48 protein-coding genes, 1 other RNA gene and 2 pseudogenes (2 of these 51 running past the window's edge) are annotated in these 57671 nt (G+C 46.1%); 19 read left to right on the top strand and 32 right to left on the bottom strand.

The window, feature by feature from the left end; genetic code table 11:
- The 8 genes from gltB to C1S74_RS08595 form a co-directional block, all read left to right on the top strand.
- Positions 1-2489, top strand: partial view of a glutamate synthase large subunit gene (gene gltB / locus C1S74_RS08560; RefSeq protein ID WP_045400327.1) — the 3' portion only. 1975 nt of this gene lie to the left of the window's left edge; the window shows 2489 of its 4464 coding nt (coding positions 1976-4464); its start codon lies off the left edge, out of view; it ends in the stop codon at positions 2487-2489.
- Positions 2490-2509: 20 nt separating this feature from the next.
- Positions 2510-3922 (top strand): FAD-dependent oxidoreductase, encoded by a 1413-nt coding sequence (locus C1S74_RS08565; RefSeq protein ID WP_045400330.1) that lies wholly within the window; start codon positions 2510-2512, stop codon positions 3920-3922.
- A 91-nt stretch (positions 3923-4013) separates the two neighbouring features.
- A complete protein-coding gene (locus tag C1S74_RS08570; protein WP_045400333.1) occupies positions 4014-4442 on the top strand; it encodes a DUF1499 domain-containing protein in 429 nt (142 codons plus the stop codon).
- Between the two features lie 65 nt (positions 4443-4507).
- A complete protein-coding gene (gene mtnN / locus C1S74_RS08575) occupies positions 4508-5203 on the top strand; it encodes a 5'-methylthioadenosine/S-adenosylhomocysteine nucleosidase (protein WP_045400336.1) in 696 nt (231 codons plus the stop codon).
- Between the two features lie 14 nt (positions 5204-5217).
- Positions 5218-6171 (top strand): cobalamin biosynthesis family protein, encoded by a 954-nt coding sequence (locus tag C1S74_RS08580; RefSeq protein ID WP_045400339.1) that lies wholly within the window; start codon positions 5218-5220, stop codon positions 6169-6171.
- Complete coding sequence (btuF, locus tag C1S74_RS08585; protein WP_045400342.1) at positions 6171-6995, top strand: vitamin B12 ABC transporter substrate-binding protein BtuF; 825 nt, start codon at positions 6171-6173, stop codon at positions 6993-6995. Before C1S74_RS08580 ends, btuF begins: the two co-directional genes overlap by 1 nt.
- A 77-nt stretch (positions 6996-7072) precedes the next feature.
- Complete coding sequence (locus C1S74_RS08590) at positions 7073-7693, top strand: TRIC cation channel family protein (protein ID WP_038866298.1); 621 nt, start codon at positions 7073-7075, stop codon at positions 7691-7693.
- A gap of 129 nt (positions 7694-7822) precedes the next feature.
- A complete protein-coding gene (locus tag C1S74_RS08595; RefSeq protein WP_045400345.1) occupies positions 7823-8683 on the top strand; it encodes a LysR family transcriptional regulator in 861 nt (286 codons plus the stop codon).
- On the opposite strand, the gene C1S74_RS08600 is transcribed toward C1S74_RS08595, so the two are convergent.
- On the bottom strand, positions 8619-9398 hold the full coding sequence (locus tag C1S74_RS08600) for a TSUP family transporter (RefSeq protein WP_045400348.1): 780 nt from the start codon (positions 9396-9398) through the stop codon (positions 8619-8621). The genes C1S74_RS08595 and C1S74_RS08600 overlap by 65 nt on opposite strands.
- 249 nt (positions 9399-9647) lie before the next feature.
- On the opposite strand from C1S74_RS08600, the gene ssp4 reads away from it, so the two are divergent.
- From ssp4 to C1S74_RS08615, 3 genes are all read left to right on the top strand, one after another.
- On the top strand, positions 9648-10559 hold the full coding sequence (gene ssp4, locus C1S74_RS08605; protein WP_045400351.1) for an Ssp4 family T6SS effector: 912 nt from the start codon (positions 9648-9650) through the stop codon (positions 10557-10559).
- Positions 10552-10986 carry a hypothetical protein gene (locus C1S74_RS08610; protein ID WP_045400354.1) on the top strand — a complete coding sequence of 145 codons (435 nt, stop codon included), beginning with the start codon at positions 10552-10554 and terminating at the stop codon, positions 10984-10986. Before ssp4 ends, C1S74_RS08610 begins: the two co-directional genes overlap by 8 nt.
- A gap of 123 nt (positions 10987-11109) precedes the next feature.
- A complete protein-coding gene (locus tag C1S74_RS08615; RefSeq protein ID WP_045400357.1) occupies positions 11110-11574 on the top strand; it encodes a hypothetical protein in 465 nt (154 codons plus the stop codon).
- Between the two features lie 97 nt (positions 11575-11671).
- Here C1S74_RS08615 and carB read toward each other — a convergent pair whose 3' ends face one another.
- From carB to secA, 5 genes are all read right to left on the bottom strand, one after another.
- Positions 11672-14905 carry a carbamoyl-phosphate synthase large subunit gene (gene carB, locus C1S74_RS08620; RefSeq protein ID WP_038878219.1) on the bottom strand — a complete coding sequence of 1078 codons (3234 nt, stop codon included), beginning with the start codon at positions 14903-14905 and terminating at the stop codon, positions 11672-11674.
- A gap of 16 nt (positions 14906-14921) precedes the next feature.
- Positions 14922-16061 carry a glutamine-hydrolyzing carbamoyl-phosphate synthase small subunit gene (carA, locus tag C1S74_RS08625; RefSeq protein ID WP_038866284.1) on the bottom strand — a complete coding sequence of 380 codons (1140 nt, stop codon included), beginning with the start codon at positions 16059-16061 and terminating at the stop codon, positions 14922-14924.
- 481 nt (positions 16062-16542) lie between these two features.
- Positions 16543-17352 (bottom strand): 4-hydroxy-tetrahydrodipicolinate reductase, encoded by an 810-nt coding sequence (gene dapB, locus C1S74_RS08630; protein WP_045400361.1) that lies wholly within the window; start codon positions 17350-17352, stop codon positions 16543-16545.
- Between the two features lie 113 nt (positions 17353-17465).
- The gene (gene mutT, locus C1S74_RS08635) at positions 17466-17864 is read right to left on the bottom strand and encodes an 8-oxo-dGTP diphosphatase MutT (RefSeq protein ID WP_045400364.1); all 399 of its coding nucleotides are present in this window, start codon (positions 17862-17864) and stop codon (positions 17466-17468) included.
- A gap of 73 nt (positions 17865-17937) precedes the next feature.
- Positions 17938-20667, bottom strand: a complete 2730-nt coding sequence (gene secA, locus C1S74_RS08640; protein WP_038866278.1) for a preprotein translocase subunit SecA — start codon at positions 20665-20667, stop codon at positions 17938-17940.
- 420 nt (positions 20668-21087) lie between these two features.
- Between secA and C1S74_RS08645 the strand changes: the two genes are divergently transcribed.
- Complete coding sequence (locus C1S74_RS08645) at positions 21088-21552, top strand: DUF721 domain-containing protein (RefSeq protein ID WP_045400366.1); 465 nt, start codon at positions 21088-21090, stop codon at positions 21550-21552.
- A gap of 96 nt (positions 21553-21648) precedes the next feature.
- Here the strand turns inward: C1S74_RS08645 and lpxC are convergent, their stop codons facing one another.
- The 16 genes and pseudogenes from lpxC to rsmI all read right to left on the bottom strand — a co-directional run bounded on the left by lpxC (position 21649) and on the right by rsmI (position 40240).
- Positions 21649-22566, bottom strand: coding sequence for a UDP-3-O-acyl-N-acetylglucosamine deacetylase (lpxC, locus tag C1S74_RS08650; RefSeq protein WP_038878223.1), 918 nt, complete (start codon positions 22564-22566; stop codon positions 21649-21651).
- A gap of 101 nt (positions 22567-22667) precedes the next feature.
- Positions 22668-23915, bottom strand: a complete 1248-nt coding sequence (gene ftsZ / locus C1S74_RS08655; protein ID WP_038866270.1) for a cell division protein FtsZ — start codon at positions 23913-23915, stop codon at positions 22668-22670.
- A gap of 30 nt (positions 23916-23945) precedes the next feature.
- Positions 23946-25208: a cell division protein FtsA gene (ftsA, locus tag C1S74_RS08660; protein WP_045400369.1), complete on the bottom strand. Its 1263-nt coding sequence runs from the start codon at positions 25206-25208 to the stop codon at positions 23946-23948.
- Entirely contained in the window at positions 25201-25986 is a 786-nt protein-coding gene (locus tag C1S74_RS08665) for a cell division protein FtsQ/DivIB (RefSeq protein ID WP_038866267.1), read from the bottom strand. Before C1S74_RS08665 ends, ftsA begins: the two co-directional genes overlap by 8 nt.
- A gap of 191 nt (positions 25987-26177) precedes the next feature.
- Entirely contained in the window at positions 26178-27635 is a 1458-nt protein-coding gene (gene murC / locus C1S74_RS08670; protein WP_045400372.1) for a UDP-N-acetylmuramate--L-alanine ligase, read from the bottom strand.
- A gap of 22 nt (positions 27636-27657) precedes the next feature.
- The gene (murG, locus tag C1S74_RS08675; RefSeq protein WP_039974732.1) at positions 27658-28725 is read right to left on the bottom strand and encodes an undecaprenyldiphospho-muramoylpentapeptide beta-N-acetylglucosaminyltransferase; all 1068 of its coding nucleotides are present in this window, start codon (positions 28723-28725) and stop codon (positions 27658-27660) included.
- Positions 28712-29908 (bottom strand): cell division protein FtsW, encoded by a 1197-nt coding sequence (gene ftsW, locus C1S74_RS08680; protein ID WP_038878233.1) that lies wholly within the window; start codon positions 29906-29908, stop codon positions 28712-28714. Before ftsW ends, murG begins: the two co-directional genes overlap by 14 nt.
- An 18-nt stretch (positions 29909-29926) precedes the next feature.
- Positions 29927-31240: a UDP-N-acetylmuramoyl-L-alanine--D-glutamate ligase gene (murD, locus tag C1S74_RS08685; protein ID WP_045400375.1), complete on the bottom strand. Its 1314-nt coding sequence runs from the start codon at positions 31238-31240 to the stop codon at positions 29927-29929.
- Positions 31241-31279: 39 nt separating this feature from the next.
- Positions 31280-32362: a phospho-N-acetylmuramoyl-pentapeptide-transferase gene (gene mraY / locus C1S74_RS08690; RefSeq protein WP_038866256.1), complete on the bottom strand. Its 1083-nt coding sequence runs from the start codon at positions 32360-32362 to the stop codon at positions 31280-31282.
- On the bottom strand, positions 32362-33726 hold the full coding sequence (locus C1S74_RS08695) for a UDP-N-acetylmuramoyl-tripeptide--D-alanyl-D-alanine ligase (RefSeq protein ID WP_045400378.1): 1365 nt from the start codon (positions 33724-33726) through the stop codon (positions 32362-32364). Before C1S74_RS08695 ends, mraY begins: the two co-directional genes overlap by 1 nt.
- The gene (gene murE, locus C1S74_RS08700; protein ID WP_045400381.1) at positions 33723-35204 is read right to left on the bottom strand and encodes a UDP-N-acetylmuramoyl-L-alanyl-D-glutamate--2,6-diaminopimelate ligase; all 1482 of its coding nucleotides are present in this window, start codon (positions 35202-35204) and stop codon (positions 33723-33725) included. Before murE ends, C1S74_RS08695 begins: the two co-directional genes overlap by 4 nt.
- A 60-nt stretch (positions 35205-35264) precedes the next feature.
- Positions 35265-37077 (bottom strand): annotated as a pseudogene (locus C1S74_RS08705) (penicillin-binding transpeptidase domain-containing protein).
- A complete protein-coding gene (gene ftsL / locus C1S74_RS08710) occupies positions 37074-37391 on the bottom strand; it encodes a cell division protein FtsL (RefSeq protein ID WP_038866253.1) in 318 nt (105 codons plus the stop codon). The pseudogene C1S74_RS08705 and the gene ftsL overlap by 4 nt, the downstream one beginning before the upstream one ends.
- 5 nt (positions 37392-37396) lie before the next feature.
- Positions 37397-38347, bottom strand: coding sequence for a 16S rRNA (cytosine(1402)-N(4))-methyltransferase RsmH (rsmH, locus tag C1S74_RS08715; RefSeq protein ID WP_038866252.1), 951 nt, complete (start codon positions 38345-38347; stop codon positions 37397-37399).
- A gap of 176 nt (positions 38348-38523) precedes the next feature.
- Positions 38524-38952: RNase P RNA component class A (rnpB, locus tag C1S74_RS08725), an RNA gene on the bottom strand.
- 424 nt (positions 38953-39376) lie between these two features.
- Positions 39377-40240 carry a 16S rRNA (cytidine(1402)-2'-O)-methyltransferase gene (gene rsmI / locus C1S74_RS08730; RefSeq protein WP_038866251.1) on the bottom strand — a complete coding sequence of 288 codons (864 nt, stop codon included), beginning with the start codon at positions 40238-40240 and terminating at the stop codon, positions 39377-39379.
- A gap of 68 nt (positions 40241-40308) precedes the next feature.
- On the opposite strand from rsmI, the gene C1S74_RS08735 reads away from it, so the two are divergent.
- The 4 genes from C1S74_RS08735 to C1S74_RS08750 are packed head-to-tail and all read left to right on the top strand — an operon-like array spanning position 40309 to position 43766.
- Positions 40309-42120: a penicillin-binding protein activator gene (locus tag C1S74_RS08735; RefSeq protein WP_038866250.1), complete on the top strand. Its 1812-nt coding sequence runs from the start codon at positions 40309-40311 to the stop codon at positions 42118-42120.
- On the top strand, positions 42107-42475 hold the full coding sequence (locus C1S74_RS08740) for a YraN family protein (protein WP_038878239.1): 369 nt from the start codon (positions 42107-42109) through the stop codon (positions 42473-42475). Before C1S74_RS08735 ends, C1S74_RS08740 begins: the two co-directional genes overlap by 14 nt.
- A 3-nt stretch (positions 42476-42478) precedes the next feature.
- The gene (locus C1S74_RS08745) at positions 42479-43069 is read left to right on the top strand and encodes a phosphoheptose isomerase (protein WP_038866245.1); all 591 of its coding nucleotides are present in this window, start codon (positions 42479-42481) and stop codon (positions 43067-43069) included.
- Positions 43070-43091: 22 nt separating this feature from the next.
- Complete coding sequence (locus tag C1S74_RS08750; RefSeq protein WP_045400385.1) at positions 43092-43766, top strand: BON domain-containing protein; 675 nt, start codon at positions 43092-43094, stop codon at positions 43764-43766.
- A gap of 53 nt (positions 43767-43819) precedes the next feature.
- On the opposite strand, the gene sspB is transcribed toward C1S74_RS08750, so the two are convergent.
- The 8 genes from sspB to zapE form a co-directional block, all read right to left on the bottom strand.
- Complete coding sequence (sspB, locus tag C1S74_RS08755; RefSeq protein WP_045400388.1) at positions 43820-44302, bottom strand: ClpXP protease specificity-enhancing factor; 483 nt, start codon at positions 44300-44302, stop codon at positions 43820-43822.
- Positions 44303-44324: 22 nt separating this feature from the next.
- Positions 44325-44960, bottom strand: a complete 636-nt coding sequence (gene sspA / locus C1S74_RS08760; protein WP_005436105.1) for a stringent starvation protein SspA — start codon at positions 44958-44960, stop codon at positions 44325-44327.
- Positions 44961-45057: 97 nt separating this feature from the next.
- A complete protein-coding gene (locus C1S74_RS08765) occupies positions 45058-45795 on the bottom strand; it encodes a cytochrome c1 (protein ID WP_042599749.1) in 738 nt (245 codons plus the stop codon).
- Entirely contained in the window at positions 45792-47057 is a 1266-nt protein-coding gene (locus C1S74_RS08770) for a cytochrome b (RefSeq protein WP_038866236.1), read from the bottom strand. Before C1S74_RS08770 ends, C1S74_RS08765 begins: the two co-directional genes overlap by 4 nt.
- A complete protein-coding gene (petA, locus tag C1S74_RS08775) occupies positions 47057-47647 on the bottom strand; it encodes a ubiquinol-cytochrome c reductase iron-sulfur subunit (protein WP_038866234.1) in 591 nt (196 codons plus the stop codon). The genes C1S74_RS08770 and petA overlap by 1 nt, the downstream gene beginning before the upstream one ends.
- Positions 47648-48211: 564 nt before the next feature.
- Positions 48212-48604: a 30S ribosomal protein S9 gene (rpsI, locus tag C1S74_RS08780; RefSeq protein WP_038866232.1), complete on the bottom strand. Its 393-nt coding sequence runs from the start codon at positions 48602-48604 to the stop codon at positions 48212-48214.
- 15 nt (positions 48605-48619) lie between these two features.
- On the bottom strand, positions 48620-49048 hold the full coding sequence (gene rplM, locus C1S74_RS08785) for a 50S ribosomal protein L13 (protein ID WP_005436093.1): 429 nt from the start codon (positions 49046-49048) through the stop codon (positions 48620-48622).
- Between the two features lie 254 nt (positions 49049-49302).
- Positions 49303-50406: a cell division protein ZapE gene (gene zapE, locus C1S74_RS08795; RefSeq protein WP_045400391.1), complete on the bottom strand. Its 1104-nt coding sequence runs from the start codon at positions 50404-50406 to the stop codon at positions 49303-49305.
- Positions 50407-50603: 197 nt separating this feature from the next.
- On the opposite strand from zapE, the pseudogene zapG reads away from it, so the two are divergent.
- The 3 genes and pseudogenes from zapG to degS all read left to right on the top strand — a co-directional run bounded on the left by zapG (position 50604) and on the right by degS (position 53861).
- A pseudogene (gene zapG / locus C1S74_RS08805) lies at positions 50604-51046 on the top strand (Z-ring associated protein ZapG).
- 199 nt (positions 51047-51245) lie between these two features.
- Positions 51246-52613, top strand: a complete 1368-nt coding sequence (locus C1S74_RS08810) for a Do family serine endopeptidase (protein WP_038866225.1) — start codon at positions 51246-51248, stop codon at positions 52611-52613.
- Between the two features lie 180 nt (positions 52614-52793).
- On the top strand, positions 52794-53861 hold the full coding sequence (gene degS, locus C1S74_RS08815; RefSeq protein WP_038866223.1) for an outer membrane-stress sensor serine endopeptidase DegS: 1068 nt from the start codon (positions 52794-52796) through the stop codon (positions 53859-53861).
- 38 nt (positions 53862-53899) lie between these two features.
- Here the strand turns inward: degS and parC are convergent, their stop codons facing one another.
- Together parC and parE are read right to left on the bottom strand one after the other, a co-directional pair.
- Positions 53900-56188, bottom strand: a complete 2289-nt coding sequence (parC, locus tag C1S74_RS08820) for a DNA topoisomerase IV subunit A (RefSeq protein WP_045400393.1) — start codon at positions 56186-56188, stop codon at positions 53900-53902.
- 3 nt (positions 56189-56191) lie between these two features.
- A protein-coding gene (gene parE, locus C1S74_RS08825) for a DNA topoisomerase IV subunit B (protein ID WP_038866219.1) crosses the window boundary here: on the bottom strand, positions 56192-57671 show its 3' portion. It continues 401 nt past the right edge of the window; only the last 1480 of its 1881 coding nucleotides appear in the window; the start codon falls outside the window, past its right edge; it ends in the stop codon at positions 56192-56194.

Genomic DNA, 57671 nt, shown 5'->3' on the forward strand with positions numbered 1-57671 from the left:
ACCCGCATCAATTTGCTGTCTTGCTTGGCTTTGGTGCAACGGCCGTTTATCCATATCTAGCCTATGAGGCGTTGGGTAAACTGATTGACGATGGTGCGCTTGATAAAGACTATCGCGATGTGATGCAAAACTACCAATACGGCATCAATAAAGGTCTGTACAAGATCATGTCGAAGATGGGGATTTCCACCATTGCTTCGTACCGTTGTTCACAACTGTTTGAAGCGGTTGGTTTAAGCCAAGAATTAGTCGATTTGTGCTTTAAAGGCGTGACGACTCGTATTGAAGGGGCAAGCTTCGAAGACTTCCAACAAGACCTGTATAACCTGTCTCGCAAAGCATGGGCGAAGCGCAAAGCCATCGACCATGGTGGACTATTAAAATATGTCCATGATGGTGAATATCACGCCTACAACCCTGACGTAGTAAGCACACTGCAAACCGCTGTGAAATCGGGAGAAAGTAACGATTACCAGAGCTTTGCTAAGCAGGTGAACCAACGCCCTGTTGCTATGCTTCGTGACCTTATGTCACTGAAGAAATCAGATTCACCGCTACCTTTAGAGCAAATTGAGCCTAATACAGAACTCTTCAAACGCTTTGATTCTGCAGCGATGTCCATTGGCGCACTCAGCCCCGAAGCACACGAAGCACTAGCGATGGCGATGAACCGTCTCGGCGGCCACTCAAACTCGGGTGAAGGTGGTGAAGATCCACGCCGCTTCGGCACAGAGCGTAACTCACGCATCAAGCAAATCGCATCGGGACGATTTGGTGTCACGCCTCACTACCTCACCAATGCAGACGTACTGCAGATCAAGGTAGCACAGGGTGCGAAACCGGGTGAAGGTGGCCAGTTACCGGGACACAAAGTCACTGCAGAAATCGCAAAACTGCGTTATTCGGTACAAGGGGTGACTCTGATCTCCCCTCCTCCGCACCACGATATTTATTCGATTGAAGATTTAGCACAGCTGATCTTCGACCTAAAGCAGGTCAATCCAAATGCGCTGGTTTCGGTGAAATTAGTATCTGAACCAGGCGTCGGCACCATCGCAACAGGTGTCGCGAAGGCCTACGCTGATCTTATTACCATCTCGGGTTACGACGGTGGTACCGCAGCAAGCCCATTAACTTCAGTGAAATACGCTGGTAGCCCTTGGGAGTTGGGATTGGCAGAGACACAACAAGCACTGGTTGCCAATGGTCTACGTCATAAGATTCGTCTACAGGTAGATGGTGGTCTAAAAACTGGTCTAGACGTGGTGAAAGCGGCAATTCTCGGTGCAGAAAGCTTCGGTTTTGGTACTGCGCCAATGGTGGCAATGGGTTGTAAGTTCCTACGTATTTGTCACCTCAACAACTGTGCAACTGGTGTTGCAACTCAAGACGAGACACTACGTAAAGAGTACTTCAAAGGTCTACCGGAAATGGTGATGAATTACTTCATCGGTCTGGCGGACGAAGTACGCGGATTACTTGCTGAACTTGGTGTTGAAAAACTGACTGACTTGATTGGTCGTACCGATTTATTGGAAACCGTTGAAGGTCTGACAGCAAAACAAACCAAGCTGGATTTGTCGAATATCCTTGAGGCACCAGTCTCTCCAGAAGGACACCCTCTTTACTGGACACAGCCAAATACACCATTTGATAAAGCAGAGCTAAACAACAAGATCATTGAAGACGCGCTACAAGCGGTTGAAAAACGTCAATCTGCTAGCTTCTTCTACAACGTGATCAACACCGACCGTTCTGTGGGCGCACGCCTATCAGGTGAAATCGCTCAGCGTTACGGCAACCAAGGCATGGCGGCGACGCCAATCAAACTGCACTTGGATGGCACCGCTGGTCAGTCATTTGGCGTTTGGAACGCGGGTGGCGTAGAGCTTTATCTCACTGGTGATGCAAACGACTACGTAGGTAAAGGCATGGCTGGCGGTAAGGTGGTTATCAAACCTCACCTTGGCACTGCATTTAAGTGTAATGAAGCGACCATCATTGGTAACACCTGTTTGTACGGCGCGACCGGCGGTAAGTTGTTTGCCGCAGGCAAAGCCGGTGAGCGTTTCGGCGTACGTAACTCAGGTACGATTGCTGTCATTGAAGGCGCTGGCGATAACGCTTGTGAGTACATGACCGGCGGTATTGTTGCCATTCTTGGCGCGACAGGCGTGAACTTTGGCGCAGGCATGACTGGCGGTTTTGCTTACGTATTGGATGAGAACCAAGACTTCCAAGGTCGCGTGAACAACGAGTCTGTTGAAGCGATTTCTCTGTCGGATCTCTACATCCACCAAGAGCACTTGCGTGGTCTGATTGCTGAACATCTTGAAGAAACCGGCTCTAGCCACGCAGAAGATATCTTGGCGAACTTTGATGAATGGATTCCGAAGTTCTACTTGGTGAAACCACAAGCGGCAGACTTACGCACGCTACTTGGTCACCAGAGTCGCAGTGCCGCAGAACTGCGCGTTCAAGCCCAGTAATCATGGAGGATGTTTGAATCATGAGTCAGAACGTTTATCAATTTATCGATGTTCAACGCGTAGATCCTGCGAAGAAGCCTATCAAAGTTCGTAAGATCGAGTTCGTTGAAATCTATGAACCATTTACCAAACAACAAGCGACTGCGCAGGCGGATCGCTGCTTGGATTGTGGTAACCCATATTGTGAGTGGAAGTGCCCAGTCCACAACTACATCCCACAATGGCTAAAGCTTGCCAATGAAGGTCGGATCCTCGAAGCCGTTGAATTGTCACACCAAACCAACAGCTTGCCTGAAGTTTGTGGTCGAGTGTGTCCGCAAGATCGTCTGTGTGAGGGCTCTTGTACTCTCAATGAGGACTTTGGCGCTGTCACCATAGGTAACGTTGAAAAATACATTACCGACAAAGCCTTTGAAATGGGCTGGAAGCCTGACATGTCCAAGGTGGAATGGACCGATAAAAAGGTTGCCATCATTGGAGCAGGTCCAGCAGGCTTGGCAGCTGCCGATATCCTAGTGCGCAATGGCGTGAAACCTGTCGTATTTGACCGATATCCTGAAATTGGAGGCCTGCTGACCTTCGGTATCCCTTCATTTAAGCTTGAAAAAGGCGTGATGGAAAATCGTCGTCGCGTCTTCACCGAGATGGGTGTTGAGTTCCGCATGAATGTCGAAGTAGGTAAAGATGTGCAAATGCAAGAGCTACTTGATGAGTACGATGCCGTCTTTTTGGGTGTTGGTACTTACAAGTACATGCGTGCGGGACTAGAAAATGAAAGTGCGCCGGGCGTTTACGATGCTCTGCCATTCTTGATTTCAAATACGTACAAGGTCATGGGCTTGGAGCACGACAAACCTTTTATCGACATGGCAAAACAACGCGTAGTGGTACTCGGTGGTGGTGATACCGCAATGGACTGTGTTCGTACCTCTATCCGCCAAGGTGCGTCAAACGTTGTATGTGCTTACCGTCGTGATGAAGCCAATATGCCAGGCTCTCGCCGCGAGGTGAAAAACGCCAAGGAAGAAGGTGTGAAGTTTATGTTCAACCTTCAGCCTTTAGGAATTGAAGTCGATGCGTCAGGCAAAGTCTCGGGGGTCAAAGTGGTGAAAACCGCACTTGGCGAACCTGATGAGGCGGGTCGCCGCCGTCCAGAGCCCGTCGAAGGCAGCGAGCACGTTCTACCAGCAGACGTCGTGATCATGGCGTTTGGTTTCCAACCACACAAAATGGATTGGTTAGCACCGTTTGATGTCGACTTGGATCAATGGGGCCGTATCAAGGCTCCAGCGAAACAAGATTTCCAGTTCCAGACCAGCAACGAAAAGATCTTCGCTGGTGGTGATGCGGTACGAGGCTCAGATCTTGTAGTAACTGCCATTGATGAAGGACGAAAAGCGGCAGAAGGCATTCTCGATTACCTCGAAGTCTAATCACAGCTAACATCACAAAAAGGATCCTATTATTGGATCCTTTTTCTTTTGTATCCATATAATTAGAAGCAAAAGTATAAGAGTAAATACAATGAAAAAAGCCGCTCTCCTTTCAATCACTTTGCTCAGTTTAACCGCTTGTAGCCAAGGAGTCACAACCATGACGGATCGCTCTCAATCACCTTGTGGTGACAAACCAAACTGCGTTTCCACCCAAGACACGCGTGAAGAATACAACCTAACGCCATTCACCCTTACCGAATCTGCGGACATCGATGCTATTGAGCAAGTTGCGCTTGAACTGCCGGGCGCAAAAACAGCAGTCAAAGAGGGCAATTACTTGCGCATCGAGTGCACGTCTAAAATCATGCGTTTTGTTGATGACCTAGAACTAAAAATTGAAGATGAACAGCTCATCGTCCGTTCTGAATCCCGTGTTGGTTATTCTGACTTTGGTGTTAACCGCAAACGAGCAAATCAATTACGTTCATTGTTAGCGAATGCTGAGTTAATCAAATAACGACCATATGTGGTTGCAGAGTGGTATACTCCCGCCAACTTAAATTTTTATCGAAAGAGAGTGTTATGAAAGTCGGTATCATCGGTGCGATGGAGCAAGAAGTCGCCATCCTAAAAGAAGCCATTACAAACTGCCAAACTGTAAACAAAGCAGGTTGTACGTTTTTCTCTGGTCAAATTAACGATGTAGATGTCGTTCTGCTTCAATCAGGCATCGGTAAAGTTGCAGCAGCAGTCGGCACAACCATTCTCCTAGATGAATATCAACCTGATGTTGTCATCAACACAGGCTCTGCTGGCGGTTTTGACTCAAGTCTAAACCTAGGTGACGTCGTTATCTCAACGGAAGTTCGTCATCACGATGCAGATGTTACTGCATTTGGTTACGAAATGGGTCAAATGGCAGGTCAACCAGCCGCATTCAAAGCGGATGAGAAGCTAATGGACCTTGCTGAAAAAGCACTGGCTCAAATGGAAAACACCCACGCGGTTCGTGGCCTGATCTGTACTGGTGACGCGTTCGTTTGCACAGCAGAACGCCAAGAGTTTATCCGCAAACACTTCCCATCAGTTATCGCTGTAGAAATGGAAGCATCCGCTATCGCTCAAACTTGCCACCAGTTCAACACACCGTTTGTAGTTGTGCGTGCAATCTCTGACGTAGCAGATAAAGAATCGCCAATGAGTTTTGATGAGTTCCTGCCACTAGCGGCAAAAAGCTCTTCAGAAATGGTATGCAAAATGTTGGAACTGACTAAATAAGTCTCTCAAATTTCATGGAAGAAATCTTTCAGCAACTTTATGCCAATGGTGCGCTCCTCGTTATGTGGGGCGCACTGTTATTTCACCTTTTAATTCCCATTCCTCACACTGCTCATCCAGTGACTTTGTGGCACAAGTTCGCAGAACAACTGGCATACAAAGTTAACAACCATCACAACCACTCACAAAGCTTAATATCCGGAGGCCTCGCACTTATGCTGATGCTTCTCCCTTGTTTGGTGTTGTTGATCGCGATGAAACCTTTGGTGTGGCAAGGCCCCCTATTTGAGCTAGCTCTCTTATTGATAGCCTTAGACTGGCGTAACAATGAATCACTAGCTAAACAACTCATTACCGCAATGTCTAATGAAGACAAAGCTCGGAGTAGAAGCCTACTTGCGCCTTATCTTAATCGTGATACCCATACGTTATCTTTATTGGGTATCGGCAAAGCAGGCGCAGAAACCATTATCATGGGGTACGGACGTAACGTCGTTTGTGTGTTGTTTTGGTATGGATTAACAGGTGGTATAGGCGCATTGATGTATCGCCTTACGACAGAGCTCTCCCGAGCGTGGTCACCAAGTCGCCGTCAGTTTTCACCTTTTGGTAAGCCCGCCATTCAGTTAGTGGCAGCCTTAGAAATTATCCCACTGCGCTTATTCGCTCTTTTTATCACGATAGGCAAAAACCTCTCTACGGTAAGTTCTGGCATGCTGCAACAGGCAAAAAGCTGGCCGTTACCAGGACCATCATGGCTGCTCTGTGCTGTTGGCAATAAGTTACAGCTTTCACTCGGTGGCCCTGCACTCTATCAAGGACAACGTGCTGAGCGAGCTAAAATCGGAGGTCGAATCGCACCGTCTGCGATTCACCTAGCACAAATTCAAACTTTGCTGGTATGGCGTATTTTTGCTTGGGTCGTCATCCAAAGTCTTACTCTTGGATTCCTATATCAAGGATTATGATGAACAAACTTTGCTTTACTCTTCCTTTACTCTTCTCTGCAGTAACGTTTGCCAATACTCCGGCGCAACGCATTATCAGTTTGGCCCCACACGCAACCGAGATAGCTTATGCTGCCGGCCTGGGCGATAAACTGATCGCTGTTAGTGAAATGAGTGACTACCCAGAGCAAGCAAAGGAACTTGAGACGGTCTCCAACTATCAAGGAATGAAACTCGAACGTATTATTGCACTTCATCCCGATTTAGTTATTGCATGGCCAGCGGGTAATCCAGCCAAAGAACTTGATAAGCTCAAGCAGTTTGGCATTCCTATCTACTACTCAACCACTGGAACGTTAGAAGACATCGCTACGAACATTGAGCAGCTCAGCCAATACAGTGAAAAACCAGAAACAGGTCAAAAAGCCGCAGCAGAGTTTCGAGCACAGCTGGACGCGCTGAAAGAAAAATACAACACCGAAGATAAAGTCAGTTATTTCTATCAACTAAGTGAGAAACCAATCATCACCGTTGCAGGCAATAACTGGCCTAGTGAAGTCTTCAACTTCTGCGGTGGTGAAAATATCTTTGCCAAAGGCAGTGCACCTTACCCCCAAGTGAGCATTGAGCAAGTGATAACTCGCAAGCCAGAAGTTATGTTCACGTCTCGACATGCCATGAGCAATAATGGAATGTGGTCTGAGTGGAAAAACGATATTCCGGCGCTTGAGAACAAGCATGTATGGTCACTAAACTCAGACTGGATAAATCGCCCAACCCCAAGAACCTTAAACGCGATCACAGAGGTGTGTGAACACTTTGAAACCGTTCGGCAAAAACGCTAACGTTTTCGTTGGAAATCCCGTACAATTTCCGTCCCATTTCTGTTCCCCCACAATTTGTTTAAAAGGTACCAAGTAACATGGACTCCATGCTGCTTTATATGATCGATTTATTCGGTACTGCTGTCTTCGCGGTTTCTGGTGTTTTACTCGCAGGCCGATTAAAGATGGACCCCTTCGGTGTGATCGTACTCGGTAGTGTAACGGCTATTGGCGGCGGCACCATTCGCGATATGGCGCTTGGTGCAACCCCAGTCTTCTGGATCACAGACACCACTTATCTTTGGGTAATTTTCATCACCTGTTTACTCACTATGATTTTAATTCGTCGTCCTAAACGCTTGCCTTGGTGGGTGCTCCCCGTCTGTGACGCAATTGGTTTGGCGGTATTCGTCGGCATCGGTGTCGAAAAAGCGCTAGCCTACAATGCATCTGGTATGGTGGCGGTGATCATGGGTGTCATCACTGGCTGCGGCGGCGGTATTATCCGTGATGTGCTTGCACGAGAAGTGCCGATGGTATTACGAAGTGAAGTCTACGCGACGGCCTGTATTATTGGCGGCATCTTCCACACCATGGCTCTAAGCATGGGGTATGATCACTCTGTCGCTTTACTTGCGGGCGTCATTTCAACACTGATAATTCGCCTTGGTGCTATTCGTTGGCACTTATCATTACCGACGTTTGCAATCAATCGCTAATCAGCAGCCCACAATGAATCGTATAAAAAGCCGACCTCGCGTCGGCTTTTTTATTACCAAAACAGAATTCGCATCTGGAGCAAAGCTTGGTTATATTAAGGCTATTATTCCCAACATTCATGGATAGACATGTTACTGGAAGGCATTGAAACACTCTTGGTTTTAAGTAAAGAGAAGACCATGAGTCGCACTGGCAGCCAGCTTTACATCAGCCAATCAGCAGTAAGTAAGCGCATTGCGAATCTAGAAAAAAAGCTAGGAAAGAAGCTCATTGAGCCCAGTGGCCGCCATATCAAACTCACCTCAGAAGCCACCGCACTGATCAGCACAATAGAACCAACTTTCAATGAATTACGTGGTCAGATCCATGACCAACAAGAGCTCGAAGATTCTTCGTTAATTCGAATGGACTGCTCGGAAACGTTAGTTGCAGGTTACCTAAGCCTAATAATGGAAGAGCGATTAACCCAAGACCCTTATCTTAGAATTTCCACCAACCATACGCCTCGTATCGTTGAGAATGTCAAATCAGGCAAAGCCACGCTTGGGTTTTGTGCAGGTTATCTACCCCCGCACCATGGTTTGATGAGTTTCCACCTCGCGGATGAACCTTTCTCAATTATTAGCAAACATAAACTCACTTCTTTGCCAAAAGCGATCCTAACCAATGACTTGAATAACCCAGCCAACACCTATCAACAAGCAGTTTTGTCTAAGCACAACATTCAACCTTTAATGGAAATGGACTCATACACTGCAGCGGCACAATTGGCATTAGGAGGAATGGCACCTGCTTTAATTCCTAGATCGATAATAAAAACCTTGAATATCGCCTCGGAATATCGCTATGACTTTGAGGAACTCAATCCACTAGTTCGCCCGATGCACATCTGCCTACGACACAATGCTTATCGAAATGAGCGTATTAAAACAGTGATAGAATCCATTGCTGATGTTGTTGCCAAAGAAGTTTTGTCGCCATCAACATAGACATGGTAATGACTAAAGGTCGAATCCATTTCTGACCTTTGGTCACCACCACTTTTGCTCCTAGCTGAGCACCAATAAAGCCGCCAACGGCCATGGTAAGGCCAATCTCCCATACAGGTAGACCTGCAAGAATAAAGAATAATAGTGCGGCAATATTTGAAGTGAAGTTAAGAATCTTAGTACGAGCAGTCGCATCAACCAATGAGAAGTGACCAAGTGCGACAAAACAGAGTACAAATATAGAGCCCGTTCCTGGCCCAAAGAAGCCATCGTAAAAGCCCACGCCGCCACCAACGCACAAAGCGAACATCGCTTCAGAAAGCTTCGGCTCCCCTTCCGCTGTTTTAGAGGTCGAGGAGAGCAAAAAGTAGAGAGAAATCGCAATCAGCAATACAGGGATAAGGCTAGTGAGTATACCTGCATCGATAAACTGCACAGCCTCTGCCCCAATAGCAGAGCCAATAAAGGTACATAGAATCGCTAGGCGCATCTCTTTGAGGCTAACAATACCATTACGCACAAAGTACCAACTGGCAGAGAAGCTTCCGAATGAGCTTTGGAGTTTGTTCGTCGCCAATGCCTGAGTTGGGCTAAGCCCCGCTGCCAGTAGAGCTGGCAATGTTAATAGACCACCACCACCAGCCATGGCATCAATAAATCCTGCTGCTGATGCGACAAAAAACAATGCAATTAACATCTCGAAAGTGATTTCCACTCGTGCGTCCTTGTAAATATTTGTAACCAGATGAGGCAACGATAGCATTGCCTTACAAACGCACAAAAGGAAACTCAAGACACCAACCTATTCCAGATATTCATCAATCTAAAAATCTAACAAATGATACGTTAAATGTATCAATTACATTTCCGATAGAATTCACTCTCAAGAGCATTTCAATTTTTTGATGGAAAAAGAAAACACTGGCTTAATCTTATCAATTCAACCTTATCGAAAGTGAAAACAATGGATGTTTTAAGGACTCGCCCTTCAATAAAAGAGCAACAGCTGCGCTCTCGTGTAGAACAAACCATAAATTTAAAACAACTCTTCAAAGTCATCGACTCTAGGCCCGAAACCTCGGGAGCTGGGGTTACTTATATCGCAAGTGATTCAACTATCATATCTTTGCGAAAATTCAATTCCAGTTGTCGCGTCAATCCTATCAGAATTGTTTTAAAAGAACCGACATCTCCTATGTCTGCCGATAGTTACGCCAAAGAACTTAAGTCTTCGAATAGAGAGTCTAAGGTAGTTGGCGAGATTATCGGGATGACTCTAAGCTGTACATCCGCCGTACTTGGCTGGCTAGTTGTATTTGGAGGCGCAGCTGCAATACCTCTCTCCGGGGGAACAAGTGCAGCTGTAACATACCTCGGAACCTCCGCAGCACTCGCGTCTTCAGCTCAATGTGGTATAGGTTTAGCACGAGTAGGCACAGAAATATACGCGCCAGAAAAACTAGATGAATTCGATTCAAATGAATGGTACCAAACAACCTCTAAAGCGCTGGATTACATATCTTTAGCTGGCGTTGGGGCGGCAGGTTCGACAACTATAAAGGCACTTTCAAACTTAAAAAAAACTTCAGGCAAAAGCACGATGGATGCATTGAAAACGCTGAATCGTCAGGAAAGAGCAAGGCTAACTAAAGAAATATCACGTCAAAACATTCCAAACCTCTCCTCAAAAGCCTACAAAAAACTAATTAAGAGTGGGCAAGCAAAAAGACGTTATTCACCAACGGAAATCAATCATGCGATTAGGATTCAATTAAAAGATGCAATTGGCGCTACATTGAGTTTTACAGGAAGTGCTATATCCGGGAATGTTAGATCTATTGCTATCGGCATATATGAGGAGATGCAGTTTGAATAAGCATCAAAACGAAGTAATAGTTCTAGGCATAAGAAGTATCACTACAGCCCTTTTTATAGTAATGGCATTAATCGCAGGGGGCGGGTTAAATTCTTTTTTCTTAGATCAAATGATCGATATATCTGGCCGATATGGAAGCTTTTACTTTTGGATTGTGATGATTGGCATCGCAACATTTCTGACTTGGCTTCCCTTTACAATGATCGCAATACGTGGCTCAAAGTCCCTATCTAAAGTAAATACTTATAATGCATTGCTTCAAGTATCAATAGCACTTTGCTACTGCATTATAAATACAGCTTTTAACGAGCCACTTGCATTGATAGCACTTACACTACCATTAGTAGCTTTCATTCTCTTGAAAACAAACGCTTACTTAAATTTTGTAGAGTTTTACTACGAGTTACAAAAAGCACGAAGGCTCTAAGAGTATCCACATACAGAGGTTCATCGCGGCTTTTTCAGGAAAGCCGCTCTTATCTTTAAGAAGACAAGTTCAACACATTTTTATCGGTCATATGCATAACCTAATTTCAACTAAAAGGTGCCTGTGAATAGTAAAGAAAAAGATGTATTCGTTCTGTCCGCTAAAAGCATCGTTACAGCTTTAAGTGCAATAATGTTTTTAACAATAGGGGGCGGACTAAATATATTCTTTCTGGATAAAATAACCTATATTTCAAATAGTTATGACCAATTCCACTTATGGGTGGTAATGATGGGTCTTGGCGCTCTTTTGGTAACGATTCCATTTGGGATGATCATTATTCATGGTTTAAAGTTCTTAAATCCAATCAATATTTTTAATGCCACGATACAGATTTTCATTGCGATATGTTTTGGAGTTTCAGAAGCAAAATTAGGAGACCTATTCTGGTTGATAGCCCTTGCTCTCCCTATTCTTGCTCTTTATTTGATGAATACCCCTTCCTACAAATGCTTCATAACCTTTTACTATGAACTAGCTCAGAGTCGTAGAGAGCATCGAAGACAAATGAGAAATATCAACAAGTAGAACAAGTTGTTTAATTAAACAAAAAAGCCCGCTCAAATGAGCGGGCAATGAGGTTGTCATATAAGCCCTATTTTTCAGGCTTACTGATTTTTATCTATTACGCTTCTAGGCTAGCTTTCACTTTTGCGTGCAGCTCTTGAACCGAAGTTACTGTGCTCTTCGCATCTGCCGTGTGTGCCATACAAGTTGCGAATGCCGCATTTAGCGTAGTCGTGTAGTTCACTTTCTCAGCCAGTGCACCGCGACGAAGAACTTTAGAGTCTTCAATCGCTTGACGGCCTGCTGCAGTGTTCACGATGTAGGTGTACTCGTTATTCTTGATACGGTCAAGAATGTGAGGACGACCTTCGTGTACCTTGTTAACTAGACGTGGGTTGATGCCCGCTTCACCAAGGATAACTGCTGTACCGTGTGTTGCATCTAGTTGGTAACCAAGCTTAGACAGCTTAGATGCTAGGTCTACAACGCGCTCTTTGTCGCCTTCACGAACAGAAAGAAGTGCACGGCCGCCTTCTGGGTAAATGTTGCCACAACCCAATTCAGCTTTAGAGTATGCTTCTGCGAACGTTGCACCAACACCCATAACTTCACCAGTAGAGCGCATTTCTGGACCTAACAGTGGGTCAACACCAGGGAACTTATTGAATGGAAGTACAACTTCTTTCACTGAGTAGTACGGTGGGATGATTTCTTTCGTAAAGCCTTGAGACTCTAGCGATTGACCCGCCATTACACGTGCTGCGATCTTAGCGATTGGCGCGCCAGTCGCTTTCGATACGAACGGTACCGTACGTGCTGCACGAGGGTTAACCTCGATTAGGTACACTTGGTTGTTCTTAACAGCAAACTGCGTGTTCATTAGGCCACGAACACCCAACTCGAACGCCAGCTTTTCAACTTGCTCGCGCATTACGTCTTGGATTTCTTGGCTTAGCGTATATGCAGGAAGAGAACATGCTGAGTCACCTGAGTGAACACCTGCTTGTTCGATGTGCTCCATGATACCGCCGATAACTACGCGCTCACCGTCACAGATAGCATCGATATCCACTTCAACAGCATCATCTAGGAAGCTATCAAGAAGAACTGGCGATTCGTTCGATACGCTTACTGCTTCGTTGAAGTAGCGACGTAGGTCTTGCTCGTCGTATACGATTTCCATCGCACGACCACCAAGTACGTAAGAAGGACGTACAACTAATGGGAAGCCAATTTCGCGAGATTTCTCTACCGCTTGCTCCATTGTTGTTACTGTCGCGTTCTCTGGCTGTAGAAGACCTAGACGGTCAACAGCAACTTGGAAACGCTCACGGTCTTCTGCACGGTCGATTGCGTCAGGGCTAGTACCGATGATTGGCACGCCAGCTGCTTCAAGTGCGCGAGCCAGTTTCAGTGGCGTTTGGCCACCGTACTGAACGATAACGCCTTTTGGCTTCTCAACGCGAGCGATTGCTAGTACATCTTCCAGAGTGACTGGTTCGAAGTACAGACGGTCAGATGTATCGTAGTCTGTTGAAACTGTCTCAGGGTTACAGTTAACCATGATAGTCTCAAAGCCATCTTCACGTAGAGCTAGTGATGCGTGTACACAACAGTAGTCAAATTCAATACCTTGGCCGATACGGTTTGGACCGCCACCAAGAATCATGATCTTGTCTTTGTCTGTTGGGTTTGCTTCACACTCGTCATCGTAAGATGAGTACATGTAAGCCGTGTCTGAAGAGAACTCAGCCGCACACGTATCAACGCGCTTGTAAACAGGGTGGATATCGTATTGGTCACGTAGGCGACGGATTTCGCTTTCCGCTACACCTAGAATCTTAGATAGGCGCGCATCAGCAAAACCTTTACGCTTCAGCTTGTTTAGCTCGTCTTTGTTCAGACCCGCGAAGCCTTTTGCTTTTAGCTCTTGCTCAAGTTTAACGATGTCTTCGATTTGAACTAGGAACCAACGGTCGATTTGCGTTAGGTTGAATACGCCATCTACTGACATACCCGCACGGAATGCATCTGCGATGTACCAAATACGCTCTGCGCCAGCTTCTTTCAGCTCATGACGGATTTTCGTCAGTGCGTCTGGTGCATCTAGGTCAACCATTTCGTCAAAGCCAGTCGCGCCAACTTCTAGTCCGCGAAGCGCTTTTTGTAGAGATTCTTGCTGGTTACGGCCGATAGCCATAACTTCACCAACAGACTTCATTTGCGTCGTTAGACGGTCGTTAGCACCTGCAAATTTCTCGAAGTTAAAACGAGGAATCTTAGTTACTACGTAGTCGATTGTTGGTTCGAATGATGCTGGCGTTGCGCCGCCAGTGATGTCATTCATTAGCTCGTCTAGCGTGAAGCCAACTGCCAGTTTCGCTGCAATCTTAGCGATTGGGAAACCTGTTGCTTTAGAAGCTAGAGCAGAAGAGCGAGATACACGTGGGTTCATCTCGATGATAACCATACGGCCATCTTTCGGGTTGATACCAAACTGTACGTTAGAACCACCAGTTTCAACACCAATCTCACGCAGTACTGCTAGAGATGCGTTACGCATTAGCTGGTATTCTTTGTCTGTTAGTGTTTGCGCTGGTGCAACCGTGATTGAGTCACCCGTGTGGATGCCCATTGGGTCGAAGTTTTCAATCGCACATACGATGATACAGTTGTCCGCTTTGTCACGAACCACTTCCATCTCGTACTCTTTCCAACCGATAAGAGATTCATCGATTAGAAGCTCGTTGGTTGGAGAAAGGTCCAAACCACGACGACAGATTTCTTCAAATTCTTCTTTGTTGTAAGCGATACCACCGCCTGTACCACCCATAGTGAATGATGGACGGATGATACATGGGAAGCCAACCATATCTAGAACGCCGTAAGCTTCTTCCATGGTTTTAGCAGTATCCGCACGTGGACACTCAAGGCCGATAGACTTCATCGCTTTATCGAAACGAGAACGGTCTTCTGCTTTATCAATAGCGTCAGCCGTTGCACCAATCATCTCAACGCCGAATTCTTCAAGAACGCCATGCTTCTCTAGGTCTAGAGCACAGTTCAATGCTGTTTGGCCGCCCATTGTAGGTAGAACTGCATCTGGCTTTTCTTTCGCGATGATGTTGCGAACCACTTCCCACTGGATTGGCTCGATATAAGTTGCATCCGCCATGTCTGGATCAGTCATGATGGTTGCAGGGTTAGAGTTCACAAGGATAACTCGGTAACCCTCTTCACGCAGTGCTTTACACGCTTGTGCGCCAGAGTAGTCAAACTCACATGCCTGACCGATAACAATCGGACCAGCACCAAGAATAAGAATACTTTGAATGTCAGTACGTTTTGGCATTATCTACTACTCCGAATTAAGCGCTGTGTTTTTTGATTAGTTCGATAAAGTGGTCAAATAGCGGTGCCGCGTCGTGTGGACCTGGGCTCGCTTCTGGGTGACCTTGGAAGCTAAATGCTGGCTTGTCTGTACGGTGAATACCTTGTAGAGAACCATCAAATAGCGATACGTGAGTAGCACGTAGATTTTCAGGTAGTGTTGCTTCGTCTGCTGCAAAACCGTGGTTTTGAGAAGTGATCATCACAACATTACGTTCCAAATCTTTTACTGGGTGGTTTGCGCCGTGGTGACCAAACTTCATTTTCACTGTTTGTGCACCCGATGCTAACGCAAGGATTTGGTGGCCTAGACAGATACCAAAGATTGGCAGACCTTTCTCTAGGAAAGTTTTTGTTGCTTCAATCGCGTAAGTACATGGTTCTGGGTCACCAGGGCCGTTTGATAGGAAGACACCATCTGGGTTTAGAGCCAGAACTTCTTCTGCTGACGTTTCAGCAGGAACAACCGTTAGGCGGCAGCCTCGGTCAACCAACATGCGCAAGATGTTGCGTTTTGCGCCGAAGTCGTAGGCAACAACGTGATATGGCAATTCGCTGTCGTCTTTCGCTTCAGGAAGTCCACCTTCAAGCGTCCACGAACCTTGTTTCCATTGATACGCTTCTTTTGTTGTAACCTCTTTCGCAAGATCCATACCTTTCAAGCCAGGGAATTCTTTTGCTTTCGCTAATGCCAAAGCTTCATCTAGGTTGTTACCTGCAACGATACAACCGTTTTGCGCACCTTTCTCACGTAGGATACGAGTTAGCTTACGAGTATCGATGTCTGCAATGCCGACGATATTTTGCGACTTGAGGTAATCAGAAAGGGATTGTTCATTACGGAAGTTAGAAGCGATAAGAGGAAGATCGCGAATCACAAGGCCTTGTGCGTGAATTGAAGAAGATTCTTCGTCTTCGGAATTGGTTCCGGTATTGCCAATGTGAGGATAAGTGAGAGTAACGATTTGTTGAGAATAGGAAGGATCAGTGAGAATTTCTTGGTACCCCGTCATCGAGGTATTAAAAACAACTTCACCAACGGAAATACCATCTGCTCCAATGGAAACACCGCGGAACACTGTCCCATCTTCTAGGACTAACAGTGCTAATTTACCCAAGACAACCTCCAGAATAAAAATGCATAAAAAATAAATTAAGCCGCAAATTTGCCTTCCTTTACCTTGAAAACTTACATAAACAGGTATTTTTGACAAATTGGCGGTATTCTAATGATGGACTTCAAAACTGTCAACACACATTGAAAAATAAATTATTACTTTCTAGCGAGTAAGGGCATTTAAACAGAAAAAGCCCTAAAATTGTAAGTTTTATCGTTATTCATTCCCGACAGTTGGCCTTTTTTGTAAATTTTACAAATTTGAACTTATTGCAGATCACAAAATTTTGTGAGTTTTTTGCGCAAACGTTCATCACACAAAAACAACCTATACTTTTGAGCAATTCAAGCACTTTTCACAACAAGACACCCAAAAACACACCATAACTCAAGATAAAATCGCAGATGGTGCGACTCAATTTCTTTACATATTTTCCTCTAAATACAAAAAAGCCGGCTTACGCCGGCGAATAATTATGTATTTAAAGCTCGTTCAAGCCGAGCACATCGGTCATGGTATAGAAGCCTGATGGCTTCGAATGCAGCCAAACGGCGGCTTTTACCGCGCCATTAGCAAAGGTCATACGATCTGTTGCTTTATGAGTGATCTCAACACGCTCGCCGATATCAGCAAACATAGCAGTATGCTCGCCGACAATGTCACCGGCACGGATAGTAGCAAAGCCAATTTCATCTTTAGTACGTTCACCGGTAATGCCTTCGCGTGCGTACACAGCAACATCACTCAGTTTGTTACCCATCGCTCCAGCAATCGCTTCCCCCATGCCAATCGCGGTACCAGATGGCGCATCCACTTTATGGCGGTGGTGCGCTTCTACGATTTCAACATCACAGTAGTCACCCATAACTTTCGCAGCTTTCTCAAGAAGCTTGAAGACAAGATTCACACCAACAGAGTAGTTTGGAGCCATGACAACGGGCACCTGCTTAGCTGCCTCGTCAATCAGTTCACGTTCTTCTTCGCTAAAGCCCGTTGTTCCAATAACAATGCACTTACCATGTAGCTTACATAGCTCTAGATTCGCCAGTGTGCTCACTGGAGCAGTAAAATCGATAACAACATCAAAGTTGTCGACTTCTTTTGCTAAATCATCCGTCAAAAAGACATCAAACTTACCTTCACCACACAGTTCACCCACATCAACGCCAACAAGTGAAGACTCTGGACGCTCTGAACCAGCCGTTACAGCGGCTTCTGAGTTGAAGTGTGAAGCTTTTACTAAGTTGCGACCCATACGGCCAGCCGCTCCTGCGATTGCAATACGAACCATTGCGCTTTCTCTCCTTCTCTGGATAACGAGGTTTGCACTCGTTCTCTTTCGTTTCGCGGTATCTTTTTAAACTAACAATATCCCGTGTTAACCACAAGACAGTTAGATGCAGGTTAGGAAAACTCTTTCACTACACGCTCTAGAATCGGCACATTAGCTTCTGGGAAAGCGTAGTCAGGTAATGCAATAATATCGACCCAACGCCCTTCTTGTCCTTCACGCCCATAAGGCTGGTTGTTGAATTGAGAAACGGTCATGAAATCAAACTTTAAAGACTTATCTGGGTAGTCGTATTCCAAATGCTCAAATAAGGCTTGTTCTGTGACTGTGATACCAATCTCTTCTTCAAGTTCACGAATCATCGCTTGCTCGACTGTTTCATTTTGCTCAACTTTGCCACCAGGAAACTCCCAAAATCCACCTTTGTGTTTATCATCCGGGCGTTTAGTGATGAAGATTTGCGACCTGTCTTGATTGAAGATAATCGCCGCAACAATGTGAATTCTTTTCATTAGATTCATTCCTAGATCTGTCGATACAAAAAGAGCCGCCTAAGCGACTCTTTCTTAATATCTTCGGACTGTATTAGTCAATTTTACCGTGGCACTGTTTGTACTTTTTACCGCTGCCACATGGACAAGGCTCATTACGGCCCACTTTACGTTCGTCACGAACCATTGGTTGGCTAGAGCCTTCCTCTGCTTCTTCACCTTCTGTCAGTGGGTTTTGAGCTGCCGCGTGTTGAGCTTGAGCACGGCGAGCCGCTTCCTCAGCTTGAGCACGACGTTGCTCTTCCATGCGTTCTACTTCTTCTTGCTGTTGAACACGCACGCGTGACAATACTGTAATTACGTCTGTTTTCAGCGCTTCTAGTAGACCTTCAAACAATTCAAACGACTCACGCTTGTATTCTTGTTTCGGGTTCTTCTGCGCGTAACCACGAAGGTGAATACCTTGGCGCAAGTGATCCATCGCCGCTAAGTGTTCTTTCCATAGCGTATCTAGCGTTTGAAGCATGACCGACTTTTCGAAGTTGCGTAGTACTTGTGCACCAACCACTTCTTCTTTTTGCTTGTAAACTTCTACTGCTAGGTTAACGATCTTCTCACGTAATGCTTCTTCGTAAAGCTTGTCATCTTGCTCAAGCCACTCTTTGATAGGAGCATCTAGATCGAAGTCCGCTTTCAAACGCTCTTGCAGACCTTCAACATCCCACATGTCTTCTAGAGATTGTGGCGGAATGTACTCGTCGATGATCGCTGTGATTACGTCTTCACGGTTTTGTTCGATCATATCGCTAATGTCGTCAACACTCATTAGCTCGTCACGCAATTCGTAAACCACTTTACGTTGATCGTTCGCAACGTCATCGTATTCAAGAAGCTGTTTACGGATATCGAAGTTACGACCTTCTACTTTACGCTGTGCTTTTTCGATTGAACGAGACAGCATCTTCGATTCGATCGCTTCGCCTTCTTCCATACCACTTTGGATAAGGCTCGCCATACGGTCTGAAGTAAAGATACGAAGTAGTGAGTCTTCCATTGATAGGTAGAAACGAGAAGAACCCGCATCACCTTGACGACCAGAACGACCACGTAACTGGTTATCGATACGACGAGATTCGTGACGTTCCGTACCAATGATGTGTAGACCACCCGCATCTAGTACTTGATCGTGAACCTGTTTCCACTCTGCTTTAATCGCATCAATTTGTTCTTTGGTTGGATCTTGCAGCGTTTCAACTTTTGCCTGCCAGCTGCCACCCAATACGATATCGGTACCACGACCTGCCATGTTGGTTGCGATTGTTACCGCACCTGGCGTACCCGCTTCCGCAACAATCTCAGCTTCGCGCTCGTGGAATTTTGCGTTCAATACGTTGTGTTTGATCTTCGCTTTCTTAAGTGCATTAGAAAGAAGTTCTGATTTCTCGATAGAAACCGTACCTACTAGAGATGGTTGACCTTTTTCTACACGCTCTTTGATGTCTTCGATGATTGCAGCAAATTTTTCTGCTTCAGTACGGTAGACCACGTCTGGCATATCATTACGGATCATTGGTTTGTTGGTTGGAATAACCACCGTTTCAAGACCGTAAATCGATTGGAATTCGAACGCTTCTGTATCTGCTGTACCTGTCATACCCGACAGTTTTTCGTATAGACGGAAGTAGTTCTGGAAAGTAATAGAAGCCAGCGTTTGGTTTTCGTTTTGAATCTTAACGCCTTCTTTCGCTTCAACCGCTTGGTGAAGACCTTCAGACCAACGACGACCTGGCATTGTACGGCCAGTGTGTTCATCAACGATAACCACTTCACCGTCATCGTTTACAATGTAGTCTACGTTCAGTTCAAACAATACGTGCGCACGAAGTGCCGCATTTACGTGGTGCAATAAACTAATGTTGGTTGGAGAGTAAAGCGTGTCACCCTCTTCCATCAAACCGTTCTTAACCATCAGCTCTTCAACGAACTCTTGGCCCGTTTCGGTTAAGTGAACTTGTTTAGACTTCTCATCCACAGTGTAGTGGCCGTCACCGCGGTACTCTTCAGAATCTTCTTTATCTTGTTTCTGAAGCTGTGGGATAAGCAAGTTGATGCGAGTGTATAGATCCGAGCTGTCTTCTGCTGGACCAGAAATGATCAAAGGAGTACGAGCTTCATCGATTAGGATTGAATCCACCTCATCGACAACAGCGAAGAAGCGTTCACGTTGAACACGGTCTTCATTGCGGAAAGCCATGTTGTCACGAAGGTAGTCAAAACCAAACTCGTTGTTTGTGCCGTAAAGGATATCGGCTTCGTAAGCTTCTTTCTTAGCTTGAGGAGGCATGTTTGGCACGTTGATGCCAACAGTCATACCAAGGAACTCGAATAGTGGACGGTTTGTTTCCGCGTCACGTGTTGCTAGGTAATCGTTCACCGTTACAACATGGACACCTTTACCAGGAAGTGCGTTTAGGTAAGCAGGAAGAGTCGCCGTTAAAGTTTTACCTTCACCAGTACGCATTTCAGCAATTTGGCCACCGTTAAGGACCATACCACCAATAAGCTGCACGTCGAAGTGGCGCATACCGTAAACACGCTTAGATGCTTCACGAACCGTAGCAAATGCTTCTGGAAGTAGCTTATCAAGAGTTTCGCCTTGCTCTAGGCGCTCACGGAACTCAACAGTCTTTGCTTTTAGCTCTTCATCAGACAGTGCTTCGAACGTTGGTTCGTAGTTATTGATCTCTTTTACAATTTTTCTAAGGCGGCGCAGTGTTCGGTCGTTGCGACTGCCAATAACTTTTGTCAGTAGCTTAGCTATCATTTTTCGTGAATCTCTCTTTTATCAGACCGTTCCCGATCTACTCGTAATGCCTTCAGTCTCTGCCAGTTTAGAACTAAGAATACTGAGATAAATCATTTATCAAAGATATTGAGTTCAAACGTCCATATTTCAAGGCTTAATTTTGAATCAATGTGGCTTAGTGTAAGGATTTTTCATCGATACAACCATAAATAGACGTATTTGTTTGAAGCACTCGTAAGTTTTTAACCAAACTGATGACGGATTCGCCAGTATTACACATACATATCGCTGCTCAATCGGCATTATCAAAACAATCCGTCTCGCCATGCTATATCAAATATTTATGGGCGAGCTGAAGATAAAGGCCATAATGTAAACTATACCTAAGCAGAAAGCTGCTCTAGAATACCCATATCTCAACAAAATTAGATTTTACCTATGCGTGATCATCGCCCTACCTCAACAGACGATCTTATTGCCGAATCCCAGTTCAAAAAGATACAAGAACATGCGGGAGACATCCTGCAACTTAATCAGGCGCTGCAAGAGATCCTACCTAAGGGTACGGCAGATCATTGCCGAGTGGCTAACGTCCGTAACGGTCATTTGCTCATTGATGTGGCCAGCGCTTCACTAAAGATGAAGATCGATTACGATCGTTTAATGATCCTAAATAAGCTTCGAACTCAAGGCTATGCAAAGCTGATGAGTGTGGAAGTTCGAATCAACCCATCACTATACCGCAATCGTTTCGAGCACGATGACAGACCAAAGCGTCCGCCTCTTACTGAAGCTGCAGCAAATTCATTAATGATCATCGCAGATATGGCGCCACCAAAGATTCAAGAGCGTTTAAAACGTCTTGCGGAAATGGCAGAAAAGAAGAAGACGAGTGATAGGTAGAGCGAAGAAAGAACAGTGACCTCACTGTTCAAAGCTCAGATAGTAAAAAACCAGGCGACGGCCTGGTTTTTTTAATCTATTTTGCGTCAGCGTTGATTACGCAAGCACCATGTTTGGCTCTGCAAATGCAACTGGTGAACCGACTTCTTCTTCGAATGTTGTCCATTCCCATGCTTCTTGATCAGCAAGAACAGCACGCAGAAGTTGGTTATTCAGACCGTGACCTGATTTATAAGCGCGGAATTCACCAATAATTGCATGACCACACATGTAAAGGTCACCAATGGCATCCAACACTTTGTGAGTCACAAACTCGTTTTCAAAACGAAGACCTTCTTCATTAAGAATACGGTAGTCATCCAAAACAATCGCATTATCAAAGCTACCACCTAGAACAAGGTTCTGAGATTGCAGATATTCGATGTCACGCATAAAACCAAACGTACGTGCACGAGAAATTTCGCGAACGAAACCTTGAGAAGAGAAATCAAACATAAGGCGTTGCTCGTCTGATTCAATCGCAGGGTGGTTGAAGTCAATCTCGAAGTCCATGCGGAAGCCGTTAAATGGCACAAATTCTGCCCACTTATCGCCATCTTCAAAACGAACTGGTTTTTTAATACGAATAAAGCGCTTAGGTACATTTTGCATCTCGATACCTGCTTGTTGTAGCAAGTATACGAATGGGCTTGCACTGCCATCCATAATAGGGATTTCAGGTGCGTCAACTTCAACTACGATGTTGTCAATACCCATACCAGCGAGTGCCGCATTCAAGTGTTCAACAGTTGAAATACGAATACCTTCATCGTTCACTAATGCCGTACAAAGCATAGTGTCACGAACAGATGCCGGATCAGCTGGAAAATCTACAGGTGGATTTACATCAGTACGACGGTAAATGATACCTGTATTTGCAGCAGCTGGGCGCAGAGTAAGCGTGACTTTACGACCAGAGTGGAGACCCACACCAGTTGTTTTCACTATTTCTTTCAGAGTACGTTGTCTGATCATCTGCTTGCCTCTCTAAAATATGCTACAAAACACGGCCGTCTGTAACGTCGACCGTGAATGCTACCATAATTTTGAGCTATGTCAAATTTACGGGTTAAAGATTAATCAGCCTGACGACGCAAAAATGCCGGAATATCTAAGTAACCACTTTCTTTCTCTTGCTTCGGTGCCGCCGAACTTTGGCTTGCAGAAGAAGCTGGAGAAGAAACGGTATTTGTCGGCTGAGGAGTTACCTGTGGCTTCTCTTGCACTGGTGAAGTTTGCAAGGTTTGTGCCGGTTTCTCTTCAGCTTGCGGTGCCGCAGTTTGCTGCTGTGGTTGAGCTTGAGGAGCTGCCTGAGTCGGAGCCACTTTCGCTTTGCCACCCGCAACTAGCGTGATATCTGGTTTCTTCTCATTACCAATACCTGTTGCAACAACAGTTACGCGGATTTCGTCCGTCATATCAGGGTCTAGAGATGTACCGATAACCACTGTTGCATTGTCAGAAGCAAATGCTTTCACTGTGTTACCCACGGTCTCAAACTCGTCAAGACGCATGTCCAGACCAGCCGTAATGTTAACAAGAACACCACGGGCACCAGCTAGATCGATATCTTCTAGAAGTGGGCTAGAAATTGCCATCTCTGCCGCTTCTTCAGCACGGTCTTCGCCTTTCGCGATGCCGCTACCCATCATTGCGTGACCCATTTCTGACATCACAGTGCGTACGTCTGCAAAGTCGACGTTGATCATGCCAGGACGAGTGATTAGCTCTGCGATACCTTGAACAGCGTTTTTAAGAACGTCGTTCGCACTCGCAAATGCTTCAAGTAGCGTAACACCACGACCAAGTACTTTAAGTAGCTTTTCGTTTGGAATCGTAATCAAAGAATCAACGTGCTTAGAAAGCTCATCGATACCTTGCTCTGCAAATGCCAAACGCTTTTTGCCTTCAAAGCTGAACGGTTTTGTTACTACCGCAACGGTCAGAATGCCAAGCTCTTTAGCGACTTCTGCGATAACAGGAGCTGCACCAGTACCTGTACCACCACCCATACCTGCTGCGATAAACACCATATCGGCACCAGTTAGGGAATCTTTAAGTCTATCTCTGTCTTCGAGAGCTGCCTCACGGCCAACCTGTGGATTCGCACCTGCCCCCAGACCTTTAGTGATGTCACCACCGATCTGAATAACATTGCCAACGCTTGTCTTACGAAGTGCTTGCGCATCAGTGTTGACGCTGATGAATTCCACACCTTCGATGGATTCACGCACCATGTGTTCAACAGCGTTACCACCGCCGCCACCAACTCCAACGACCTTGATTACTGCATCGTCAGACATTTCCATCATCGGTTCAAACATGTGTTGTCTCCGTTTATCCTGCAACTCAGGTTAAAACTCTTTTTGTATCCAATTACGCAATTTACCGAAGAAGCCAGTAACAGATGAGCGCTTAGGTTCATTATAATCGCTATCGTCGCTAGACTGCATGTCTCTCGCGTAATGAAGTAATCCAACTGCCGTAGAATGGTACGGCTCTTTTACATAGTCAGTTAATCCGCTGACTTCGAGCGGTTTGCCGACCCTTACTTGGTTGCGGAATACGCGTTCCGCACATTCTATCACTCCTTCGATTTGCGCAGCACCGCCGGTGAGAACTACACCCGCAGCAAGATGGTGTTTAATGCCTTCTTCGCGCAATTTCGCTTGTACAGAGTCGATAGTTTGGTTAACTAATCCCATCAGCTCAGAGTAGCGTGGTTCAATCACTTCTGACAAAGTCTGACGTTGCAGACTACGTGAAGGTCGACCACCTACGCTTGGGACGTTAACCGTGTCATCCTTACTGACCAGTTCACTCAAGGCGCAGCCATATTTGACTTTGATTTCTTCAGCATCGCTCACTGGCGTACCAAAAGCAAAAGCAATATCGCTAGTTACCGCATTTCCTGCGTAAGAAAATACTTCTGTGTGACGCAACGCACCACCGGTCCAGATAGAAACATCCATCGTGCCGGCACCGATATCCACCACACAAACCCCAAGCTCTCTTTCGTCCTCGGTAATTACTGCATTACTCGCAGCAAGCCCAGAAAACACAAGTTGCTCTACTTTAAGACCACAACGTTCTACGGCCTTAATGATATTGCGTGCCATATCATTATGGCATGAGATCAAATGGACGCTTACTTCCATTCTCACTCCAGATAAACCAAGTGGGTTTTTGATACCCTCTTGGTAGTCGATGGTGAACTCTTGCGGAATCACATGAAGGATTCGTTGTTCATCACCGATTTTAATCGATTTGGCTGTATGGATAGCACGATCCATATCTTCTTGAGACACTTCTTCATCAGAAATCGTGCCCATACCTTTTTCAATTCGGCTTGCGATATGCTTACCAGACAACGAAATGAATACTCGGCTGATTTGGCATTCCGCCATTAGCTCAGCTTGATCAATTGCGCGTTGTACTGATTTTACAACCGACTCCAAATCATTCACGCCACCTTTATCCATGCCGCGTGAGGGGCTGCTACCAGCACCAATAATATTTATTTGGCCATCAGGTAGAATCTCGCCCACTAGAGCTGATACGGTTGCAGTGCCTATATCCAGACCAACAATAATGTTGTCATCAGCGGCCTTAGTCATCTGTACTCTCTTGTTCTAACTCATGTTCAGGAAACCAACCAACCGCGGCTCCCGTATCGTATCGAAGATCGATATAACTGATTCTTTGAGTGTCACTGCCAAGCTTGTTATAAAGCGAGAAAAAGCGCTCTATTCGCTCATCCAGAGACTCTTTACCAAGCTCTAGTCGAATACCGTTATCAAGGATGATTTGCCAAGCTCGTCGCTCATTTAAAACCAGAGACGATATAGCTAAACCCAATTGTTGGAACTTAGGTCGGAGTTCGCGGTAGGTTTGCAAGACTTCCGGCCCAGTTGCATTGGGTCCATATAACTTAACTTTCTCTTCCTTTAGCAGGCCGACATCGCCTTCAAATACCAAACCGTTGTTATCCAACAGTTCGATGCCATTCCAGATGGCGACAGGGCGATGTTCTGTCAAAAATACTTTTACCGTGTCTGGCCATTGCTTACGGATCGCGGCATGCGCGACCCAAGGTAAGGCTTCAACACTTTGTTGCAAGACATCGATGTCTTGCGACATAAACGTGCCGATATGATCAATCTTGCTAAACGCTGCTTGAACATCGTCTGCGGTGACGTACTCCAGTTTTCCTTGAAGCACGATTTTGGAGAGAGGTAACCTTTGGTCATCCCACATCCAACTGATCGCTGAGTACAAAACAGAACTGATTAAGGTCACGACGACAACGAAAAATAGCACACCCAAGATTTTCTCTTGGCGACCACGGTTAGTCTCCGTGTTAAGTCGCTCTTCATTCAGTGCAATATTCAACAACGTCTTTGTTTCCTGACTTTTGTCTTGTACTTTTCACCGTGTGAGTACACATCGGCAAAAGTATTGACTTTAACCTTGGGATTATACTGAGCTCTTGTAAACTATCAAACACTGATAGCGATAAATCACAACGATCTTGACGCAAAATCGAGATCTATGTCTTTCTCTGTGCATTGCGTCAATTTTCGTGATTACCCGAGCATCTTATTAATGTTCAACTCAAGCGTTGCCAATTGCTTAGCGACTTTACCAACATCACCGGCACCTTGAGTTAAGATCAAGTCGCCATCTTGTATAACGTTAGCTAAAACTGACGGCAATTGCTCTATTTCAGGCACAAAAATTGGATCTACCTTCCCACGACTACGAATCGTTCGGCATAAAGCACGACCATCAGCGCCAGCGATAGGCTTTTCACCCGCCGCATAGACATCCAGCATGATCAGTACATCAACTTGCTCTAGCACGTTAGCAAAATCATCGTAAAGGTCACGAGTTCGGCTGTAACGGTGTGGTTGGAAAATCATAACAAGACGCTTGTCTTGCCAACCGGCGCGCGCTGCATTGATCGTCACGTCCACTTCTGTTGGGTGGTGACCATAATCATCGACAAGCATGGCATGACCATTACCAGTATCGAACTCACCTAAATGGTCAAAGCGACGACCCGTACCTTGGGTTCCCGCCATTGCTTTTAGAATCGCTTCATCAGTGATGTCGTCTTCTGTCGCTACGGCAATCGCGGCTGACGCATTCAGTGCATTGTGGCGACCTGGGATATTTAGTGTGATATCCAGATTCGCACGCCCTTCACGAACCACGGTGAACATGCCTTGCTGGCCTTCTTGGTGGTAGTTCTCGATACGTACATCGGCATCTTCAGAAAAACCGTAAGTGATCACTTGGCGGCTAATACGTGGAATCAGCTCACGAATCACAGGATCATCTATACACACGATCGCTTGACCGTAAAACGGTAAATTATGAAGGAAGTCGATGAAGGTTTGCTTCAAAGTTTCGAAGTCACCGCCGTACGTATCCATATGGTCAGCTTCGATGTTCGTGACGATGCTCACCATAGGTTGTAGATGCAGGAATGACGCATCACTCTCGTCCGCTTCTGCAATCAAAATTCGGCTAGAGCCTAGACGCGCGTTAGTGCCAGCACTCTTAACTAAACCACCGTTAACAAACGTTGGATCTAAACCTGCTTCAGAATAGATTTGTGTCACTAACGCAGTCGTCGTGGTTTTACCGTGTGTGCCAGCAACGGCAATACCGTGACGGAATCGCATCAGCTCAGCCAGCATCTCTGCGCGGCGTACAATTGGAATACGTAATTCGCGAGCCGCGATGACTTCGGGGTTTTCTTCGTTGATTGCTGTTGAAACCACAACCACACTGGCTTTTTCCACATTGCTGGCTTGGTGACCGATAAACACGGTTGCACCTTTTGATACCAAACGCTCCGTCACTGGGTTCTCTGATAGATCAGAACCTGTGATTTGGTAGCCTTCATTCAACAGCACTTCTGCAATGCCGCTCATGCCCGCACCACCAATACCGATGAAGTGGATGGATTTCACGCGGCGCATCTCTGGCACCATTGCGCGAATCTGAGCTAAGTCTTGTGTATGTTGGATTGTCATCAATTCTATTCTCAATAATTCGTTAACGCTTTTCGGTCAAAGCGACAATGGCTTGTGCGACTGTTTTATCCGCATCTAACTTTGCTGCACTGCGTGCTTGCTCAGCCATTGTAAGTAAAGCTTGTCGATCCAATTGTTGGATCTGTTGAGTCAATGACTCAACGGTTAAATCTGGTTGTTCAATCATCTTAGCCGCACCGCAATCCACCAAGTGGTCTGCATTCAATGCTTGCTGGCGGTCTTTATGCATAAACGGCACAAAAATGGCACCAACACCGGCAGCTGAAACTTCAGATACAGTGAGTGCACCTGAACGACAAACCAAAAGGTCAGCCCATGCATAAGCATTTGCTACATCGTCGATGAATTCGGTTACTTCTGCATTCACAACACCATTGGCTTGGTACGCTGTATTCACTTCTTCAGCAGCACCTTTACCCGCTTGATGACGAATACAGTAATCTTCGCCCAATTTCGCCATCACTTCTGGCAGAGTTTGGTTAAGAATGCGTGCGCCTTGGCTTCCACCCATCACCAAAATACGAATCGGACCTTGTCGCTCTTGCATCCGCTCAGTTGGCGCTTCCAGTTGAGTCACGTCTTCACGAACTGGGTTACCAACCACTTCTGCTTTTGGAAAAGCACCAGGAAAGGCTTGAAATACCTTTTTGGCAATTTTCGATAGCCATTGGTTAGTTAAACCCGCGACAGCATTTTGTTCATGCAGGACAACAGGAATACCACTCATCCAAGCGGCAATACCACCAGGACCACTCACGTAACCGCCCATACCAAGCACGGCATCTGGCTGCCAGCGTTTCATGTGAGCACGTGCCTGCTTGATGGCATTAATAATCTGAAATGGTGCCACAAGAAGACGCTTAACGCCTTGACCTCGTAGACCTTTTACTTTGATAAAGTCGATTTCAATGCCATGTTTCGGCACTAAATCCGCCTCCATTCTATCCGCAGTACCTAACCAGCGGATCTCCCAGCCTTGCTCCTGCAGTTGTTTTGCAACCGCTAAACCTGGGAACACGTGACCGCCAGTACCACCAGCCATCACCATCAAACGTTTATTTTTCTTCATCGATTTGTTTTTCTAGTTCTTTCTGGCCGCGCTTCAAACGGCATTCATGATCGATACGCAGCAATATAGACACCGCTACGGACATAATGATTAAACTCGAACCACCATAACTGATCAGCGGCAGAGTAAGACCTTTGGTTGGAACGATACCGGCCGCTGCGCCAACATTAACCAGCGTCTGGAAAGCAAACCAAATACCAATACCAAATGCGAGGTAACCGCCAAACATTTCGCCTTCTTCAAAAGCTCGTTTGCCGATATAAACCGCTTTAAGCACCAAACTGAAAATCAGCATTAACACTAACACGACACCAACAAAACCCAGCTCTTCAGCCAGTACCGCAAACACGAAGTCAGTGTGCGCTTCTGGAAGATATTCCAGTTTTTGAATCGAGTTGCCTAAACCTTGCCCAAACCATTCACCACGACCAAATGCCATGAGAGATTGAGTCAACTGATAGCCGCTACCGAATGGGTCTTCCCAAGGGTCGAGAAACGAGGTAACACGACGAATACGGTATGGCTCGACCAAAATCAAACCAACCACGGCAGCAATACCAGCAATCATGAGCGCTAAAAACTGAGTCAGCTTGGCTCCAGCAATGAACAGCATGCCAAACAGCGTCACAAGCATTACAACCACGGTACCTAGATCGGGCTGCCCTAGAAGCAACACGGCGAAGAAGGCAAACACCATGATGGGCTTCATGAAACCGCCAAAGAAGGTTTGGCGAACTTCGTCTTGCTTACGCACCAGATAGCCGGACATAAAGACGAATAGCGAGAGCTTCGCGACTTCGGCCGGTTGCAAGTTAAACAGTCCCAGCGGGATCCAACGCGATGCTCCGTTTACCGACTTGCCAGCCAATAATACGATGATGAGTAAGCCAAACGAGATCCACAATAAGTAATGGCTTCGCTTAAACCATTGTTCTAATGGGATTTGAAGAATGACGGCAGACACACCAATCGCCAGCACCAAGAAAGTGGCATGACGGAACATAAAGTGAAATGGCTGATCCGTTAGACGTGAGCTGATTGGAAATGATGCTGATGTCACCATCACCAAACCGGTTAACATCAAACCCAGTGCGATCCATACGAGTTGACGGTCAAAGAGCGCCTCTGGAGCAGGATGCTTAAGCCAAGTGCCAATGCTGCGTTTAACGTTACCTAAACCCACGAAGTGTGTGACCTTTAATTATGCATATTTCTCAGCAAGAGCCGCAAATGCGTCACCTCTTGCCATAAAGTTGTCGAATTGATCAAAGCTAGCACATGCCGGAGATAGCATCACCATATCGCCCGTATTTAACTGCGAAGATATCTGTTGAATCACATCTTCCATGGTGTCGAAACGAGTTGCGGATTCATGCAGTGGCATAAAATCATCGCCATCTTTGCCAAAGCAGCAAAGTTGCAAATTAAGCGTCGCTAAGATCGGCTTTAATGGTGTGAAATCTGCGCCTTTACCAACACCACCAACCAACAAATACAATTTACCCATTGATTCTAAGCCAGAAAGCGCAGCCATAGTGCTCGCAATATTAGTTGCTTTGGAGTCATTCACCCATTTTACACCATGATTATCCGCAACCACTTGGCATCGATGTGTCAAACCAGTGTAAATTTTCAGTGCATTCAAGGATTTGTGATAATCCACATCCGCCGCTTTAAGCAGAGCAAGTACGACAAGAGCGTTAGCTAAGTTATGCTTACCAACCAACTTCAATTCATCACTGGCAATCACGCGCTGACCATGATCAAGCAACCAAGTACGGTTACCGTCAGATTCAAGTCCGTAAGCCTGCTCATCACTACCAAACGTCACCAACGGCGTATCAGTGTCAGGAAAGGTTTCTTGATCATCACGGTTAACCACTGCCAGTTCGGCGTTATCAAAAATACGCAACTTCGCTTGTCGGTAGTCCGCCATGCCCTCATAACGATCCATATGATCTTCAGAAAGGTTAAGAAACGCGGCCGCTTTGAGTTTTAAGCTCGACGTGGTTTCCAGCTGGAAACTAGACAGCTCTAGCACATATAAATCAGCATCTTGGTTTAGTAAATCCAATGCAGGGACGCCAATATTTCCGCCAACCCCAACTTCTAAACCAGCTCCCTTTGCCATCACGCCAGTCAGATCGGTAACCGTACTTTTGCCATTAGAGCCAGTAATCGCAATAACAGGTTTATCGACTGCCCACGCGAAGAGCTCGATATCACCAACAACTGGCTTTCCTTTCGCAAGAACCGATTGTATTTCTGGTGTCGCTAAGGCGATGCCTGGGTTAGTCACGACTAAGTCAGCTTCTGCAAGCCATTCGGTATTCCAACCACCGCTGTGGAGTTCTACCTGCTCTGGCAAACGCTCAGCCCCCGGAGGGTTAGTGCGCGTATCAATGACTTTGATCGTCAGTTGCGGTTGAGTTTTTGTGAGGTGTTTAACGACAGAGAGCCCGGTAATACCGAGCCCTACGACGACGACCTTATGTATGTTTTGCCAACGTTCCATATTTGATCACGCAATTTGTCTTGTTCTTGGAAAGTGCGATTAACGCACTTTCAGAGTCGCTAGACCAATCAGAACAAGAACCATAGAAATAATCCAGAAGCGCACGATTACGCGAGGCTCTGGCCAACCTTTTAATTCGTAGTGATGGTGAATCGGTGCCATACGGAAAATACGCTGACCACGTAGTTTATAAGAACCTACCTGTAGAATTACCGATAGCGTTTCCATTACAAACACACCACCCATGATCACCAGTACCAACTCTTGACGAACCAGTACAGCGATAGTACCAAGCGCGCCACCTAGAGCAAGTGAACCAACATCGCCCATGAATACTTGCGCTGGGTAAGTGTTGAACCACAAGAAACCAAGGCCCGCACCGACGATTGCAGTACAAACGACAACCAGCTCAGAAGCGTGTGGGAGGTATGGAATATGAAGGTATTCAGAGAAGTTAATGTTACCTGTCGCCCAAGCAATTACAGCAAAGCCAGCCGCAACCAGAACCGTTGGCATGATAGCCAAGCCGTCTAGGCCATCGGTTAGGTTTACCGCATTACTAGTACCCACAATAACGAAGTAAGTGAGGATAATGTACATCAAACCAAGTTGCGGCATGATGTCTTTAAAGAATGGCACAACAAGTTGAGTAGCTGCGGTATCTTTGCCGTAAGCGTACAGCGCAAACGCCACGACAAATGCAATCAGCGACTGCCAAAAGTACTTCCAACGAGCAATCAGACCGTCGGTATTCTTACGAACGACTTTACGATAGTCATCAACAAAACCAATCGCCCCATAACCAAGCAGTACCGTCAGCACCGCCCACACGTATGGGTTCGATAAATCAGTCCATAAAAGAATAGTGATAGAAATAGCAGCCAAAATCATGATGCCCCCCATTGTTGGGGTACCACGCTTGCTAAAGTGAGACTCTGGACCTTCGTTACGAACAACCTGACCAATTTGTAGCATCTGTAGACGCTTGATCATGATAGGCCCCATCCATAAAGACAGACCTAAAGCAGTAAGTACACTAAGGATTGCTCGAAACGACAGGTATTCAAACAATCGGAAAAAAGACAGGTATGGCTGTAGCAGCTCGGCAAGCCAAATAATCATTAATAATACTCCTTCAAAGCAGCAGCGACTTCAAACATACGAGCACCGTTCGCTCCTTTCACCAACATTGTATGGTGTTGAGGTGCGGTTTGGTCTAGATGCTGCTTGATGTAGTCAATCATCTCTGGATGTGTCTCGAAATGGATGCCGTCACAAAGTTCGCTAATGACCTTCGTGTCTGCACCATACGTGAGAACGTGTTCAAATTTTTGTGGGGCAGCATGTTCCCCGACTTGACGATGAAGTGCAAGACTTTCCTCACCCAACTCCGCCATATTGCCTAAAATCAACCAACGCTCACCTTGGAACGCACTAAGCAAGTCCACCGCGGCCTTCATCGCTGGAACACTCGCATTATAGCTGTCATCAATTAGCTTGATTTTATCGCTGAGTTCCTCAACTTCGACTCGACCTTTCACTTTGTTTAAATGTTTAAGGCCATCACGCACTTCTTCTAACGTCGCGCCCATCTGCAACGCAATGATAGAGGCCGCAATCGCGTTCGCAACGTTGTGTTGACCTATAATACCCAGAGACAGTTCAATTTCTTGTGAGTCTATTGCGAGATGTAGGTTAAAGCTTGCTTCGCCAGCGGCGTTCATCACAATATTTGTTGCATAAAAGTCAGCATCGGTGTTCGTTTGGGAAAACGTGATGACTTGCTTATCGGCAAGAACATGGTTCCACTTCTCACCACCATTGCTATCGAGGTTCACAATCGCAACACCGCCAGCAGGCAATCCCTGATAAATCTCGCCTTTAGCCTGTTTTACGCCATCAATCGAACCAAACCCCTCTAAGTGAGCGGCAGCTACGTTGTTGACTAACGCAATGTTCGGATGAACCAGTTGAGTCGTATATTCGATCTCACCAATATGGTTGGCTCCAAGTTCAATCACAGCGTAATCATCGTCTTGTTGCGATCTCAATAAGGTTAGCGGAACACCAATGTCATTGTTGAAGTTGCCCGCGGTAAACAGTACTTTGCCTTTCAGCTGCAGGATACTTGCAACCATCTCTTTTACTGTAGTTTTGCCACAACTGCCTGTAATAGCCACTGTCGGTGTTTGACACGAATTGTGTACCCAAGATGCGACTTCACCTAACGCAACCTTAGTATCGGTAACAACAACTTGAGGGACATTCACATTAAGTTGCTTTTGCACTAACAGTGCGCCCGCCCCTGACTCCACCGCTTGTTGGCAGAAATCGTGAGCATCAAAACGGTCTCCAACCAAAGCAACAAAAAGAGCACCTTGTTCGATGGCTCGAGTGTCGGTAGAAACAGATTCAATAGATAGGTCATTGCCAACCAGCTCACCGCCAGTCATATCCGCGACTTGAGAAAGCGTTACTGTGATCATGATGAAAGCCCCAATAGCGTCATGGCTGACTCGCGGTCAGAGTAATGGATGGTTCCAGAGTTTAGAATTTGGTAGTCCTCATGACCTTTACCTGCCAGAAGGATAATGTCTTGCAGAGAAGCATGTTCCAGTGCGTAAGACAGCGCTTTAAAACGGTCATGCTGCACAATCGCCTCAGCAGGTTTTGTTAGGCCGGCCAGCATGTCTTTCATGATCAGCACAGGGTCTTCACTGCGAGGGTTATCATCGGTAAGCACAATCTTGTCACCCAAACGCTCAGCGATTTCCGCCATCATTGGGCGCTTACCAGCATCACGGTCACCACCACATCCGAAAATAGCCCAAAGCTCACCTTGGCAATGCACACGCAATGCTTGCAACGCTTTCTCTAGCGCGTCAGGTGTGTGGGCGTAATCCACCACGACTTTTGCCTTGTCGTCAGCTTGGAAGAGTTCCATACGACCAAGTACGGGTTGCAATTGGCCGGCTGTCGCAAGCAACGTCGGCTTATCGAAACCTAGGCAAAGTAACGTTGTGAATGCCAACATCAGGTTCGCTGCATTGAACTCGCCAATCAGCGGTGCATGAAGTATTCCTTCACCAAACTTGCCATCAAACTCAATCGTAATGCCTGACTCTGCGTAAACAATGTCAGTAGCAAATACGGATTGTAGGAATTCTGAATTCGGCTTGAGTGAAACAGCTACGGCATTCGATAATTGCTTCGCCCACGCTGCTCCCACCGTATCATCGACATTGATGATCGCATGCTCGCATTGGTGAGTGGTAAACAGCATCAGCTTCGCCTTTGCATACTCTTCCATCGTGCCATGATAATCCAAGTGATCACGGCTCAGATTGGTAAACACACCAGCGGTAAAAGACAATGCTTTAACACGACCTTGAATCAGACCATGAGAGGAAACTTCAAGCGCAGTGTATTGTGCTTTTTGCTCGGCGAGCGAGGATAGGGTCTTTTGGATTTCAACTGCGTTGCCTGTGGTGTTTGCGGCTTCTTGCAGATCATCTAGAAAGCCATTCCCCGTTGTCCCCATTACCGCCGCTTTGGAACCGACCAAATCAATCCATTGGGCAATAAGCTGAGTAATGGTGGTTTTACCGTTAGTACCAGTGACACCAATCAGCTCCATATTTGGATAACGGTAGAACTGACCTGCGATTTGAGAAAGGCACTTATCCAGTGCATCGAGGTAAATCACTGGAACATTATCAACAATCTCAATCGTACCGTGTGCTTTTCGCTCACAGGCTTGAGCGATCACCGCGTTAGCACCTTGCTGGATGGCCTTCGCGATAAAATCACGTCCATCGACAGCATGGCCAATGATGGCAACAAAAGTAGTGCCGGACTGAACTCGTCTACTATCGAGTTCCAGTTCAGAGACAAGAACGGACGACAAACTTGGGCAATCAACCCAATTGGAAAGCAGCGCGTCCATACTGATGGCTTTGGTCATATTTGTTCTCCGAGCTTTAGCTCAGCTTTCTAGATTTTGTTTCTCAGTAAACATCAAAGCCTACTGTTGGAATTTGTTTTCGTCAGGGGCAACATTCAGAATTTGCAGCGCGCCTTTCATGATTTCAGAAAAGACTGGCGAAGCAACTGAACCGCCATAGTAGTCATCACCTTGCGGTTCATTAACTACAACAACCAATGCAAGTCTTGGATCGCTCACAGGAGCAACACCGGCCGTGTAGTTGATGTACTCATCACTATAGCCACCAGCGGTTGCTTTTCGAGCCGTACCCGTTTTGGCGCCAACTCGATAGCCCGGAACCGCAGCACGACGGGCTGAACCGCCTTTTTGCGTTACCGTTTCCAGCATATCGAGTACAAGGCGTGCATTTTTTTGGCTAACGACTTGGCGAGCCATATCGTTATCGTTACTTTCGATAATATGAATCGGCTCATATTTACCTAAGTTACCCAAGGTTGCGTAAGCATGCGCTAACTGAATTGGGGTCACCGATAAACCGTAACCAAAGGCGATGGTGGCGCGTTCAATTGGCGACCAACGCGAGCGACTCGGGAAAATACCCACAACTTCACCGACTAAGTTCAAGCCAGAAAGTTCTCCCAAACCAACAGAACTGTATAAACCAAGCAATGCTTCTACTGGCATACGCATAGCTAACTTGGTCACACCGATATTACTCGATTTCTTCAAGATGGTCGTTAAGCTCGCTTTCCCTACCTTTGGTGCATCACGAACACGGCTGCCACCCAATTGAAGAATACCGTTTCCAGTATCGACGATGGTGTCTTTATCCGCGACCTCATTTTCTAAGGCGGCCAAAACAACGAATGGCTTAATTGTAGAGCCCGGCTCTAAAGAGTCGGTGATTACTCGGTTACGCATTTTGTAACTTTGCCAATCGCTACGATTATTTGGGTTATAAGATGGCGCGTTCACCATCGCCAACACAGCGCCCGTTTTTACATCAAGCACCACTACAGAACCAGATGTTGCGCGATGGTCAGCAACCGCTTGTTTAATTGCGCGATAAGCAACAGCTTGAATTCGCTGATCAATAGTCAGTTGTAGCGGTTTACCTTCTTGTTTCTCTTCAAGAGCAATATTCTCAACAACACGGCCATAGCGGTCTTTACGAATGGTTTTCTTACCTGCAGCACCAGTTAACCATTCATCATAGCTTCGCTCTACACCTTCTAGACCATGACCATCAATCCCCGTAACACCGACTAAGTGAGCACTAACCTCACCAGCAGGATAGTAACGACGAGATTCAGACTTCAAGCCTACACCGGGTAGTTTGAGTTCACGAATGTAGTTAGCCATCGCAGGGCTTACCTGACGCTGAAGGTAGATAAAGCGACGCTTTTCATTTTTCTTGATCTTATTGATCAGGCCTTGTCGGTCCAAACCAAGAACGTCAGCTAATGCATACCAACTTTTGGTTTGCTGTAGCGCGCCCTCTTTGAAGATGGTTTTTGGATCGGCCCATACAGCCTCAACAGGAACACTAACGGCAAGAGGTTCGCCATTGCGATCAGAGATTATACCGCGCGCAGAAGGAATGGCTTTAACACGGACTGAACGAAGGTCACCTTGCTTGATAAGGTTATCAGGCTCGATGATTTGAATGTAGGCAACGCGCCCAACGAGTAGGGCAAATGCACAAAAGACGAAAAAACAGCAGTAACTGAAAGCGCCAGCGAATCAAAAAGGATTCGGGTTCAACAACGTCTGTTTCTTGAGGTTCTTTTGCTTCCTTGGTGGGTTGCGACTTTGCAGCAACCACTTTCTTTTCTTTGGCTGCTGGCTTGCGCGAATTTCCTTGTTTCGATTTGGCTTTCTTTCCAATCATTTTAGCGTGATAACCACTTCTTTATCGCCATCTGGTCGTTTCATTTCAAGATCCTTCTTTGCCAAGTCTTGAACGCGACTGTGTTCCGCGAGGGCTGTTTCTTCCAACATTAGGTTGCGCCATTCGCTATCCAATCGCTCTCGCTCAACCAATGTATGATCTTTTTCAGTGATCGCTTGACGCGCATGATGGGTGGCAAAGACCACTCCCATTGCCGATGAAAATATTAAAATCATCAACAATAACGACCAGCGACCAACGGAAATCAAATCCGTCGCAATCAACTTAGCAAGATTAGGAGTGGTTTTCGTCATAATAATTAAAGCTTTTCTGCAATTCTTAGTACTGAACTACGAGAGCGAGGGTTGAGTTCGATTTCTTGCTTCGTTGGCTTAATCGCCTTGCTCACCGCTTTCATGTTTGCACTGCCCAATGCTCGGATTTGTTCTTCCGTCATTGGGATGCCATGTGGCACTTCTGGGCCTTTGCTCTCTTTACGGATAAAGCGTTTCACCATACGGTCTTCCAACGAATGGAAGCTGATGACCGATAGGCGACCTTCTGGAGCAAGAATGCTCGCAGCGCCTTTTAATGCCGTATCAATTTCTTCTAGTTCACTGTTGATGTAAATGCGAAAAGCCTGAAAAGCACGAGTCGCTGGGTGTTTTTTCTCTTTGAAACTCTTTGGTGCGGCGTCCGAAATCAGCTTTGCTAGTTGACCAGTGCGAACCATCGGCTCGTTCTCTTCATCTTCGCGGTATGCCACGATTGCTTTGGCAATGCGACGTGCATGTTTGTCTTCACCAAACTCACGAATCACCCAAGTGATATCATCGAGATCAGCTTCCATCAACCATTGTGAAACTGGAACGCCAGAAGTCGGGTCCATACGCATATCTAACGGGCCATCTTTCATAAAGCTAAAGCCACGTTCAGCATCATCAAGCTGTGGAGAAGAAACGCCAAGGTCTAGTAAGACACCATCGACTTTACCCACAAGATCGTACTCTTCTGCATACTGCGCCATGCCTGAAAATGGACCATGGATGATAGTAAAACGAGGATCGTCAATTTTTCCAGCTTCAGCAATCGCTTGAGGATCGCGATCGATGCTGTACAAACGGCCGTTTTCGCCTAATTTCGACAAGATAGTTCGGCTGTGACCGCCACGGCCAAATGTTCCATCGATATAGATACCATCGGGTTTGATAGCCAAGCCATCAATGGATTCATTTAATAACACTGAGATATGTTGAAATGTTTCGGTCATAGCTTTCTCGTTGAATGATCTTGAAGCGATTCTTTAGTGTACTGATTTCCCACATCATCGCCACCTCAAGTCTAAAGTTAGACGTGATTCAGCGCCAAGTTTATTGGTAATGACATAGTTTGCGTCAATAAAATGCAAAAAACCCATCACTACCGAAGTAGTGATGGGTCTCGAATAGGTGGAGCCGACACATAAGCCGGGTTCTGTTCCGCTTGCGCGGCGGTAGCCATTCGTCTAGGCCAGCAATCACTCACTGGCTCGAGCAACCTACCCGCCTCCTTACGCGAGCAACGCAATGTGGAGGCCTATTTGGTCTTGCTTCAGGTGGAGTTTACCCTGCTACGAACTATTACTAGTCGTCCGGTGCGCTCTTACCGCACCCTTTCACCCTTACCTGTGCCCTAAGGCCATCGGCGGTCTTCTCTCTGCTGCACTTGTCGTAGGCTTGCGCCCCCCAGGCGTTACCTGGCACCTTGCTCTATGAAGCCCGGACTTTCCTCCCCTTTGTCAGTCTCCCGAAGGACGTCAACGTCAGTCTCCCAAAGGGACCTCAACGTCAGTCTCCCGAAGGACATCAACAAAGCAGCGACTACCCAGTCAGCTCCGAGGGCGGATTGTATAGAGTTATCTACTCAGAGTCTAGTGAGATCACAGAATTGCTGAAAACGGCGGGTTAAGTGCTCAAAAAGACAGCAGCGAATGGAAACGCTTCGCTCCGAGAGAAAAAAAATGGAGCACTGCGGTTTGGGACTCGGGATCATGATGCTCCGAAGGATGGCCTTGAAAGTAAAGTGGGAAAATAAATGCACAGTTACATTAACAACGCACTTCTTAACCCTGTCTATGTAAGATTAAAAACTCCTGCACTCATAAACAACAAAAGGAGAGTCGCGTTAACGGCTCCCCTTCTTAATCTTATCTAGATAACTAGGAAAACTAACGGCTCTTAAAGGAAACTACCAAAGCGCACCTCTCGATTATCACATCTCAAAGCAAAGTGCTCCCGAAGCGCCAACGCTCTACGGACTTCTAGTTCAGATTCTCTAAGCCCCACTTATAAAGTGCGTTCTTTTTCAGACTGTAGATTTCTGCGGCTAATGCTGCAGCTTTCTTTAACGGCAGTTCTTTCGTCAGAATAGCCAAAGTGCGGGTCGCTTCGTCTGGTAGCGATTCTTCGCTTGAATCACGGTGACCGTGAATAAGGAGTACCATCTCGCCACGTTGTTGGTTTCCGTCACTTTTCACCCATTCAATCAATTCGCCAAGTGGCATTCCCTGAATAGTTTCAAAGGTTTTCGTTAACTCACGAGCTAACACGACTTCTCGTTCTGGACCAAGAACGTCTAACATGTCTTGTAGAGAGTCTAAAATGCGATGCGGTGATTCATAAAAGATACAAGTGCGTTCCACTGACGCAATTTCTAAGAACTTGTCTTTACGGCCTTTGCTTTTCGGTGGTAGAAAGCCTTCAAAGCTAAAACGATCCGATGGCAAACCAGACGCACTTAACGCAGTGATGACCGCACACGCACCAGGAAGAGGCACAACTCTAACGCCCGCTTGACGACATTTTGTTACCAAGTGGTATCCTGGATCGCTTATTAGCGGCGTACCAGCGTCAGACACCAAAGCGATTGACTGACCTGATAGTAGCTTTTCAACCAAAACTTGGGCTTTTTGCTGCTCGTTATGATCGTGTAGCGCGAAAGTTTTGGTTTGGATATTGAAGTGAGACAGTAATTTGCCCGTATGTCGAGTATCCTCAGCGGCAATGATGTCCACATTCGACAGAACTTCGATAGCACGTTGAGTGATATCCGCTAAATTTCCGATTGGAGTCGGTACGATGTAGAGAGTTGGCCCCTCATTCGGCAACTTATTTTTATCTGTCATTTGTTTACGATCACTTCAACGATTAATATAGAGACAATTTTGTACAAAATTATAGAGAACTCACGGCAATGATGAACCATAAGAGACTCAGTGTACCACGCTTACTCACTCCTGTTGCACTGGCAATTACGCTCGCCGCCTGTTCTTCAGGCCCGCGCCAACCAGATAGCGTAGACATTACACTAGAGCCTACACAGTCTGCTCAGAACTACATGATTCAAGCTGATAGCACGGAAGGTAGCCTACAAAACGACTGGTTGATCATGGCTGCAAAAGCGGCGATTCAAGCCAACGAATTGGATCAAGCAGAGTTGCTTATCAAGCGACTTGGCCGCCAGCAATTGACCGAAGTTCAACAAGCTGAATGGCAACTGGCTCGAGCGACCATACAACAAAAGCAAGGCAATTACTCTCAATTGCTGCAAACGTTGAACTTCCAATCATGGTGGAAGCTGCCAAGTGAGCAGTGGAAAGACTACTACCAATTGCGTGCTGACGCTTATCAAAGTCTGAACCAACCGTTCGAAGCAAACCGCCAGCTCGTAGCTCAAGGTCAATATGCTTCATCCGCGGAACAACGTGAGATCTCTAGCCGAATTTGGATGAATTTTGGCAGCTATTCTGAAAACGAATTAACGTCATTGCAAACAGCGCCAAATGAAGATGTGCTGGACGGGTGGCTGCAATTAGCTACCTACGCCAAAACACTTTCAAGTAACTTACCTCAATTACAAAACACGTTAGAGCGCTGGTTAGACGAAAATCCATCACACCCAGCTGCGGTTTATACGCCAGCAGAAATCCAAAATATCTTGTCGCTGGATATTGTGAAACCAAACAATACGGCGCTGTTGTTACCACTAACCGGTAAATTTGCACCGCAAGCTCAGTTGATCCGTGATGGCTTCATCTTCGCAATGATGAATGATGATGTACGCGACCCAAGTGCAACGTTAACCGTAATTGATACTCACGCGTACAGTGCAGACCAAATCAAACAGCGCTTAATCAATGAGAATATCGACTTTGTTGTGGGACCACTACAGAAAGAAAACGTTGAGAAGCTGCAAGCAACACTAGATGGCTCTGAAACTGGCGTGAAGATCCCAGCGCTGGCATTGAACATCCCAGAGGAAGTTCAACCAGGAACAGACATGTGTTACCTAGCACTGTCTCCAGAGCAAGAAGTCGCACAAGCGGCGAAGTACCTTTTCAATCAGGGCTACCAATTCCCAATGATCTTGGCTCCGAATGGCGCTTACGGTCAGCGTGTGGTTGAAGCCTTCAATGAAGAATGGCGCAAGTACAGCTCAAATAAAGTGGCTTCGAGCTACTTTGGCGATAAACGTCAGTTACAGAAGAACATTAACAATGTATTCGGTCTACAAGAGAGCCAGCAGCGTATCGCCCAAATGCAGTCACTGATGCGTATTTCTTTAGAGAGCCCACCACGCAGTCGTCGTGATGTCGATGCGGTTTACATTGTCGCACGAAGCTCTGAGCTAACACTGATCAAACCCTTTATTGAAGTAGCGATTAACCCAGATGCGAAGCCGCCAAAACTGTTCTCAAACTCACGCAGTAACAGTGGTGGTGCAACGTATGAAGATCTATCTGGTGTGGCTTACAGTGACATTCCAATGTTGATCAACCCTGACCCTACCGTTATGGCAGAAATGAACGAGTTATGGTCAGATCAATCCAACATGGAAAAACGTTTAGAAGCGCTTGGTATGGACGCCTATAAGCTCATTGGTGAGTTACCACAGATGAAGCTTCTGCCGGGTTACTCAGTAAGCGGCCAAACAGGTGTACTTAGCATTGACAACAACTGTGTTGTGCAACGCGAGCTAGACTGGGCCGAGCGTGGGGCTCTTTAGCAAGCGACAAATCGGTGACCAATACGAAACCCTGGCGAAGCAATATTTGCAGCGTCAGGGTTTACGCTTTATAGCTCAAAACTTTCTGACCAAAGTCGGCGAAATTGATTTAATCTTCCAACAAGGTGAAACTATCGTCTTTGTTGAGGTCAAATATCGTAATAATGATCGCTTTGGCTCAGCAGCAGAGATGGTCACCCGCGCAAAAATGCGTAAACTAGTCAAAACAGCCCAAATTTGGCTAAGCCAGCAAAAACGTATGGCACAAAATATAGATTATCGGTTTGATGTGGTCGCCATTCACGACAGTGGTAGAGACATTAACTGGATACAAAATGCAATCTCTGAAGGATAAACGATGCTAGACAGCATTAAAGACAGTTTTACAGAAAGTATTCAAATTCAAATTGCGGCAGCAGAAGCGCTGCCAGATGCCATCACTCACGCCGCTCAAGCAATGGTGTCGAGCCTGCTCAATGGCAACAAAATCCTATGCTGTGGCAACGGTGGCAGTGCTTCGAACTCGCAACAGTTTGTCTCTTGCCTTTTGAACCGATTCGAAACTGAACGCCCTAGCCTTCCAGCAATGGCTTTAACAGCAGACAACACAACATTGACTGCGGTAGCGAACGATTACCACTACCAAGAGATCTTCTCTAAGCAAGTACGCGCATTTGGCCAACCGGGCGATATCTTGTTGGCGATCTCAACCAGTGGCAACAGCAAAAACGTCATTAAAGCAATGGAAGCCGCAGTAACTCGCGACATGACGATCATTGCTTTTACAGGTAAAGATGGTGGTGAGATGGCTGGTCTACTGGGTGAGCACGACGTTGAAATTCGTATCCCATCCCACCGCACAGCGCGCATTCATGAAGTTCATATGGTGACACTTCACTGCCTGTGTGATCTAATCGACCAAGTGCTTTTCCCAGCTCACGAAGAATAATCCAGATTGAGAGTTTAGAATTATGATACGTAGTTTTGTCATTTTATGTGCAGCACTCAGTATGAGTGGTTGTGCAGGTTTATTTATTGCCGGGGCAGCGACAACTGCTAATATCGTCACTGATACGCGAACCACAAAAGAGATTTGGCAAGACAACAACATCGAATTCGAAGTTGCGGCCATCGGTAACAAAGCCCCCTTCAAAGGCAAAGCTCGTATCGTCGCTAGCGCATACAACGGAACGGTTGTTCTAATGGGACAAGCACCGACTCAAGAACTCATCAATGAGTTTGAAAATCGAGCACGTGAAGTTGATGGCGTTGAGAACATCCATAATCAAATTAAACAGAAAGAGCCACTGAGCGTAACTCAAATCAGCAACGACAGTTGGATTACCACAAAAGTAAAATCCGCCTTGTTGACTGACAGCGATCTAAACGGTGTGAAAGTAAAAGTCATTACCGAAGACAGCGACGTATTCTTATTTGGTTACGTGACACCTGAGCAAAGTCAGAAAGCGACTGATATCGCACGAAACATTTCTGGAGTAAAACAAGTCATTAAAGGGTTCCAATACGGCGATGAAAAACCACTCGAAGTGGAAGAGTCCGAAGTGGTGAAAAGCCAAGAAGCTGAAGTCAGTGACTTGAATACGACAACGAAAGCAACGCCGATAGAAGAAACCGACGTGAATTAGTGTTGCAGCGTAGATAAATGAAAAGAAAAAAGCAGCGTAAACGCTGCTTTTTTTTATTTGATAACTCTTAAGCTCGGTCTGCCTTTCGGGCGAGGCGTTTCTTCCTCTTCCGATTCGGTTTCCGCAACCTCAGAAGGCTCATCGCTTACGGTAGAGAACGTTGGAGATACATCTTCCTCAACAATCCCTTCTTCTTCGATGTGAGTGTAAGCTTCTTCAGGCTCAAACATAGTCCCAGCGCCATTCTCGCGAGCATAGATAGCTTGAACAGCATACACTGGCACGATAACGGAATGCGGGCGACCACTAAAGCGAGCTTGAAAGGTAATCGCATCATTACCCAACTCTAGATGACCAACAGCACGTGGAGCAATATTCAAGATGATTTGACCATCTTGAATAAACTCAACTGGTACACGCACACCTGGCATAGTTGCATCTACAACCAAGTGCGGAGTTAAGTCGTTGTCTACTAGCCAATCGTAAAATGCACGAAGCATATACGGACGGCGAGCAGTCATTTTAGCAATATCCATAACAAGTAAACTGAACCGTTAATTAGCGAACTAGGCGCATTTCACGTTCAGCTTCTGTTAGAGAAGCTAGGAATGAATCACGTTCAAACACGCGGTTCATGTAAACCTTGATTTCTTTTGAGCCAGGGCCAACAAGATCAATACCTAGTTGAGGTAGACGCCACAATAGTGGTGCTAGGTAACAATCGATTAGGCTGAACTCTTCACTCATGAAGTATTCGTACTCAGCAAAGATAGGCGCTAGAGTCAGAAGATCATTACGTAGTTTAGTACGCGCTTTTTCTGATTCTTCCGCGTTACCCTTAACCACTTTTTCAGCGAGTGAGTACCAGTTACGTTCGATACGGTACATCATCAAACGGCTGTTACCACGAGCTACTGGGTAAACAGGCATTAGAGGTGGATGAGGGAAACGCTCGTCCAGGTACTCCATGATGATTTTTGAATCGTAAAGAGCTAGCTCACGGTCAACAAGAGTTGGCACTGATTTGTATGGGTTTAACTCTACAAGCTCAGCAGGAAGGTTTGCTTCATCTACAAGCTCAACTTCAACGCTTACGCCTTTTTCAGCTAGTACGATGCGAACCTGATGGCTATACAAATCTGATGCACTCGAGAAAAGAGTCATCACAGAACGTTTATTGGCAGCTACAGCCATGGAGCCCTCCAGTACACTTACAAATAAAAATAATGGAGGCGCTAGCCTCCATTATTCGTCAATTAAAATTGGGAATTAGCACGGTATGATAGCACAATTAATGCACATCACGCCAATACTCTTTCTTGAGCAACACGACAACGATAGTTAATAGAACTAGGAAGCCCATTACCCACCAGCCAATTGCATGACGTTCTAGTTGAACAGGGTCACCGGAGTACACCAAGAAGTTCACGAGGTCGCCGACTGCTTTGTCGTATTCGCCAGAACTTAGCTCACCAGTACCGCTGGTTTGTGTGCCAACAACGACTTGTACTTCTTCACCATCTACGATTTTAGTGCCGTAAACTGGCATAGGAATACCTTGAAGCTCTTCAAGCACATGCGGCATACCAACACTTGGGAATACAATGTTGTTCACCCCAAATGGACGAGATGGGTCAACATAGAAAGAACGCAGGTAAGTGTATAGCCAATCTGCACCACGAACTCGAGCAACCAAAGTTAAGTCTGGTGGCGGTGCACCAAACCAGTCAGCCGCTTGCTTCGCAGGCATTGCATTTACCATTAGATCACCAACCTTTGCTTCTGGATCGAAGATCAGGTTTTCTTTCATTAGATCAATCGGAATATCCAAGTCTGTCGCAACACGCTCGTAACGCTGGTATTGCGTTGAGTGACAAGCAAAACAGTAGTTCATGAATAGCTTCGCGCCATTTTGCAGCGAAGCCTTATCCGTTAAGTCCACGTTCGCCTTATCTAACGGAACGTTGGCACCCGCTGCCATAGCAAGAGACGGCAGCATAGCAAATAGAATTACAATCCACTTCTTCATTTGAATGTCACCCTCTCTGGTAGTGGTTTGGTTGCTTCATTTTTGCTGTAGAAGAACAGCAATACAAAGAACATGAAGTAACACAAGCTAAAGATCTGAGACAGAATCGTGTACAACGGCGTTGCCGGCAATGCACCCAAAATACCCAGAGCAATAAAGGCGATAGTGAATTGAATAATATTAAATAGATGGATCTTACTACGGTAACGGTACGAACGTACTTTACAGCGATCCAGCCAAGGAAGAACAAACAGCACCACAATAGACGCGCCCATTAGGATTACACCCAATAGTTTGTCTGGAACCGCACGCAAGATTGCGTAAAACGGCGTGAAGTACCATACCGGAGCGATGTGCTCAGGTGTCTTCAATGGGTTTGCTGCCTCAAAGTTAGGCGGCTCAAGGAAGTACCCACCCATTTCTGGGTTGAAGAACAATACATAACAGAAGAAGAACAAGAAGCCAGCAACACCAACAAGATCCTTAACCGTACCGTATGGATGGAAAGGAATTGAGTCGATGATGTCGTATTTCTTCGTGTAGTATTCGTGGAACTTAAATTGCGTATTGTAATCGTCACCCATAGAGCCTTTTGGTAGCTTCGTTTCGATACCATCAGGGTTGTTAGAGCCGACTTCGTGCAGGGCCAGTACGTGTAGCACAACAAGAAGAAGCAGAACGATAGGTAGTGCAATTACATGTAGTGCGAAGAAACGGTTTAGTGTTGCACCTGAGATGATGTAGTCACCACGGATCCAAAGCGTTAGGTCGTCGCCAATAACAGGAATCGCACCAAATAGAGAAATGATTACCTGGGCACCCCAATATGACATCTGACCCCATGGTAGTAGATAACCCATGAACGCTTCTGCCATTAGAACCAAGAAGATCAACATACCGAAGATCCACAGTAGCTCACGAGGCTTTTGGTAAGAACCGTAGATCAGACCACGGAACATGTGTAGGTACACAACGACAAAGAACGCCGAAGCGCCAGTTGAGTGCATGTAACGCAATAGCCAACCGTACTCAACATCACGCATGATGTATTCAATAGAAGCAAACGCGCCATCGCCAGACGGAACGTAGTTCATCGTTAGCCAAATACCTGTAAGAATCTGGTTAACAAGTACCAACATTGCCAAGGAACCGAAAAGGTACCAAAAGTTGAAGTTCTTTGGCATTGGGTATTCAGACAAGTGCTTTTTATAAGCATTCATCGCTGGAATACGTTTTTCTACCCAGTCTAATATCGCTTGCATTATGCATCTCCCTCATCAACACCGATCATGAGCTTGGTGTCGCTCAAGTACATGTGCTTAGGAACGACCAAGTTCAGTGGCGCTGGAACACCCTGGAACACTCGACCAGCCATATCAAACTTAGAACCATGACAAGGACAGAAGAAGCCCGACTTAACGCCTTGTACTTGTTCTGAGAACGTATCTGGTAGGTAAGTAGGTGAACAGCCCAAGTGAGTACAGAAACCAACCGCCACAAAATACTCAGGTTTGATCGAGCGGTACTCGTTCTGAGCATAAACTGGTTGTTGTTCCATTTCTGATTGCGGGTCACGAAGCTGACCATCAATACTCTTAAGATTATCGACCACTTCTTGAGTTCGGCGTACTACCCATACAGGCTTACCCTGCCACTCAACACGGACCATTTGGCCTGGTTCAATTTTACTGATATCCACTTCCACCGGCGCGCCAGCAGCTTTCGCTTTGGCACTCGGGTTCCATGATTTGATAAAAGGAACGGCGACGGCAGCTGCCCCTAAGCCACCAACAACTGCCGTTGTAGCGGTTAGAAAACGCCTGCGACCGTTATTTAAAGGCGCGTTGCTCATCCAAACATTCTCCCATTTGCTCCCTTTGGATCGTTATTATTCCGCTTATAAGAGCATGGCTAACAAATTATGAATTTAGTTCTATTTATTGGGGGGAAATGATAAAGAAAACCCTACTTTTTGACAAGATAAAGCTACCTTTTTGTAACATTTGTGAGGCAAATCGCCCACGCCGTCACAAAAGCGGCAAAATTATAAAAAATAGATGTGATTTGTAACAAGAAAGCGAAACGAATAACGACTAAAAACAAGAGCTAACGCCTTTTATTTCGGTTGTTTTCAGCGGATTAAGCAGAAAGATATTTCAAGAATGTGAAGGTACTCTCCACTTTTATCATGTGCGATTTGTAGCACGAATAAATTGCATAAAGCAGTACATAAGACAAACAAATGTTGCCAGGATATTAAGGAGAGGTGCTGAAGCGACGGGAAACAAAAAACAGACGTTTAACTGAGGTTATAAAAACAGAAGGCTATAAAAACAAAAAGCTCGGCATATAGCCGAGCTTTGGTACACAGTATCCAGAGAAACTCTGGAAAAGCATAATTTCCAGTAAGAGGAAATTAACGCTTAGAGAACTGTGGACGACGACGTGCTTTACGTAGACCAACTTTCTTACGTTCAACGCAACGAGCGTCACGAGTAACGTAACCAGCTGCACGTAGAGCAGGACGGAAAGACTCATCGTACTCCATAAGAGCGCGAGTGATACCGTGACGGATAGCACCAGCTTGACCAGAAATACCGCCACCTTTAACAGTAACGTATAGGTCTAGCTTCTCAGTTAGTTCAACTAGCTCAAGAGGTTGTTTAACAACCATGCGAGAAGTTGGACGACCGAAGTACTCATCAAGGCTACGCTTGTTGATTACGATGTTGCCGCTGCCTGGTTTGATGAAAACACGCGCAGCTGAGCTTTTGCGACGGCCAGTGCCGTAGTATTGATTCTCTGCCATTTTCGAAATCCCCAATTAGATGTCTAGTACTTGTGGTTGTTGAGCAACATGGTTGTGCTCAGCGCCCGCGTAAACTTTAAGCTTACGGTACATAGCACGGCCTAGAGGACCACGTGGAAGCATGCCTTTAACTGCTAGCTCAAGAACCATCTCAGGTTTACGATCGATCAACTTTTCAAAAGTGATAGATTTTAGACCACCTGGGAATTCAGAGTGACGGTAGTACACTTTGCCTTTAGCTTTGTTGCCAGTTACAGCAACTTTCTCAGCGTTGATAACGATGATGTAATCACCAGTGTCAACGTGAGGAGTGTACTCAGCTTTATGTTTGCCACGTAGGCGAGATGCAATTTCACTTGCTAGACGGCCAAGAGTTTTACCCTCTGCGTCTACAACATACCAGTCGCGTTTTACAGTTTCTGGTTTAGCAACGAAAGTTTTCATGCTAATAATAACCCGTTAATTAAATTTTAAACTTTAAAGGAACACAGTATTGTGTTCCCACACTGTCTAAGAGCCCAGTCATCACCCCTTCGAGTCGTTGGTTCTCTCGACCTTCTATGCCGAAATAACTTCGATATTCAGGTCTGCAGTAACGGTGGGTCGCAGGATTATAGAGAAGAGCGAAGAAAAAATCACCTTTTTTTGCGCCAAATCACTAATTTTTTCTTCACTTTTTTAAGATGAGTTGCTGTTTTTTACGCCAGATGCTCTCTCGCTAGGTATTCACGACTCTGCATCTCAGTTAATCGAGACAAACAACGCTTAAACTCAAATTCCAGTAGCCCATCGCTATAAAGCGCCTCCATCGCCACTTCGGCGGAAATGATTAATTTCACGTTTCTCTCGTAAAACTCATCGACTAACGCAATAAAGCGCCTTGCTGCATCATCGACTTTACGGTCCATCTGCATCACGTCCGCAAGCAATACGGTGTGGTAGATTCGAGACAGCTCAATGTAATCATTTTGGCTACGCGGAGTTTGGCACAGCTGAGCAAAAGATGCATGCAACACACCATCACTGGCCTCAATCACTGCAATTTCGCGATGATTCACTTCAATCGTATTCGTTGCGGCTTTTCTTTCCCCAATCAGCTGTTGGTAGTATTGATTAAGGTTAACGGACGCTTGCTCATCAAGTGGGTAATGGTAAATCTCAGCTTGCTCTAGCGTTCTTAAACGGTAGTCCACACCACTATCGACATTGAGCACATCACAACGCTCTAAGATCATGGCAATTGCAGGCATGAAACGTGCTCGTTGCAAACCATTGCGATATAGATTTTGAGGTTCAATATTCGAGGTCGCGACCAAAATCATTTGACGTTTAAACATCTCTTGAAGCAACGTCGCTAAGATCATTGCATCGGTAATGTCTGAAACGAAAAATTCATCAAAACAAACAATATCTGATTCTTTCTTAAACAAGTCTGCCACTTTAGAAAGCGGATTTTCTACATCACCTAAACGCCTTAATTCATCATGTACTCGGTACATAAAGCGATGAAAATGCACCCTCATTTTCCTTTCTGTTGGTAAGGCGTCAAAAAAGGCATCCATAAGGTAAGTTTTACCGCGCCCTACACCTCCCCAAAAGTACAATCCTTTAGGAGGTTCTGGCATTTCGACTTTTTTACCTAGTAACTTTTGCCAAGTGCTGAGCTGAGGAATAGGTGCAGACTGAAAGTCGGCGATGGCATGGTAAAGTTCATCTAAAGCGACGACCGCGCTATATTGCGCTTCATCACGTTGGAATCCATGCTTGGCTATGTCTTGTTGGTATCGTTTTAATGGTGTCATGGCACTGGGTCGTATCAGAGGTACAGAGAAATTTTGTCACCTCGGGGTCAGCATTAGGAATAGAGAGATGTGGATATCAGTCCCCGAAGACATACCGCTATTTTTCTTTATCGGCTGTTCAAGCCATAGTAACATGGACAAGCACCGCGTGTAACTAAGTAGTAAAAGACTTGTTAAAACAACTATAAGGAGCAGTTATGCCTTGGATTTATGCCATTGTGGGTTTGCTGGTCGGTACAATCGTAGGCGTAGTCATTAGTAGACTAACCACCCCGAATACAAAAAACAAAAGTCTGTGCAAAAAGAGCTAGAAGCAGCCAAATTTGAACTAGAGCAACAACGTCAAGAGCTGGTCGATCACTTTGCACAAACCGCAGAAATGTTGGATACGCTAGGTAAAGATTACACTAAGCTGTACCAACATATGGCAAAGACTTCATCAGAACTCTTGCCAAACTTGCCTGAGCAAGACAACCCATTCGACAAGAAAACGGCGATGTCTTCAGAGCAAATTGAAGAGCAACCATCTGAAGTCAATGAACAACCAAAAGACTATGCCAATGGCGCAACCGGCCTTTTGAAAGATAAAGAAAAAGAGATCATCGACGCACCTGAAGCCGTCACAGCGAAAGCCTCTTAATCTTCTATCTTCTTCCTATTGGGTCAATACATATTCATTTCTTATCAATTTGTGTTGACCCTTTTTGAACTTTTCTTAAGCAACTCATCTCTAACTTGCAGTGACCTGCCACCCCGTTTCGATTATCCCGACCAATACTTAAACACATAATGGTTAGGATATTTCTTTTTGGCAGACTGGTTTCAAGAGGAGTTATTGGATGAAAAAACCGTTGCTTGCGTTAACCGTTCTATCTTTAAGCTTAAGTTCAATCATCACCCCAATCTCAGCTACGGCAGCACTTCCTTTAAGTGTTGATGGTGAGCAATTACCAAGCCTTGCACCCATGCTAGAAAAAGTGACCCCTGCGGTCGTCAGCATTGCGGTAGAGGGTAAACAGGTGCAAACCAGCCGTATTCCAGAACAGTTTCAGTTTTTCTTTGGCCCTGAATTTCCAACAGAACAAACTCGCGAACGTCCATTCCGAGGGTTGGGCTCAGGCGTGATCATTGACGCGAAGAAAGGTCAGATAGTAACAAACTACCACGTAATAAAAGGCGCAGATGATATTAGAGTTCGCCTTTACGATGGTAGAGAGTACGACGCAGAATTGGTTGGCGGTGACGAAATGTCGGACATTGCCTTGCTTAAATTAGAAAAGGCGAAAGACCTGACTCAAATTAAAGTGGCAGATTCAGACGCATTGCGTGTGGGTGATTTTACCGTGGCAATTGGTAACCCATTTGGTCTAGGACAAACGGTCACTTCTGGTATTGTTTCTGCACTTGGCCGAAGCGGCTTAAACGTGGAGAACTTTGAGAACTTCATTCAAACCGATGCGGCTATCAATAGCGGTAACTCTGGCGGCGCATTAGTGAACCTCAATGGCGAACTGATTGGTATTAATACCGCAATCCTAGGCCCAAATGGCGGTAATGTTGGTATCGGCTTTGCCATTCCATCCAACATGATGCAAAACCTAACGGATCAAATCCTAGAGTTTGGTGAAGTGAAACGCGGTATGTTGGGCGTTCAGGGTGGTGAAGTCACTTCAGAATTGGCAGAAGCACTAGGTTACGAGTCAAGCAAAGGCGCTTTTGTTAGTCAAGTGGTCCCAGACAGTGCCGCTGATAAAGCAGGCTTGAAAGCCGGAGACGTGATTGTTTCCGTCAATGGTAAATCGATTGATACCTTCTCTGAACTTCGCGCCAAAGTTGCAACGCTAGGTGCTGGCAAAAAAATTGAACTTGGTGTGATTCGTGACGGTAAGAGCAAGAGTTTTGATGTCACTTTAGGCGAGTCTACCAATATCAAAGCGAAGGCTGAAACGTTGCATGAGGGCTTAAAAGGTGCCGAGTTAAGTAACACGACACCAAACGATAAGATTCAAGGGGTCAAGGTGACCAGCGTGGTCGAGAACTCACCTGCAGCACAGTACCAACTTGAGCAAGACGATATCATCATTGGTGTGAACCGCAAACGCGTGAAGAACTTAGCGGAGCTACGCGCCATAGTTGAGAAGCACAAAGGCGTGTTAGCAATCAATGTTCAACGTGGAGACCGCACGGTTTACTTAGTTATTCGATAATCCATCAACAAGAGCGATGAGTGCTTCTCCGTTTTATTCGAGAACACTCCTATACTTTACCTTGTATGTCATGGTTTTTTAAAAGGGCAAGGCAATCACGTCTTGCCCTTTTGTTATTTTTCAATGTAGTGCTATCCTTCTCTTTTCTATCCCAATCGGGCGCCCAATCATGGAGAGGTTATGCTTAGCTTTTTGTTACGTTCTGTCTTTTTAGGCTTAGCAACTGCCGTCATAGTGTTGCTCGCTGTCCCTTCTTTGCGTAGCAATGTCATTCCTGACGCCCTCGTTGATACACAACCGAGTAATATCGCCTCACTTGAAGTGTCTTTTAATCAAGCCGTGAGAAAAGCCGCACCTGCCGTAGTAAATATCTACAGCCGCAAATACGTTGAAAACGACCGCAGCAAGCTTTCTACACAAGGCTTGGGTTCCGGCGTGATCGTAAGTGAGAAAGGCTACATCATCACGAACTATCATGTAGTGGCGCAAGCAGACCAAATTGTTGTCGCACTTCAAGATGGCCGAGTGGCAGCCGCACAGTTGGTGGGTACTGACAAACGCACAGATATCGCGATTTTGCGTGTCGAAGGCTCTAACCTACCGGTTATCCCTCTGAACTCTGAATATAAACCTCAGGTGGGCGATGTTGTACTGGCTATTGGTAACCCTTACAACTTGGGACAAACCACAACATTCGGCATTATCTCTGCGACAGGTCGTTCATCAATCAGTGATGGTCGACAAGCCTTTATTCAGACCGATGCAGCAATCAACGAGGGTAACTCCGGAGGTGCATTGGTGAATACTCAAGGTGAACTGGTCGGTATCAATACCGCGTCATTCCAACAAGCGACAGACCTTGAAACCTACGGTATCTCGTTTGCCATTCCGGCACCGCTCGCCAACAAGATCATGCAGAAGATCATCGCAGATGGCCGTGTAATCCGTGGCTATATCGGTATTGATGGCCAAGATATTAACGCCGTAACCGCTCGTCTATTGGGCAATGAACACATTGGTGGCATTGTCGTACTTGGCATTGATCCAAATGGCCCTGCAAGTGCTGCTGGCTTTGAGAAACAAGACATCATCATCAGTATCAATGGCACCAAAGTTCAAGGGCGACAAAGCGTGATGGACATTGTCACTGACTTGCGACCAGGAACGTCAGTCGACGTTGGGATTATCCGCAAGGGTAAAGAGATGAACGTAAAAGTCACCATCGCCGAAGACAAACAAGAAGCATAAAAAAATCCCAGCCATTGGCTGGGATTTTTGTTTGTGTGTTACTCGCTATCACTTGGCTCTTCTGAAGTGTCTGAGGCTCCCCCCATATCCACTTCAATACGCGTTACGCGCTGCAAGCCTCTCGGCAATAAACTACCTCGGCGGCCACGTTCACCACGGAAGTTTTCTAAGTCCGCTGGTTTCAAGCCCAACTTGCGCTTACCGGCATACAGCGTCAGAGAAGCACCTTGTGGCAATGCAATCAAGTGAGACAGAACCTCTTCGCGCTCTTTAGCTTTCGCCGCTGGAATGTTGATGATCTTGTTACCCTTACCTTTCGCCAATTGCGGCAGGTCTTTAATCGGGAACAACAGCATACGACCTTGGTTGGTGATCGCTAAGATTTCATCCGAATCCAGATCCGCAATCGTCTTCGGCGTCATCACTTCAGAGTTAGCAGGAAGTGTCACGAGTGCCTTACCACTGCGGTTCTTCGATAGTAGCTCTGAGCCTTTACATACAAAGCCATAGCCCGCATCAGAACCCACCAGCCATAGCTGCTCATCTTCACCCATGATCACTTGGCGAATACTGCTACCAGCCGTGATGTTCAGGCGGCCAGTAATCGGCTCACCTTGGCTTCGCGCTGATGGTAGTGAGTGTGACTCTAATGAGTAGCTTCGGCCATCGCTACCGAAGAACACCGCTTGTTGGTTGCTCTTACCGCGAGCATGCGCAAGGTAGTTATCACCAGATTTATAGCTTAAGCCTTCTGCATCAACATCGTGGCCTTTCGCATGGCGAATCCAGCCTTTCTCTGAAAGCACCACTGTGATTGGCTCACTTGGTACTAGGTCACGCTCAGTCAACGCTTTTGCTTCTGCACGCTCAACCAGTGGAGAGCGACGGTCATCACCGTATTTCTCTGCGTCCGCTTTAATCTCTTTCTTCAGTAGTGTGTTCAGACGACGCTCAGAACCAAGCAGTTGTTCTAGCTTCTCGCGCTCTTTTTCTAGCTCGTCTTGTTCACCACGGATCTTCATCTCTTCTAGTTTTGCTAGATGACGAAGTTTAGTATCTAGAATCGCATCCGCTTGGATATCAGTAATACCAAAGCGTTCCATCAAGACCGCTTTTGGATCGTCTTCAGTACGAATGATCTCAATCACTTCATCTAGATTTAGGTAAGCTACTAACAAACCTTCCAAGATGTGTAAACGAGCCATCACTTTGTCTAGGCGATGTTGTAGACGACGACGCACAGTAGTACGACGGAACTCAATCCACTCAGACAGAATTTGTACCAGACCTTTCACTTGAGGACGGTTATCGAGACCGATCATGTTCAAGTTAACGCGGAAGCTGCGCTCAAGATCCGTTGAAGCGAATAAGTGATTCATCAACAAATCGCAATCAACGCGGTTTGACTTAGGTACAACGACGATACGCGTTGGGTTCTCGTGATCCGATTCGTCACGAAGGTCGTCTACCATTGGTAGCTTCTTCGCGCGCATTTGGTTCGCGATTTGTTCTAGTAACTTCGCACCCGATACTTGGTGTGGCAGAGAAGTAATGACGATATCAGAACCTTCTTTGTGCCATACCGCACGCATCTTGATGCTACCGCGACCGTTACGATAAATCTTCTCGATATCCGCTTGTGGTGAAGTAATTTCAGCTTCCGTTGGGTAATCTGGACCTTTCACAAACTGCATCACATCCGGCAGTTCTGCTTTCGGGTTGTCGATTAAGTGGATGGTTGCATCTGCCACTTCACGAACGTTGTGAGGCGGAATATCCGTCGCCATACCAACCGCGATACCAGTTACACCGTTTAGCAGGATATGAGGCAGACGCGCAGGCAACATTTGTGGCTCTTTCATCGTGCCATCAAAGTTTGGTTGCCATTCAACCGTGCCTTGACCTAACTCGCCTAGTAGAACTTCAGCAAACTTGGACAGTTTTGCTTCGGTATAACGCATTGCAGCGAATGATTTCGGGTCATCTGGCGCCCCCCAGTTACCCTGACCATCTACCAATGGGTAACGGTAAGAGAATGGCTGTGCCATGAGTACCATCGCTTCGTAACATGCAGAGTCACCGTGCGGATGGTATTTACCCAGTACGTCACCAACGGTACGTGCTGATTTTTTGTATTTCGCTGATGCCGAAAGACCAAGCTCTGACATTGCGTAAATGATGCGTCGTTGAACCGGTTTTAGACCATCGCCAATGTATGGCAATGCGCGATCCATGATTACGTACATCGAGTAGTTCAGATAAGCGTCTTCAGTGAACTTGCGCATTGGCAACTGTTCAACGCCATCATAAGTAATTTCTGTAGACATCCGTTAAACCTCTGCCATATCGCCATTGCTTTGTAGCCAAGTGCGACGGTCATCTGCTCGTTTTTTACCAAGCAACATGTCCATCATTTCCATGGTCGCCGCAGAATCATCGATGGTTAACTGAACCAGACGTCGCGTATTTGGATCCATGGTTGTTTCGCGCAACTGAAGTGGGTTCATCTCACCCAGACCTTTGAATCGTTGCACGTTGATTTTGGCTTTCTTCTTCGACAAGCGCTCAAGTACGCCATCTTTTTCGTCGTCATCTAGGGCATAGAAAACTTCTTTGCCGCAGTCGATACGATACAGAGGCGGCATCGCAACGTAGATGTGACCAGCTTCAACCAGTGCACGGAAGTGACGAGTAAACAGAGCACATAGAAGAGTTGCGATGTGAAGACCATCCGAGTCCGCATCGGCAAGGATACAGATCTTACCGTAGCGAAGGCTGTCTAGGTTGTCGCTGTCAGGGTCGATACCCAAAGCTACCGAGATGTCGTGAACTTCTTGAGAAGCCAGAACTTGGTCTGCGGAGACTTCCCATGTGTTTAAGATCTTACCACGCAGTGGCATCACCGCTTGGAACTCACGATCACGAGCTTGTTTGGCAGAACCGCCCGCCGAGTCACCCTCTACAAAGAAGATTTCTGTGCGGTTTAAGTCTTGTACTGAACAATCCGTTAACTTACCAGGCAGTGCAGGGCCAGATGCTACCTTCTTACGTACAACCTTTTTGCTCGCACGCATACGACGATGCGCGTTCGCGATACAAACTTCGGCAAGTTGCTCTGCAAGTTGTGGCTTTTCGTTCAACCAAAGGCTGAATGAATCTTTCACTACGCCAGATACAAACGCAGCGGTTTGACGAGAAGACAAACGCTCTTTGGTCTGACCGGCAAACTGTGGATCTTGAATCTTAACCGACAGGACGTATGAACAACGGTCGAAGACGTCATCGCCAGTTAGTTTTACGCCACGAGGCAACAAGTTACGGAATTCACAGAACTCACGCATGGCGTCGAGCAAACCTTGGCGAAGGCCGTTTACGTGTGTACCACCTTGTGCCGTTGGGATAAGGTTCACGTAACTCTCGGTGATCATCTCACCGCCTTCTGGCTGCCAGATCACGGCCCAATTTGCTGCTTCTGTTTCGGCTGAGAATTCACCTGTAAATGGTTCTTCTGGCAGGACGGTATAACCTTTAACACCTTCCGCTAGATAGTCTTTCAAGCCATCTTCGTAGAACCACTTATAGTCTTTGTTGTTTACTTTATCTGTAAAAGTAATCTCTAGACCCGGGCAAAGTACCGCTTTCGCACGCAGGTTATTCACCAGACGAGTTACTGAGAAGTTTGCAGAATCAAAGTACTTAGCATCTGGCCAGAAATGCACACTGGTACCACGGTTACGACGACCACATGTGCCGACTACCGTTAGGTCAGAAACTTTATCGCCGTGCTCAAAAGCAATCTCATACACTTGG

The sequence above is a fragment of the Vibrio hyugaensis genome (genome assembly GCF_002906655.1).
GTDB classification, from domain to species: Bacteria; Pseudomonadota; Gammaproteobacteria; order Enterobacterales; family Vibrionaceae; genus Vibrio; species Vibrio hyugaensis.

Coding starts and splice junctions, on each gene's coding strand:
- C1S74_RS08565 (WP_045400330.1), top strand. CDS start 2,510: ATGAGTCAGAACGTTTATCAATTTATCGATGTTCAACGCGTAGATCCT.
- C1S74_RS08570 (WP_045400333.1), top strand. CDS start 4,014: ATGAAAAAAGCCGCTCTCCTTTCAATCACTTTGCTCAGTTTAACCGCT.
- mtnN (WP_045400336.1), top strand. CDS start 4,508: ATGAAAGTCGGTATCATCGGTGCGATGGAGCAAGAAGTCGCCATCCTA.
- C1S74_RS08580 (WP_045400339.1), top strand. CDS start 5,218: ATGGAAGAAATCTTTCAGCAACTTTATGCCAATGGTGCGCTCCTCGTT.
- btuF (WP_045400342.1), top strand. CDS start 6,171: ATGAACAAACTTTGCTTTACTCTTCCTTTACTCTTCTCTGCAGTAACG.
- C1S74_RS08590 (WP_038866298.1), top strand. CDS start 7,073: ATGGACTCCATGCTGCTTTATATGATCGATTTATTCGGTACTGCTGTC.
- C1S74_RS08595 (WP_045400345.1), top strand. CDS start 7,823: ATGTTACTGGAAGGCATTGAAACACTCTTGGTTTTAAGTAAAGAGAAG.
- ssp4 (WP_045400351.1), top strand. CDS start 9,648: ATGGATGTTTTAAGGACTCGCCCTTCAATAAAAGAGCAACAGCTGCGC.
- carB (WP_038878219.1), bottom strand. CDS start 14,905: ATGCCAAAACGTACTGACATTCAAAGTATTCTTATTCTTGGTGCTGGT.
- dapB (WP_045400361.1), bottom strand. CDS start 17,352: ATGGTTCGTATTGCAATCGCAGGAGCGGCTGGCCGTATGGGTCGCAAC.
- mutT (WP_045400364.1), bottom strand. CDS start 17,864: ATGAAAAGAATTCACATTGTTGCGGCGATTATCTTCAATCAAGACAGG.
- secA (WP_038866278.1), bottom strand. CDS start 20,667: ATGATAGCTAAGCTACTGACAAAAGTTATTGGCAGTCGCAACGACCGA.
- C1S74_RS08645 (WP_045400366.1), top strand. CDS start 21,088: ATGCGTGATCATCGCCCTACCTCAACAGACGATCTTATTGCCGAATCC.
- lpxC (WP_038878223.1), bottom strand. CDS start 22,566: ATGATCAGACAACGTACTCTGAAAGAAATAGTGAAAACAACTGGTGTG.
- ftsZ (WP_038866270.1), bottom strand. CDS start 23,915: ATGTTTGAACCGATGATGGAAATGTCTGACGATGCAGTAATCAAGGTC.
- ftsA (WP_045400369.1), bottom strand. CDS start 25,208: ATGACTAAGGCCGCTGATGACAACATTATTGTTGGTCTGGATATAGGC.
- murC (WP_045400372.1), bottom strand. CDS start 27,635: ATGACAATCCAACATACACAAGACTTAGCTCAGATTCGCGCAATGGTG.
- murG (WP_039974732.1), bottom strand. CDS start 28,725: ATGAAGAAAAATAAACGTTTGATGGTGATGGCTGGTGGTACTGGCGGT.
- murD (WP_045400375.1), bottom strand. CDS start 31,240: ATGGAACGTTGGCAAAACATACATAAGGTCGTCGTCGTAGGGCTCGGT.
- mraY (WP_038866256.1), bottom strand. CDS start 32,362: ATGATTATTTGGCTTGCCGAGCTGCTACAGCCATACCTGTCTTTTTTC.
- C1S74_RS08695 (WP_045400378.1), bottom strand. CDS start 33,726: ATGATCACAGTAACGCTTTCTCAAGTCGCGGATATGACTGGCGGTGAG.
- murE (WP_045400381.1), bottom strand. CDS start 35,204: ATGACCAAAGCCATCAGTATGGACGCGCTGCTTTCCAATTGGGTTGAT.
- ftsL (WP_038866253.1), bottom strand. CDS start 37,391: ATGACGAAAACCACTCCTAATCTTGCTAAGTTGATTGCGACGGATTTG.
- rsmH (WP_038866252.1), bottom strand. CDS start 38,347: ATGACCGAAACATTTCAACATATCTCAGTGTTATTAAATGAATCCATT.
- rsmI (WP_038866251.1), bottom strand. CDS start 40,240: ATGACAGATAAAAATAAGTTGCCGAATGAGGGGCCAACTCTCTACATC.
- C1S74_RS08735 (WP_038866250.1), top strand. CDS start 40,309: ATGATGAACCATAAGAGACTCAGTGTACCACGCTTACTCACTCCTGTT.
- C1S74_RS08745 (WP_038866245.1), top strand. CDS start 42,479: ATGCTAGACAGCATTAAAGACAGTTTTACAGAAAGTATTCAAATTCAA.
- C1S74_RS08750 (WP_045400385.1), top strand. CDS start 43,092: ATGATACGTAGTTTTGTCATTTTATGTGCAGCACTCAGTATGAGTGGT.
- sspB (WP_045400388.1), bottom strand. CDS start 44,302: ATGGATATTGCTAAAATGACTGCTCGCCGTCCGTATATGCTTCGTGCA.
- sspA (WP_005436105.1), bottom strand. CDS start 44,960: ATGGCTGTAGCTGCCAATAAACGTTCTGTGATGACTCTTTTCTCGAGT.
- C1S74_RS08765 (WP_042599749.1), bottom strand. CDS start 45,795: ATGAAGAAGTGGATTGTAATTCTATTTGCTATGCTGCCGTCTCTTGCT.
- C1S74_RS08770 (WP_038866236.1), bottom strand. CDS start 47,057: ATGCAAGCGATATTAGACTGGGTAGAAAAACGTATTCCAGCGATGAAT.
- petA (WP_038866234.1), bottom strand. CDS start 47,647: ATGAGCAACGCGCCTTTAAATAACGGTCGCAGGCGTTTTCTAACCGCT.
- rpsI (WP_038866232.1), bottom strand. CDS start 48,604: ATGGCAGAGAATCAATACTACGGCACTGGCCGTCGCAAAAGCTCAGCT.
- rplM (WP_005436093.1), bottom strand. CDS start 49,048: ATGAAAACTTTCGTTGCTAAACCAGAAACTGTAAAACGCGACTGGTAT.
- zapE (WP_045400391.1), bottom strand. CDS start 50,406: ATGACACCATTAAAACGATACCAACAAGACATAGCCAAGCATGGATTC.
- C1S74_RS08810 (WP_038866225.1), top strand. CDS start 51,246: ATGAAAAAACCGTTGCTTGCGTTAACCGTTCTATCTTTAAGCTTAAGT.
- degS (WP_038866223.1), top strand. CDS start 52,794: ATGCTTAGCTTTTTGTTACGTTCTGTCTTTTTAGGCTTAGCAACTGCC.
- parC (WP_045400393.1), bottom strand. CDS start 56,188: ATGTCTACAGAAATTACTTATGATGGCGTTGAACAGTTGCCAATGCGC.